General features: G+C 61.3%; 51 protein-coding genes and 2 tRNA genes (1 of these 53 running past the window's edge). 18 read left to right on the plus strand and 35 right to left on the minus strand.

Going from position 1 to position 57,671, the window contains the following annotated elements; all coding sequences use genetic code 11:
- Positions 1-820 precede the first annotated feature (820 nt).
- The 9 genes from msrQ to mrcB all read right to left on the minus strand — a co-directional run bounded on the left by msrQ (position 821) and on the right by mrcB (position 10,680).
- A complete protein-coding gene (gene msrQ, locus FQ668_RS22360) occupies positions 821-1,432 on the minus strand; it encodes a protein-methionine-sulfoxide reductase heme-binding subunit MsrQ (protein WP_014592380.1) in 612 nt (203 codons plus the stop codon).
- On the minus strand, positions 1,432-2,445 hold the full coding sequence (msrP, locus tag FQ668_RS22365) for a protein-methionine-sulfoxide reductase catalytic subunit MsrP (RefSeq protein ID WP_014592381.1): 1,014 nt from the start codon (positions 2,443-2,445) through the stop codon (positions 1,432-1,434). The genes msrQ and msrP overlap by 1 nt, the downstream gene beginning before the upstream one ends.
- Before the next feature lie 79 nt (positions 2,446-2,524).
- On the minus strand, positions 2,525-3,376 hold the full coding sequence (pssA, locus tag FQ668_RS22370; protein ID WP_003250045.1) for a CDP-diacylglycerol--serine O-phosphatidyltransferase: 852 nt from the start codon (positions 3,374-3,376) through the stop codon (positions 2,525-2,527).
- 150 nt (positions 3,377-3,526) lie between these two features.
- Entirely contained in the window at positions 3,527-4,543 is a 1,017-nt protein-coding gene (ilvC, locus tag FQ668_RS22375; protein WP_003250043.1) for a ketol-acid reductoisomerase, read from the minus strand.
- Positions 4,544-4,599: 56 nt separating this feature from the next.
- Complete coding sequence (ilvN, locus tag FQ668_RS22380) at positions 4,600-5,091, minus strand: acetolactate synthase small subunit (protein ID WP_003250040.1); 492 nt, start codon at positions 5,089-5,091, stop codon at positions 4,600-4,602.
- A gap of 1 nt (position 5,092) precedes the next feature.
- Positions 5,093-6,817, minus strand: coding sequence for an acetolactate synthase 3 large subunit (locus tag FQ668_RS22385; RefSeq protein ID WP_026031851.1), 1,725 nt, complete (start codon positions 6,815-6,817; stop codon positions 5,093-5,095).
- A 408-nt stretch (positions 6,818-7,225) separates the two neighbouring features.
- The gene (locus FQ668_RS22390; RefSeq protein ID WP_003250034.1) at positions 7,226-7,558 is read right to left on the minus strand and encodes a YqcC family protein; all 333 of its coding nucleotides are present in this window, start codon (positions 7,556-7,558) and stop codon (positions 7,226-7,228) included.
- On the minus strand, positions 7,558-8,343 hold the full coding sequence (locus FQ668_RS22395; protein ID WP_019437276.1) for a M48 family metallopeptidase: 786 nt from the start codon (positions 8,341-8,343) through the stop codon (positions 7,558-7,560). The genes FQ668_RS22390 and FQ668_RS22395 overlap by 1 nt, the downstream gene beginning before the upstream one ends.
- Before the next feature lie 15 nt (positions 8,344-8,358).
- The gene (gene mrcB, locus FQ668_RS22400) at positions 8,359-10,680 is read right to left on the minus strand and encodes a penicillin-binding protein 1B (RefSeq protein ID WP_010955335.1); all 2,322 of its coding nucleotides are present in this window, start codon (positions 10,678-10,680) and stop codon (positions 8,359-8,361) included.
- Between the two features lie 115 nt (positions 10,681-10,795).
- On the opposite strand from mrcB, the gene FQ668_RS22405 reads away from it, so the two are divergent.
- A complete protein-coding gene (locus tag FQ668_RS22405) occupies positions 10,796-12,358 on the plus strand; it encodes a bifunctional aminoglycoside phosphotransferase/ATP-binding protein (RefSeq protein ID WP_019437277.1) in 1,563 nt (520 codons plus the stop codon).
- 157 nt (positions 12,359-12,515) lie between these two features.
- On the plus strand, positions 12,516-12,794 hold the full coding sequence (locus FQ668_RS22410) for a TfoX/Sxy family protein (protein WP_010955337.1): 279 nt from the start codon (positions 12,516-12,518) through the stop codon (positions 12,792-12,794).
- A 180-nt stretch (positions 12,795-12,974) separates the two neighbouring features.
- Here the strand turns inward: FQ668_RS22410 and FQ668_RS22415 are convergent, their stop codons facing one another.
- From FQ668_RS22415 to FQ668_RS22430, 4 genes are all read right to left on the minus strand, one after another.
- Positions 12,975-13,859 (minus strand): ChaN family lipoprotein, encoded by an 885-nt coding sequence (locus FQ668_RS22415; protein WP_019437278.1) that lies wholly within the window; start codon positions 13,857-13,859, stop codon positions 12,975-12,977.
- Between the two features lie 102 nt (positions 13,860-13,961).
- Positions 13,962-14,729: a heme ABC transporter ATP-binding protein gene (locus FQ668_RS22420; protein WP_014592388.1), complete on the minus strand. Its 768-nt coding sequence runs from the start codon at positions 14,727-14,729 to the stop codon at positions 13,962-13,964.
- Positions 14,729-15,712 (minus strand): iron ABC transporter permease, encoded by a 984-nt coding sequence (locus FQ668_RS22425; RefSeq protein WP_178095732.1) that lies wholly within the window; start codon positions 15,710-15,712, stop codon positions 14,729-14,731. The genes FQ668_RS22420 and FQ668_RS22425 overlap by 1 nt, the downstream gene beginning before the upstream one ends.
- 50 nt (positions 15,713-15,762) lie before the next feature.
- Complete coding sequence (locus FQ668_RS22430; RefSeq protein WP_019437280.1) at positions 15,763-16,647, minus strand: hemin ABC transporter substrate-binding protein; 885 nt, start codon at positions 16,645-16,647, stop codon at positions 15,763-15,765.
- A gap of 148 nt (positions 16,648-16,795) precedes the next feature.
- Between FQ668_RS22430 and FQ668_RS22435 the strand changes: the two genes are divergently transcribed.
- The gene (locus tag FQ668_RS22435) at positions 16,796-17,113 is read left to right on the plus strand and encodes a Rieske (2Fe-2S) protein (protein WP_014592391.1); all 318 of its coding nucleotides are present in this window, start codon (positions 16,796-16,798) and stop codon (positions 17,111-17,113) included.
- Here FQ668_RS22435 and sfsA read toward each other — a convergent pair.
- Positions 17,103-17,816 carry a DNA/RNA nuclease SfsA gene (gene sfsA / locus FQ668_RS22440; protein WP_014592392.1) on the minus strand — a complete coding sequence of 238 codons (714 nt, stop codon included), beginning with the start codon at positions 17,814-17,816 and terminating at the stop codon, positions 17,103-17,105. The two genes, FQ668_RS22435 and sfsA, sit on opposite strands and share 11 nt — an antisense overlap.
- Positions 17,816-18,988 (minus strand): pyridoxal phosphate-dependent aminotransferase, encoded by a 1,173-nt coding sequence (locus FQ668_RS22445; RefSeq protein ID WP_019437281.1) that lies wholly within the window; start codon positions 18,986-18,988, stop codon positions 17,816-17,818. Before FQ668_RS22445 ends, sfsA begins: the two co-directional genes overlap by 1 nt.
- 210 nt (positions 18,989-19,198) lie before the next feature.
- Between FQ668_RS22445 and dksA the strand changes: the two genes are divergently transcribed.
- The 13 genes from dksA (at position 19,199) to FQ668_RS22525 (ending at position 38,088) form a co-directional block, all read left to right on the plus strand.
- Complete coding sequence (gene dksA, locus FQ668_RS22450; protein WP_003250009.1) at positions 19,199-19,645, plus strand: RNA polymerase-binding protein DksA; 447 nt, start codon at positions 19,199-19,201, stop codon at positions 19,643-19,645.
- Positions 19,646-19,708: 63 nt separating this feature from the next.
- A complete protein-coding gene (gene gluQRS, locus FQ668_RS22455) occupies positions 19,709-20,596 on the plus strand; it encodes a tRNA glutamyl-Q(34) synthetase GluQRS (RefSeq protein ID WP_033724692.1) in 888 nt (295 codons plus the stop codon).
- Positions 20,597-20,841: 245 nt separating this feature from the next.
- On the plus strand, positions 20,842-21,018 hold the full coding sequence (locus tag FQ668_RS22460; RefSeq protein WP_003250005.1) for a hypothetical protein: 177 nt from the start codon (positions 20,842-20,844) through the stop codon (positions 21,016-21,018).
- Entirely contained in the window at positions 21,002-23,977 is a 2,976-nt protein-coding gene (locus FQ668_RS22465) for a sensor histidine kinase (RefSeq protein ID WP_019437283.1), read from the plus strand. Before FQ668_RS22460 ends, FQ668_RS22465 begins: the two co-directional genes overlap by 17 nt.
- Positions 23,978-23,981: 4 nt before the next feature.
- Complete coding sequence (locus FQ668_RS22470; RefSeq protein WP_003249998.1) at positions 23,982-25,424, plus strand: sigma-54 dependent transcriptional regulator; 1,443 nt, start codon at positions 23,982-23,984, stop codon at positions 25,422-25,424.
- A gap of 967 nt (positions 25,425-26,391) precedes the next feature.
- Positions 26,392-27,774, plus strand: coding sequence for a polynucleotide adenylyltransferase PcnB (locus tag FQ668_RS22485; RefSeq protein ID WP_014592396.1), 1,383 nt, complete (start codon positions 26,392-26,394; stop codon positions 27,772-27,774).
- On the plus strand, positions 27,771-28,250 hold the full coding sequence (gene folK, locus FQ668_RS22490) for a 2-amino-4-hydroxy-6-hydroxymethyldihydropteridine diphosphokinase (RefSeq protein WP_010955348.1): 480 nt from the start codon (positions 27,771-27,773) through the stop codon (positions 28,248-28,250). Before FQ668_RS22485 ends, folK begins: the two co-directional genes overlap by 4 nt.
- Before the next feature lie 262 nt (positions 28,251-28,512).
- Positions 28,513-29,313: a 3-methyl-2-oxobutanoate hydroxymethyltransferase gene (panB, locus tag FQ668_RS22495; RefSeq protein WP_014592397.1), complete on the plus strand. Its 801-nt coding sequence runs from the start codon at positions 28,513-28,515 to the stop codon at positions 29,311-29,313.
- The gene (panC, locus tag FQ668_RS22500; protein ID WP_014592398.1) at positions 29,310-30,173 is read left to right on the plus strand and encodes a pantoate--beta-alanine ligase; all 864 of its coding nucleotides are present in this window, start codon (positions 29,310-29,312) and stop codon (positions 30,171-30,173) included. Before panB ends, panC begins: the two co-directional genes overlap by 4 nt.
- A 208-nt stretch (positions 30,174-30,381) precedes the next feature.
- Positions 30,382-32,046: a glucose-6-phosphate isomerase gene (pgi, locus tag FQ668_RS22505; protein WP_014592399.1), complete on the plus strand. Its 1,665-nt coding sequence runs from the start codon at positions 30,382-30,384 to the stop codon at positions 32,044-32,046.
- A 180-nt stretch (positions 32,047-32,226) separates the two neighbouring features.
- Positions 32,227-34,161, plus strand: a complete 1,935-nt coding sequence (acs, locus tag FQ668_RS22515) for an acetate--CoA ligase (RefSeq protein WP_014592400.1) — start codon at positions 32,227-32,229, stop codon at positions 34,159-34,161.
- 42 nt (positions 34,162-34,203) lie between these two features.
- Positions 34,204-35,073, plus strand: a complete 870-nt coding sequence (locus FQ668_RS22520) for an oxygenase MpaB family protein (protein WP_014592401.1) — start codon at positions 34,204-34,206, stop codon at positions 35,071-35,073.
- A gap of 78 nt (positions 35,074-35,151) precedes the next feature.
- Positions 35,152-38,088 carry a DUF748 domain-containing protein gene (locus FQ668_RS22525; RefSeq protein WP_019438973.1) on the plus strand — a complete coding sequence of 979 codons (2,937 nt, stop codon included), beginning with the start codon at positions 35,152-35,154 and terminating at the stop codon, positions 38,086-38,088.
- A gap of 103 nt (positions 38,089-38,191) precedes the next feature.
- Here FQ668_RS22525 and FQ668_RS22530 read toward each other — a convergent pair whose 3' ends face one another.
- On the minus strand, positions 38,192-38,605 hold the full coding sequence (locus FQ668_RS22530) for a VOC family protein (protein ID WP_010955354.1): 414 nt from the start codon (positions 38,603-38,605) through the stop codon (positions 38,192-38,194).
- Between the two features lie 60 nt (positions 38,606-38,665).
- Here FQ668_RS22530 and FQ668_RS22535 point away from each other — a divergent pair, with 60 nt between their 5' ends.
- Positions 38,666-38,968, plus strand: a complete 303-nt coding sequence (locus FQ668_RS22535; RefSeq protein WP_014592403.1) for a putative quinol monooxygenase — start codon at positions 38,666-38,668, stop codon at positions 38,966-38,968.
- A 76-nt stretch (positions 38,969-39,044) separates the two neighbouring features.
- On the opposite strand, the gene FQ668_RS22540 is transcribed toward FQ668_RS22535, so the two are convergent.
- From FQ668_RS22540 to rlmE, 16 genes are all read right to left on the minus strand, one after another.
- Positions 39,045-39,395: a BON domain-containing protein gene (locus FQ668_RS22540; protein ID WP_003249976.1), complete on the minus strand. Its 351-nt coding sequence runs from the start codon at positions 39,393-39,395 to the stop codon at positions 39,045-39,047.
- A 261-nt stretch (positions 39,396-39,656) separates the two neighbouring features.
- Entirely contained in the window at positions 39,657-41,762 is a 2,106-nt protein-coding gene (gene pnp, locus FQ668_RS22545) for a polyribonucleotide nucleotidyltransferase (RefSeq protein ID WP_004575780.1), read from the minus strand.
- A 250-nt stretch (positions 41,763-42,012) separates the two neighbouring features.
- Positions 42,013-42,282, minus strand: coding sequence for a 30S ribosomal protein S15 (gene rpsO, locus FQ668_RS22555; RefSeq protein ID WP_003249971.1), 270 nt, complete (start codon positions 42,280-42,282; stop codon positions 42,013-42,015).
- Positions 42,283-42,429: 147 nt separating this feature from the next.
- A complete protein-coding gene (gene truB, locus FQ668_RS22560) occupies positions 42,430-43,347 on the minus strand; it encodes a tRNA pseudouridine(55) synthase TruB (RefSeq protein WP_003249968.1) in 918 nt (305 codons plus the stop codon).
- 3 nt (positions 43,348-43,350) lie between these two features.
- Entirely contained in the window at positions 43,351-43,749 is a 399-nt protein-coding gene (rbfA, locus tag FQ668_RS22565; RefSeq protein ID WP_003249967.1) for a 30S ribosome-binding factor RbfA, read from the minus strand.
- 116 nt (positions 43,750-43,865) lie between these two features.
- Positions 43,866-46,394, minus strand: a complete 2,529-nt coding sequence (gene infB, locus FQ668_RS22570) for a translation initiation factor IF-2 (protein WP_019438972.1) — start codon at positions 46,392-46,394, stop codon at positions 43,866-43,868.
- Positions 46,395-46,421: 27 nt separating this feature from the next.
- On the minus strand, positions 46,422-47,903 hold the full coding sequence (nusA, locus tag FQ668_RS22575) for a transcription termination factor NusA (RefSeq protein ID WP_003249963.1): 1,482 nt from the start codon (positions 47,901-47,903) through the stop codon (positions 46,422-46,424).
- A 59-nt stretch (positions 47,904-47,962) separates the two neighbouring features.
- The gene (gene rimP, locus FQ668_RS22580) at positions 47,963-48,421 is read right to left on the minus strand and encodes a ribosome maturation factor RimP (RefSeq protein ID WP_003249960.1); all 459 of its coding nucleotides are present in this window, start codon (positions 48,419-48,421) and stop codon (positions 47,963-47,965) included.
- 129 nt (positions 48,422-48,550) lie between these two features.
- Positions 48,551-48,627 (minus strand) — tRNA-Met (locus FQ668_RS22585).
- A 100-nt stretch (positions 48,628-48,727) separates the two neighbouring features.
- Positions 48,728-48,813: transfer RNA gene (locus tag FQ668_RS22590), tRNA-Leu, on the minus strand.
- Positions 48,814-48,834: 21 nt separating this feature from the next.
- Positions 48,835-49,233: a preprotein translocase subunit SecG gene (gene secG / locus FQ668_RS22595; RefSeq protein ID WP_020193781.1), complete on the minus strand. Its 399-nt coding sequence runs from the start codon at positions 49,231-49,233 to the stop codon at positions 48,835-48,837.
- 4 nt (positions 49,234-49,237) lie between these two features.
- Positions 49,238-49,993 (minus strand): triose-phosphate isomerase, encoded by a 756-nt coding sequence (gene tpiA, locus FQ668_RS22600; RefSeq protein ID WP_019438970.1) that lies wholly within the window; start codon positions 49,991-49,993, stop codon positions 49,238-49,240.
- 65 nt (positions 49,994-50,058) lie between these two features.
- Positions 50,059-51,399 (minus strand): phosphoglucosamine mutase, encoded by a 1,341-nt coding sequence (gene glmM, locus FQ668_RS22605; protein ID WP_014592408.1) that lies wholly within the window; start codon positions 51,397-51,399, stop codon positions 50,059-50,061.
- Positions 51,400-51,415: 16 nt separating this feature from the next.
- On the minus strand, positions 51,416-52,267 hold the full coding sequence (folP, locus tag FQ668_RS22610) for a dihydropteroate synthase (RefSeq protein ID WP_019438969.1): 852 nt from the start codon (positions 52,265-52,267) through the stop codon (positions 51,416-51,418).
- Between the two features lie 8 nt (positions 52,268-52,275).
- A complete protein-coding gene (gene ftsH, locus FQ668_RS22615; protein ID WP_012053749.1) occupies positions 52,276-54,180 on the minus strand; it encodes an ATP-dependent zinc metalloprotease FtsH in 1,905 nt (634 codons plus the stop codon).
- A 206-nt stretch (positions 54,181-54,386) separates the two neighbouring features.
- A complete protein-coding gene (gene rlmE / locus FQ668_RS22620; RefSeq protein WP_003249947.1) occupies positions 54,387-55,010 on the minus strand; it encodes a 23S rRNA (uridine(2552)-2'-O)-methyltransferase RlmE in 624 nt (207 codons plus the stop codon).
- Positions 55,011-55,112: 102 nt separating this feature from the next.
- Between rlmE and yhbY the strand changes: the two genes are divergently transcribed.
- On the plus strand, positions 55,113-55,421 hold the full coding sequence (yhbY, locus tag FQ668_RS22625) for a ribosome assembly RNA-binding protein YhbY (RefSeq protein ID WP_003249945.1): 309 nt from the start codon (positions 55,113-55,115) through the stop codon (positions 55,419-55,421).
- A gap of 12 nt (positions 55,422-55,433) precedes the next feature.
- On the opposite strand, the gene FQ668_RS22630 is transcribed toward yhbY, so the two are convergent.
- The 3 genes in view from FQ668_RS22630 to carB are tightly spaced (each overlapping or abutting the next) and all read right to left on the minus strand, a layout consistent with a single transcriptional unit that may run on beyond the window.
- Entirely contained in the window at positions 55,434-55,883 is a 450-nt protein-coding gene (locus tag FQ668_RS22630; RefSeq protein ID WP_012053750.1) for a hypothetical protein, read from the minus strand.
- On the minus strand, positions 55,861-56,343 hold the full coding sequence (greA, locus tag FQ668_RS22635; RefSeq protein WP_003249939.1) for a transcription elongation factor GreA: 483 nt from the start codon (positions 56,341-56,343) through the stop codon (positions 55,861-55,863). Before greA ends, FQ668_RS22630 begins: the two co-directional genes overlap by 23 nt.
- A protein-coding gene (gene carB / locus FQ668_RS22640) for a carbamoyl-phosphate synthase large subunit (protein ID WP_010955363.1) crosses the window boundary here: on the minus strand, positions 56,340-57,671 show its end. It continues 1,890 nt past the right edge of the window; 1,332 of the gene's 3,222 nt are visible here — the last part of the coding sequence; its start codon lies off the right edge, out of view — the gene reads right to left on this strand; it ends in the stop codon at positions 56,340-56,342. Before carB ends, greA begins: the two co-directional genes overlap by 4 nt.

The following is a 57,671-nucleotide window of genomic DNA, read 5'->3' on the forward strand; positions in this document are numbered from 1 at the left end:
TTGACTATCAGTCCGTACTCACAAGCACCCACACGAATTGCTTGATTCGATTTGTTAAAGAGCGTTTGGTTAAGAGCCTTTCGTCTCAACCGAGGCGCGCATTCTACGCTTTCCTCAGAGCCTGTCAAGCGTTTATTTTGAAGTTTTTTGCGAGAAACTCGTTTAGCTTCAAACACTTGGCTCGCTGCGATCTCTCGTAGCGGGAGGCGAATCATACAGCACTTGGAAGCGCTGTCAACCATCATCTCAACCGCTTTCGATCATTTGATCGTAGCCCTTACAGCACCTTCCGAATCGTCTAACTCATTGAATTTCAAGGAGTTTGTCGTTCCGTTGTTGCTGGAAGTGGGGCGCATTATAAGGGGATTCGAGAGGGCGTCAACCTTTAATTTCAAGAAAGTGAAATATAAGGGGAAAAGACCGTATCGGGGCTGCCAAGTGTTCGCCACGACAGTTTCAGCGCCTGTGAGACCGAGCGCCGCCCGCGCGGCGCTTCGCGGGTAAACCCGCTCCTACGTTTGTTTCGGGCCAGTCCCTCCTGTGCCTGGCGCGCGCGACCGCCTTGTTTGTTCGACGCGATATCGAGACAGGCACCAAAGCGTTCGCGCGCGAATCCCACAGGCATAATTGGCCCGAAACAAACGTAGGAGCGGGTTTACCCGCGAAGCGCCGCGCGGGCGGCGCTCGGTCTCACAGGCGATGAATGTCTCGAGCCGGACGCGCGCGGCGCTCGATTTCACAGACACCAGAGAAACCAAGGCGGGCCCTCTCCACAGCCATTGCTATCTCAAGACAGGCCCTTGGCAGCCCCACCCCACTCTCAAACCGCCCTACCCTGCTTCCTGGCAACCCTGGGAAGCGCCCGCGCAACAGCAGGTATCCGCAATACCATCAACACAGCCCCAATAAACGCATAGATCGCCCATTCCCGAAGGTCGGAACGCACGATCCACAGGAAATGCAGCAAGCCCAACCCAAGCACCGCATACACCAACCTGTGCAGCCTCTTCCACCGCGCCCCCAGCCGCCGTTGGCTGTACCGGTTCGAAGTGACCGCCAACACCAGCAACCCCAAGAACCCCAGCGCCCCCACAATAATGTAGGGTCGCTTGCGCAACTCCACCGCCAACTGCCCCCAATCCAACCCTAGAATGAAAAACAGGTAAGCCAGAATGTGCAGCACTATATAGGCGAACACCCACAACCCCAGCTGCCGGCGAACCACGATCCAGCCAGACCAGCCCGTCAGCTTCTGCATTGGGGTCATGCTCAAGGTCACCAACAGGAAGGTAAGCGCCCCAAGCCCAAGGCGATCCATCATGATCTTCCCGGGATCAGGCCCCAGCAGGTTCATCGCCGCTTCATATAGCCACCACACCGGGAACAGGCAGCCTACGACAAAGATGGCCAAGCGAAACCAGGGGTAACGCATCAGTAGTTCTTCCGCAGATCGAGCCCGGTATACAGCGACGCCACTTCATCAGCATAGCCATTGAACATCTGCGTCTCCCGCACATTGGGGCTGAACAACCCGCTGGGCAAACGACGTTCGCGCGCCTGGCTCCAGCGCGGGTGGTCGACTGTCGGATTCACATTGGCATAGAAACCATATTCATCCGGCGCCAGCCCTTCCCAGGTAGTGCCGGGCTGCTCCGCTACCAGGCTGATGCGCACAATCGACTTGATGCTCTTGAAGCCATACTTCCAAGGCACCACCAAACGCAACGGCGCACCGTTCTGGTTGGGCAGTTCCCGGCCGTACATACCCACCGCGAGAATTGCCAACGGGTGCATCGCCTCATCCAGGCGCAACCCTTCTCTATAAGGCCAGTCGATCAAGGCGAAGCCAGAACGCTGCCCAGGCATATGCTGCGGATCCTTCAGCGTTTCGAAACGCACATAACGCGCACTGGAAGTCGGCTCAACCTGCTTGAGCACCTGAGCCAAAGGGAACCCCAGCCACGGAATGACCATCGACCACGCCTCTACGCAGCGCAGCCGATAGATCCGCTCCTCGAGCTGATAGGGTTTGACGAAGTCCTCCAGTGCATAGCGTCCGGGCTTGCCCACCTCACCATCCACCACAATGGACCACGGTTCGGTCTTCAGGCTGTCGCCATTGGCCGCCGGGTCGCCCTTGTCGGGCCCGAACTCGTAGAAGTTGTTGTAGTGAGTGGCATCCTTGAACGGCGTGATCGCCTCGCCCTTCACCGTCACCGCCTGCCAGCGCGTGGCCGCGAGCTTGTCAGTGAACCAGGCCGGCGCGGCCCCAGCCTGCACATCGGCATAACGCGACATTTGCGCCGCGCCCACCCCGCCCGGCAATGCGCCTAGCGCCAAGCCAGCCAATGAGCCACCCAGCAGGGTACGACGGGAAAGGTAAATGCCTTCGGGGGTGATCTCCGACGCTTTGCACTCGGAAGACCTGGGAAGCTTGATAAGCATGAACGGCTCCATAGCACTGAGTAACGGATGTACCAGTAAGACTATGGAGCCGTGAGGTTATTCCAGCGTTAAGTGATTTTCACGCTTTGCGACGGCGCGCCTTCAGCAGGAACTGGATCGGCCCCGATGCTGCATAGGCGAGGAAGATCAACAGAAGGATACGCGGTGGGTCGCTGAACACGACGGCAAATACCAGCACCACCGCCAGGATCGCCACGAACGGCACGCGCCCCTTGAGGTCCAGCTCCTTGAAACTGTTGTACTTGATGTTGCTGACCATCAGCATGCCAGCAGCAGCCACCAGCAGCGCGACCAGGAACGACAGCTTGGAACCCTGGATGCCATAGTCGCTGAACGCCCATACGGTGCCCGCCACCACACCTGCGGCAGCCGGGCTGGCCAGGCCGATGAAGTAGCGCTTGTCGGCGGTACCGACCTGGGTATTGAAGCGCGCCAGGCGCAACGCGGCACCGGCCACATAGATGAAGGCAACCATCCAGCCGACCTTGCCCATGTCACCCAGCGCCCAGCCGAAGGCCAGCAAAGCCGGGGCCACGCCGAAGGCGACCATATCCGACAGCGAGTCATACTCGGCACCGAAGGCACTCTGGGTATTGGTCATGCGCGCAACGCGGCCGTCCAGGCCGTCGAGCACCATGGCCACGAAGATGGCGATAGCGGCAAAAGCGAAGTACTTGCTCGCCTCGCGCGGGTCGCCAGCACTCAGGGCGCTCTGTGCGCTCATCGAGCTGATGATGGAATAGAAACCGGCAAACAGGTTGGCGGTGGTAAACAGGTTGGGCAACAGGTAGATGCCGCGGTGGCGCACCTTGCGGCCTTCGGCGTCATGCCCTTCTTCAACGTGCTCATCGACAGGTAGCAGGCTTTCGGCGTCGGAGGGCTTGTTCGGCTCTTCGGGACGTTCGCTCATGGAGGGTACCTTGCAACAGGATGGAAAATGTTCGACACGGGCCCGCGAAACAGGTTCTGACAGCGAGCCACTGGTCTGCTTTATACCAGAAGCTGGATGCCAGAACGAAAAAACGCGGCCGAAGCCGCGTTTTTCATCTATCGATAAGACTTAGTTCTTGGTCTTGTCGACGATTTTGTTAGCCGAGATCCACGGCATCATCGAGCGCAGCTGCTCGCCGATGATTTCGATGCCGTGAGCGGCGTTGTTGCGGCGCTTGGCGGTCATCGATGGGTAGTTGGTAGCACCTTCGGAGATGAACATCTTCGCGTACTCGCCGTCCTGGATGCGCTTCAGGGCATTGCGCATGGCCTTGCGGGATTCTTCGTTGATGACTTCCGGGCCAGTCACGTACTCACCGTACTCGGCGTTGTTGGAGATCGAGTAGTTCATGTTGGCGATGCCGCCTTCGTACATGAGGTCGACGATCAGCTTCAGCTCGTGCAGGCACTCGAAGTAGGCCATTTCCGGCGCGTAGCCAGCTTCGACCAGGGTTTCGAAACCGGCTTTGACCAGCTCGACGGTACCGCCACACAGAACAGCCTGCTCACCGAACAGGTCGGTTTCGGTTTCGTCCTTGAAGGTGGTTTCGATGATACCGGTACGGCCACCACCTACGCCCGAAGCGTAGGACAGTGCGACGTTCTTGGCGTTGCCGGAAGCGTCCTGGTAGATAGCGATCAGGTCAGGGATGCCGCCGCCTTTGACGAACTCGGAGCGAACGGTGTGGCCCGGGGCTTTCGGCGCGATCATGATCACGTCGAGGTCGGCACGCGGAACAACCTGGTTGTAGTGGATCGAGAAGCCGTGAGAGAAGGCCAGGGTAGCGCCCTTCTTGATGTTCGGCTCGATTTCGTTCTTGTACAGAGCGCCCTGGAACTCGTCCGGGGTCAGGATCATGACCAGGTCAGCCGCAGCGACAGCGGTAGCAACGTCGGCAACTTTCAGGCCGTGGGCTTCAGCCTTGGCAACGGTAGCCGAACCTTTACGCAGACCGACGGTAACGTCTACACCGGAGTCTTTCAGGTTGCACGCCTGAGCGTGGCCCTGGGAGCCGTAACCGATGATGGCGACTTTCTTACCCTGGATGATGGAAAGGTCGCAGTCTTTATCGTAGAAAACTTTCATGAAAATACCCCTGGTTATATCTCGGCCCCTGCGGAGCCATCGCTAATTTTTTGGATTTAGATGCTGAGCACTTTGTCGCCACGGGCAATGCCGGTAACGCCGCTGCGCACGGTTTCCAGAATCGATGCAGTGCCGATCGCCTGGATGAAGCTGTCCAGTTTGTCGCTGGTACCGCTCAGCTGCACGGTGTACACGCTGGCGGTCACGTCGACGATCTGGCCACGGAAGATATCCGTGGTGCGCTTGATCTCGGCACGCTGGGCACCGGTGGCCTTGACCTTGACCAGCATCAGTTCACGCTCGATGTGAGCGCTTTCCGACAGGTCGACAAGCTTGACCACTTCGACCAGCTTGTTCAGGTTCTTGGTGATCTGTTCGATCACTTCGTCATGGCCAACGGTGGTCAGCGTCAGACGCGACAGGGTCGGGTCTTCGGTCGGCGCTACAGTCAGGCTTTCAATGTTGTAGTTGCGCTGGGAGAACAGGCCGACCACACGGGACAACGCACCAGGTTCGTTTTCCAGCAGCAGGGAAATGATGTGCCGCATATCAGGTACGCTCCGTCTTGCTCAGCCACATGTCACGCATCGAGCCATCCTTGATCTGCATCGGATAGACGTGCTCACTGCGGTCAACCGCGATGTCGATGAACACCAGACGGTCCTTCATCGCAAACGCTTCTTCCAGCTTCGGCTTGAGGTCCTTCAGGCTGGTAATGCGGATACCCACATGGCCATAGGCCTCAGCCAGCTTGATGAAGTCAGGCAGCGACTCGACGTACGAGTGCGAGTGACGACCGTTGTAGGCCATGTCCTGCCATTGGCGGACCATGCCCAACACACCGTTGTTCAGGTTGACGATCTTCACCGGCAGGCCGTATTGCATGCAGGTGGACAGCTCCTGGATGTTCATCTGGATGCTGCCTTCGCCGGTCACGCAGGCCACGTCCTGATCCGGGAAGTTGAGCTTGACGCCCATCGCCGCCGGGAAGCCGAAGCCCATGGTGCCCAGGCCACCGGAGTTGATCCAGCGGTTTGGCTTGTTGAAGCGATAGTACTGCGCGGCAAACATCTGGTGCTGGCCGACGTCGGAAGTGACGAAGGCATCGCCATTGGTCACTTCGCACAGTGTCTCGATGACTTTTTGCGGTTTGATGACGTTGCCATCGCCCTTGTCGTAAGGGAACAACTCGCCATTGCCACGCCATTCGTCAATCTGCTTCCACCAGGTATCCAGCGCCGCCTTGTCAGGCTGCTCGCCGATTTCCTTGAGGATGCCGAGCATTTCGTTGAGCACGCTGTCGACCGGGCCGACGATTGGCACGTCGGCCTTGATCATCTTCGAGATCGACGCCGGGTCGATGTCGATGTGAATGATCTTGGCGTTCGGGCAGAACTTGGCCGGGCCGTTTACAACGCGGTCGTCGAAACGCGCACCGACGGCAAAGATGACGTCGGCATTGTGCATGGCCATGTTGGCGGTGTAGCTGCCATGCATGCCGAGCATGCCGAGGAACTGGCGGTCGGTACCCGGGAAGCCACCCAGCCCCATCAGGGTATTGGTGACCGGCAGGTTCAGCGACTTGGCGATTTCAGTCAGGGCTTCGGAGCCACCGCCGAGGATCACACCGCCACCGGAGTAGACGACCGGACGCTTGGCCGCCAGAAGCATCTCGGCAGCTTTGCGGATCTGGCCGGAGTGACCGCGGACCGCCGGGCTGTAGGAGCGCAGCTTGACCTTTTTCGGGTAGACGTATTCAAACTTCTCAGCCGGGTTGGTCATATCTTTTGGAATGTCGACCACGACCGGACCTGGACGACCGGATTGCGCCAGGTAGAAAGCTTTTTTCAGAACTTCAGGGATCTCGGTCGGATTCTTGATCATGAAGCTGTGCTTCACGATCGGCCGCGAGATACCAATCATGTCGGTTTCCTGGAAGGCATCGGTACCCACCATGGTGCTAGGCACCTGGCCGGACAGGATGACCATCGGAATCGAGTCCATGTAGGCGGTGGCAATGCCGGTAATGGCATTGGTCGCGCCAGGACCGGAGGTTACCAGCACCACACCGGCCTTGCCGGTGGCGCGAGCGTAGCCGTCCGCCATATGGGTGGCCGCCTGCTCGTGACGAACCAGGATGTGTTCCACTTCCGGTTCTTTGAACAGTGCGTCGTAAACATGCAGGAGAGCACCACCAGGGTACCCGTAGATGTGCTTAACGCCTTCGTCACGCAAGAAGCGGACGACCATCTCAGCGCCAGATAAAAGCTCCACGTTGTTCACCTCTAAAACGCCAGAATACCGCCCTCACTGGACGGGTCTTAATAGGTTTACTGCCAAGCAGAGCATGAGCGAACGTCAGCACTGACTGAGCAAGTATTGGGAGATCCCCAGAGTGTTGCGGGGGTTTCCCACCCAGCGCGAGGTAACGCGTTGCGGGGTGTAACAGGTCGGCGCGGGTGTGCACCTCATGATCTGCTTAGCGGGTCTGCTTCTGGCAGTCCCTCTACAGCGGAAGTTGGATTCTTGTGATTCGGCGCCAACAAGTCAAGAAAAATTATTGCCAATTTTTCCTCAAGATGAATTCCTGCCACCACTAAAAATCGCTTCAGCAGCAGAATTAAGAAGATTTCCAAAAAAAAGGGCCACAATCTGCGGCCCTTGACGGAAAAACTGAAGAAATCAGGCGGAAGGAGCGATCAATTGATCAAAAGCTGCCAACAGGCGGCGTAGCTCACGACTTTGCTCCGGCCGGTCGGTAAACACGGTTTCGGCCATGACAAGGATGCTCGATGCATTGGGCAGCGGGTGGCCCAGCTCGATGATGATCTTCATGCGGGGCAGGAAGATCCATTGCAGCCACTGCTCAAAACTGAGGGTATCCACGGCGAACGGCACCGTACTGGCCAGTGCCTCGTCGCTTGGCGGCTCGTCATCCCACCAGCCTTGCACCTGCAGCTCGCGCTCGATCAAGAGCAGGTGGTCGGCAATATCCAGCACACGTTGCTCGATCATCACGAATTGACCCGCGCCTTTTGCCGGGCCAGCGCAGCCCCAGCGCTATCACCCTGCTTTTCACGGGCCTGGGCGATCGTGTTCCAAAGCTCTGCCTGCAGGCTGGGGCGGCCGTTGGCGTAAGTCAGGGCGCGGCGCGCCAACTGCTCGGCCTGCGCTGCATCACCTTGCGAAAGGCGCACCTGGGCCAGGCGATACAGCACCTGCGGCTCACGCGGAGCAATGCGCTGGGCACGCTCAAGGCTCGAAGCGGCACCGTTGAAGTCGCCGCTGCCCTGCTGCGTCTGCGCAGTGGTCAACAGTGCCAGCACAGGACCGTCCAGTTGCTCGTCGGCCGACAGGCCACCGGCGGCGGCGCTGCGCGGAATACCGGTTGGCGCACTGGCACTTTGCGGGGTGCTGTTCATCGCTGCAATGTCGAAGGGTTCATCGGCAATCGGGTTGGGATTGGTGGTCATCGGCGCCGAACTGACAGGCCCTGGAGTGATCGGCGAGGTACTGATCGGCGCAGCGCCATTGGACGCCGGGAACGTCTGGATGCCCGATGCGCCTGCGCCCTGCGGGATCATCACGGTGACACCGGAATCCTCCGGCAGCGTCTGCGCCTGGGCGGTGCCGGCGTTATAGCCACCCGCCGAGCGGTTGGCCGTCACGCGTTCGCTGTTGGACACGCGGGTGCTCGAATCGACCACCGGAATATTGCCACGCGGGACGCTGGAGCACCCCTGGAGCACAGCCAACGCCGTCACGGCAGGAAACAGCCACTTGTTCACATCACACCTCATCAATGCAGCCTGTGCTTAATTCATCCAGCCTTTGACCCAGTCCATTACCGATTCTACTGGGTCCTGCTCGCCGCCACAGGCTGCGCCGGCCGGCGGCTCACTCCCGCGAATATACGGCATCTGCACCGCTCCCGGACAGCTGGCATCAGACCCATGGCCACTGTAGGGGTCGATCCAGGCCTGCACCACGTTGTCCGGTTGCGGCATATCCAGCGGCAGCGGGTCGGCCTTCTTCATGAAGCTGGTCCACACCTGCAAGGCGCCGGTGGCGCCGGTAAACGGTGTCTTGCCGTTATCGTCACGCCCCATCCACACCACGGCCAGCAGATCCTGACTGAAGCCGGAGAACCAGCTGTCACGCGAGTCGTTACTGGTACCGGTCTTGCCCGCCAGGGTCAGCGAGCGCGGCAAGGTGTTGTACACCGAACGCCCTGTACCTTCTCGCATTACGCGTTGCATGGCGTTCTGCACCAGGTAAATGGCACCTGGGTCGAAGGTCTGCTGGATCTGGAACGGGTAGCGCTTGAGCGGCTCGCCCTCGGCGGTGAGCACGCTGCGGATGCCGCGCATCGGCGTGTTGAAGCCGCCGTTGGCGATGGTCTGGTACATGGTTGCCACCTGCATCGGCGACATGCCACCTGCCCCCAGCAACATGGCAGGGAATGCAGGCCAGTCGACATTCACGCCCAAACGACCAATGGTCTTGATCACGTTCGGCACACCCACTTCCAGGCCAAGCTTGGCGGTCGACAGGTTGTAGGAGTTGGCCAGCCCCTGATACAGGTAGATAGTGCCATGCGGGCGGCGGTCATAGTTTTGCGGGCGCCAGACTTGGCCGTCAGCCCCCTTGACCGAAAATGGCTCGTCCTGCACCCAACTGGTCAGGGTGTACTTGCTCGGCTGCTCCAGCGCAGTCAGGTATACCGACGGCTTGACCAACGAGCCGATCGGCCGCACAGCATCGATGGCCCGGTTGAAGCCGGCGAAGCCTGCCTGGCGGCTACCGATCAGCGCCTGTACTTCACCGGTCTCAGGGTTGGTCACGACCATCGCCGCTTCCACATCGTCTGCCCCCTTGCGGCCCGCCAGGCGCTTGAAGGTCTCGCTCATCGAGGTTTCAGCCTTCATCTGCAGGATCGGGTCGAAGCTGGTAAAGATACGCAGGCCCTCTTCGGTCAAGTCTTCATCGCGGTAGTCCTGCCGCAGCTGTCGCTTGACCAGGTCGAGGAAAGCCGGGAACGAGCTGTCGGCCAGGCTGCCACGCTTTGTCACGCCCAACGGCATTTTCTTCGCCGCATCAACTTCTGCCTGGCTGGCCACGCCCTGTTCGGCCACCAGGTCGAGCACCAGGTTGCGGCGAGCCAGGGCCCGCTCGGGGTGACGCCGCGGGTTGTAGTAGGACGGGCCTTTGACCATGCCCACCAGCAGGGCGATCTGATGCAGTTTCAGCTCAGACAGCGGCTGGCTGAAGAAGAACTGGCTAGCCAGACCAAAGCCGTGCACCGCGCGTTGACCGTCCTGGCCGACGAACACCTCGTTGAGGTAGGCCTCAAGGATTTCGCGTTTGTCGTAGTGCAGTTCGAGCAGGACCGCCATCATCGCCTCGGTCAGCTTGCGGCTGAGGCTGCGCTCGCTGCTGAGGTAGAAGTTCTTCACCAATTGCTGGGTCAGGGTACTGCCACCCTGGCGCATCGAGCCGGACGACGTGTTGACCCACATGGCCCGGACGATGGACTTTGGCGACACGCCGAAGTGGCTGTAGAACTCGCGGTCCTCCGTTGCCACCAGGGTTTCGAGCAGATATTTGGGTACCTGATCGATCTTGATCAGGATGCGGTCTTCGAGATTTTTCGGATAGATGCCGCCGATCATCAGCGGCTCCAGCCGCACCACGTCAAGCGCCTTGCCGTTGGCACCGGAAAGGCCCGCAACGTAATCGCCAGAGAAGCGCACGCGGACGAACTGCGCCGGTTCCATGCCCTCGTAGAACTGGAAGCCACGGGTATTGAGGTCGACGGTATTGCCGTTGACGGATGCAGCGCCCGGGCCGTTGGCCGCGCTTTCGCGACGGTAGCCGAGCGCATCGAGCTCGGTGAGGAAGTCGTTCTTGCTCAACTTCTGGCCGGTGAACAGCTCCAGCGGTCGGGCATACACTTTGGCCGGGATGGTCCAGCGCTTGCCGGAGAACTTTTCCTGGACGACGGCATCGAGGTAAACCGCGAAGCCGGCAACGATCACCAGGCCAACCAGGCTGAGCTTCAAAGCCCAGCCCAGCCAGGCGCGGGAGCGGCCGGTCGGGCGTTTCTGAGGGGTGCGGGGATTTCGGGTTCGGGTCATGGCGGCGGATTATACGCACTTTATAAAGGCTGGGCAGACGGCCCGGCGGTAGGCAGGGACGGCACCATTGACCATAATGGCGCATTCGAATTCCCTTGCCCCGGAAGGATTTGCCGTGAGCCAAGCTCTTATTACTGCGTTGCAGAACCCTGCCCTGTACCCTCACCCCGTGGAGGGGTTTCAGCTCATCGAGACGCATATCTCCTGGGTCCTGCTCACTGGCGAATATGCCTACAAGATCAAGAAACCGATGAATTTCGGCTTCCTGGACTTCACCGGACTGGACCAGCGCCAGCATTTCTGTAACGAAGAATTGCGCCTGAACCAACGCCTGACCGAAGGCCTGTACCTGCAAGTGTTGCCGATCACCGGTAGCGTCGACGCACCGCAGATCGGTGGCGAAGGTGAAGCCATCGAGTATGTGCTGAAGATGCGCCAGTTCCCCCAGGGCCAGATGCTCAACACCCTGCAGGCCAATGGCGAGCTGAACGCCACGCACATCGACCAGATGGCCCGGCAGATTGCCGAGTTTCACCTGCAGGCCCCACGTGTGCCGATGGAGCACCCGCTGGGCACGCCAGACAGCGTGATGGCCCCGGTGGAGCAGAACTTCGAGCAGATTCGCCCATTCCTCAGCGACAAAGCCGATCTGCAGCAACTCGACGCCCTGCAGGCCTGGGCCCGCAGCAGCTTCGAGCGCCTGCAAGGGCTGCTGGAAAAGCGCAAGGCCAATGGCTTCATCCGTGAGTGCCACGGTGACATCCACCTGGGCAACGCCACCTTGATCGATGGCAAGGTGGTGATCTTCGATTGCATCGAGTTCAACGAGCCTTTCCGACTGACCGACGTCTACGCCGACACCGCCTTCCTGGCCATGGACCTGGAAGACCGCGGCCTGAAGTGCCTGGCCCGGCGCTTCATCAGCCAGTACCTGGAACTGACGGGGGATTACGAAGGCCTGGAACTGCTCAACTTCTACAAGGCCTACCGCGCGCTGGTGCGGGCCAAGGTCGCACTGTTCAGCATGCCGGCCGACGCTGATGGCGTGCAGCGTGCCACCACCCTGCGCACCTACCGCAACTACGCCAACCTGGCCGAAAGCTACAGTGCCATCCCGTCGCGCCTGCTGGCCATCACCCATGGCGTTTCGGCGGTGGGCAAAAGTCACGTGGCCATGCGCCTGGTTGAGGCCCTGGGTGCAGTGCGCGTGCGTTCGGACGTAGAGCGTAAGCGCCTGTTCGGCGAACAACAGCAGGCCGACGCCGGCCAGCTGAGTACGGGCATATACGACCAGGACGCCAGCGCAGCGACCTATCAGCGCCTGCACGAGGTGGCATCGACCGTGCTGCGCGCCGGTTTCCCGGTGGTGCTGGACGCCACCTACCTCAAGCGTGAGCAACGCCAGGCTGCGGCAGAGGTTGCCAGCCAGACCGGCGTGCCGTTCCTCATCCTCGACTGTCACGCGCCAGAGGCGGTCATCGCCAGTTGGCTGGAGCAGCGCCAGGCCGAAAACAGCGACCCGTCGGATGCCACGCTGGAGGTGATCAAGGCCCAGCAGGCCAGCCGTGAGGCGCTGGATGCGCAGGAGCTGGTGCACAGCACCCGCGTCGATACCCAGGCTGCCGGCAGCATGGATCAGGTGATCGAGCAGATTCGCCAGCAGTTGCCTGGCCTGTAAGTTCGTCATCTTCCTGTGCCTGCCCGCCAAGGGGCAGGCACAGGCCGCTCATCCCCCGATGGCAAAAAGCCGCACATTTCCCAACGCCCGCTACACTCCTCTCAGACCTGCTCGCGATTTATCCCCCATTCCCGTTCAGCCATCGCAAGGAGGCTCGATGAACGATGAATTGCAGCATCTGAAGAACCTTGGCAAGACTTCTGCGCAGTGGCTGCATGCAGCCGGCATCCACAGTGCATCGGATTTGCGCCGCCTGGGCGCGGTGGGTGCGTACCAGGCCGTGAAGACACGAGGGTTCCGTGCATCGAAGGTGCTGTTGTATGCCATTGAAGGCGCCCTGCTGGACATGCACTGGAACGATTTGCCGCTCGAACGCAAGGAAGCACTCAATCAACAATTGGACGCGAAAAACCCTACGCAAAAAAAACCAAAATAATCGGGGTAAAGGGATTGACGTCTAAATGAGAATTGTTATGATTATCACAACTGGTCGCGAGACTGGTTGGATAAGCTAAGAGCCCCTGGTTCGGACTCTCAGATTATCTCCTCATCAGGCTAATCACGGTTATTGACCCGGCAATTTGCCGGGTCTTTTTTTGCCTGTGCTTTTTCAGGATCAACGCCGCAGCTGCGCGCAATAGTCCTGCTCCGGCATCGCTGCCGTGTACCACACATAATCAGCCTCGCCAGGCTCGATTCGCTCGCCCACCTCAGCCAGCAGCAATACCTTGCTCTCCCCCGACGCCCTCAGGTCAGCCAGATGCAAGGGTATGCCCAGGTCCTTGCGCACATGGTAAGCCCCGGCAAACAGCAGCGCCGGTTGCGGTGCCGCCTGCAAACGCTCGGCCATGCGCCGGTCGCGCTGCTGCTGAACGGCCAGCATCGCCGGTAACTGGTTTTCCGGCAGCATCCCGCAATGCCCGGCGCGCACCTGTTCCAGCAAGGCAGCCTTTACCGCGGGTGCATTGGACTTTTCACCCTGCACCGGAGCTGGTTGTCGATAGGCCTGACGCATCTCGGCGGGCGAAAGGTTGGCTGCCAGCAACGTCACCCGATGCTGCAAGGCTTCAGTGACAATCGGCCCGTACAACTGCCAATCCCAGCCCTCCTGCCAGGCCAGCGCCTTGGGCAAGTCTTCCGGCAAAGGCTGCCCCGCCAGCTTGTCCACCCGTGATTGCTGTTCGGGCTGCAGCATCTCCAGCAGCAGGCTGCCCTGGGTGCGCTGGCCTTGCAGGGCGCGCAGCAGCCACAGTTGCAGCGCGTGATGGTCAGGGTTGTCGTGCTTCTCGCCGACAAGCACTCGGGATGCGTCAGCCAGGCGCTGCACCAGCGTTTCAGGGCTTATGACCTGCTCATTGGACAGGTCGACAATTTTTCCCAGCTGGGCGTGCGTGCGACCTTCACTGCTCTGCCAGGCGGGCAACGGCGGCAGGCTGGCCTGACAGCCGCCTATCGCCAGTACCAGGCTCAGCGAGAAACCGGACAGCAGCGGGTGTCGCATCGGCAGTTACTCCATGTCATCCACAATTTGAATGGCCTGCTCCGGGGGCGGACCTGTCGCGAGACTAGGCCGCTTCCACAAAGGCCGTGCACGGTTCGAGAATCAACGGGTGATGATCAGCGGATGCCCGCGCTCGGGGTGCGCCTGCACCAGTACGTCGATACCGTACACCGCTTTCAGGGCCGCAGGGGTCAGTGCCGCTTCGGGCGTGGCAAACGCATGGCAGCGCCCCTGCTCCAGCAACAGGATACGGTCACAGTAACGCGCCGCCAGGTTCAGGTCATGCAGAATCACCAACACTGCAGCACCGCAGTCGGCGAAGCGGCGTACGGCTTCCAGGGTGGTGTGCTGATGCAGCGGGTCGAGCATCGAGGTTGGTTCATCGAGCAACAACGTGCTGCCCTCCTCCCCCGGCCATAGCTGCGCCAGCACGCGGGCCAGGTGTACCCGTTGCCGCTCGCCACCGGAAAGTGCCAAGTAGCTGCGCTCCACCAGGTGCCAGGCATCTGCCGCCCGCAACGCCGCTTCGACAATTTCCGCATCGCGCCGCTGACCGGTGCCATGAGGCATGCGCCCCATGCCTACCACTTCCTCCACCCGAAACGAGAAACCCAGGCTGGACACCTGCGGCAACACTGCCAGGCGCCTTGCCCGTTCCTGTCCGGCCCAATCGGCCAGCGGGCGGCCCTGAAGCGTTACCCGCCCACGGCCGGGGGCCAGCTCACCGCACAGCACACTCAGCAGACTGCTCTTGCCGGCACCGTTGGGGCCAAGCACACCCACGACCTGCCCCGCAGGCAACTGCAAGTGAATGTCGTGCAGCACCTCATTGCTGCCCCTGCACAGATACAGGCCCTCAACTTGCAACATCAGCCGCGCCCTCGCATCAGCAGGAACAGGAAGAACGGCGCACCGATGAAGGCCGTGACGATACCAATCGGCAGCTCGGCAGGCGCCAGCAGCAGCCGCGCCGCCAGGTCGGCAAACAACATCAGCACCCCGCCGGCCAGCAGCGAGGCTGGCAGCACCACACGGTGATCGGGCCCGGCCAGCAGGCGTACCAGGTGCGGCACTACCAGGCCGATAAAGCCGATCAACCCGGCTGCAGCCACTGCCGCCCCCACCCCCAGCGCCGTGCAGAACACCAGTTCACGCTTGAGCCGCTCCACGTCAACGCCCAGGTGGCGCGCCTCCGACTCACCCAGCAACAGGGCATTCAGTGCCTTGGCCCGGCGCGGCAACCACACCGCCACCCCTGTCGCCACCAGCAATAATGGCCACAGCCGCTCATAGCTGGCGCCATTGAGGCTGCCAAGGTTCCAGAACGTCAGCGTGCGCAAGGTGGCGTCATCGGCCAGGTAAGAGAACAGCCCCACGGCCGCGCCACCTAGCGCGGTCATGGCCACGCCAGCCAATAACATCGTGGCGACGTTGGTCTGGCCATCGCGGCGCCCCAGGCGGTAGACCAGCGCAGTTACCCCAAGCCCGCCGACAAAAGCGCAGAACGACAGCAGATAAGGTGCGAAAGCATCCGGCATGCCGCCAAACCAAGCGCCGCCGACAATGGCAACCGCTGCCCCCATCGCGGCGCCGGCGGCAACCCCTACCAGCCCGGGGTCGGCCAGCGGGTTGCGGAACAGACCCTGCATGGCCACCCCGGACAGAGCCAGCACCGCGCCCACCGCCAACCCCAACAGGGTGCGCGGCAGGCGGATCTGGCCAAGGATCATCTCGGCCTGCTGCAGGCCATCTTCGGAAACAGGCAGCCCCAACAGGCGCAGGCCAGCGCGCAGCGTATCGAACATTGGCAGGCTGACTGGCCCCAGCGCCAGTGACAGCCAGGTCGCCAACAGGCACAACAGGCTCAGGCTAATGAACAACGTGCGTGGCGAAACCCTTTGTTTCATTGTGCGAAGCTGGCCTGAGCAGCCGGGTAGAAGGCGGCTGCCAGCGACTGCAAGGTCGCCGGTAGCCGAGGCCCGAGCCCGCCGACCAGCAGCGTCGGGTCCAATGAGACCAGGCGTTTCTCACGCACGGCCCGCGAGGCAGCCAGCGCGGGGTTTTCTTTCAACAGCGCCTGCAAGGCCTGTTCATCGGCCAGCGCCCGGTCGGAAAACACGATCACATCCGGGTCAAGCGCCGCCAAGGCTTCGTTGGAGAAGTTCTTGTAGCCTTGGTGCGCGGCCAGGTTACGCCCACCCGCCTGGCCCAGCAGCCAGTCACCGGCAGTACCTTGCCCGGCGATCAGCGGCTTGGCCCCGGCATGGCCGACCAGCAGCAACACCCCAGGAGCCTGCTGCCCGGCCTGGGCCAGCTTGACGTTGGCACGCAACGCATCGAGCCGTTGGCGGTAGTCCGCTGCAAGCACGGACGCTTGCTGCTCTGCACCGAGCAACTGCCCCAGGTGCCTGAGGTTTTCATCTACCGCCGGCAGCTCGGCCTTGCTGGAGAACAACTCGACCCGCACGCCGGCCTTGCGGATTTGCGCCAGTACCGGTGGCGGCCCCATCTCCTCGGTGCCCACCAGCACATCCGGGCGCAGGCTGAGAATGCCTTCGGCCGACAGTTGTCGCTGATAACCCACACTGGGCAAGGCTTTCAACGAGGCCGGGTGCTGACTGGTAGTGTCCACACCGACCAGGCGCGCTTCACCTCCCAATGCGGTTATCCACTCGCTCAAGGCGCCACCCGAGCTGACCCAGCGTTGCGGCAGCTCGGCTGCCAAGGCTTGGGTAGAGAGCACAAGGCTTGCACACAGAGCGAGAAAAGCAGCTGGACGGCGCATCATCGGGTTCCTTCTGAAGACGGGCTACACGCCTTGTGGCGAGCGGCGGAACTGCGCACCATAGGCAGCCGGGCGCAGCGAATGCGATCAATTTGATAATTATTCGCATTGGAGCGTCAAGCCATCACGTGTTTCACGGGTCATCCTTGCCATGCACTTCCTTTGTACATCCCTCGGCCTCGCCGAGGGCCAAAGCCGCGCCTTCAGCGTAGACGGCCTCGAACTGTTCGGCGTGCGTCGCCAAGGCCAGGTGTACCTGTACCGCAACCGCTGCCCGCACCGGGACATCCCGCTGAACTGGGCAGAGGACGCGTTTCTGGATGACAGCGCCAGCCTCATCCACTGCGCCCATCACGGTGCACTGTTCCTGATAGAAAGCGGCGAATGCGTGGCAGGCCCCTGTGAGGGTGAGCAGCTGCAGCCCCTGGGCTGCCACGAAGACAGCCAGGGCATCTGGTTCAAGGGGTAAGCAGCACCGGCAAGCGGCGATCGATGACGATGCCCTCGGCGTCCAGCCGAGTGCCGTAGGCCAGCACCTCCACCCCGTCCGCTACAGCAGCGCGCAGCGCCTGGGCGTAGGCCGTATCGATTTCTTCAGCCGGGCGCACAGCGTCGATACCGGTCAGGTTCACGCAATACAGTTGCACGGCCCGCACGCCCTGCCGGGCCAGCTTTGCCAGCTCACGCAGGTGTTTCGCACCGCGTTGAGTCACCGCATCAGGGAAGGCCGCAACTGCAGTGTCGGGGTAGCCCAGCGTCACGCTCTTGACCTCGACATAGGCCGGGGCACCCTCGAACTCCAGGCGAAAGTCGATACGGCTGCCTTCTTCGCCATAGGCCACTTCGCGCTTGAGTGCAGTGAAACCGGCCAGTTCAGTGATCATGCCAGCGCGCAGGGCCTCTTCGACCAACGCATTGGCCCGCCCGGTATTCACGCAGGCCAACCGCCCCTGGGGGGTTTCGCTGATTTCCCAGGTCCCTGGCAGCTTGCGCTTGGGGTCGTTGGAGCGGCTGAACCACACCTGCCCACCTTCACGCATGCAGTTGAGCATGGAGCCGGTATTCGGGCAGTGGATAGTCATCTGCTCGCCGCTGGCCAGTTCGATATCGGCCAGAAAGCGCTTGTAGCGACGCAGCAGGCGGCCCTGCTCGAGTGAAGGAGAGAAACGCATCAGCCTTGCCAGCTCTGCAGGCCACGGGCAATACGTTGCACCGCTTCTTCCAGGCGCGGCAGGCTCTGGGTATAAGCGAAGCGCACATGGTGCCCGGCCAGGTGGCGACCAAAGTCCAGGCCCGGCGTGAATGCCACGTGCTCGGTTTCCAGGAAGTGTCGGCAGAATGCGAACGCGTCCCCGTTAAAAGCGCTGATATCGGCGTACAGGTAGAACGCGCCTTGCGGCTCGACGGCGATGCGGAAGCCCAGTTCACGCAGAGCGGGCAGCAGGTAATCGCGACGGCGGGCGAATTCGGCGCGGCGCTCTTCGAAAATGGCCAGCGCCTCGGGCTGGAAACAGGCCAGCGCGGCATGCTGAGCCATGCTCGGCGCACTGATGTACAGGTTCTGCGCCAGTTTCTCCAGGTCGGCGACCGCACCGGGCGGAGCCACCAGCCAGCCAAGGCGCCAACCAGTCATGCCGAAATACTTGGAAAAACTATTCAGGACGAATGCCGAGTCATCGACTTCCAGCACGCTCGGCGCGTCCATGCCATAGGTGAGGCCATGGTAGATCTCGTCCACCACCAGATGGCCATGCCGCTCATGGGTGGTTTTGGCCAGGCAGGCCAACGCTTCGCGCCCCAGCACGGTACCGGTGGGGTTGGCCGGCGAAGCGACCAGGGCACCGACGGTGTCCTTGTCCCAGTAGCGCTCAACCAGGTCGGCAGTCAGTTGGTAGTTCACATCCGGGCCCACCGGTACCAATTGGGCCCCGCCCTCGACCAGGCGCAGGAAGTGGCGATTGCACGGGTAACCCGGATCGGCCAGCAGCCAATGCTTGCCCGGGTCCACCAGCAGGCTGCTGGCCAGCAGCAGCGCGCCGGAGCCACCTGGGGTAATAAGGATGCGTTCCGGGTCGATGTTCAGGCCATAGCGCTGCCCATAAAAGCCGGCAATTGCCTCACGCAGTGCCGGCAGACCGCGTGCGGCGGTGTAGCGCGTGTGCCCGGCGGCCAGCGCGGCCTGGCCGGCCGCGACGATGGGTGCGGCCGTGGTGAAGTCCGGCTCGCCGATTTCCAGGTGGATCACGTCGTGCCCGGCCGCCTGCAGCTCGTTGGCCCGGGCCAGCAGCGCCATGACGTGGAAAGGTTCGATGGCGCGGCTGCGCGCACTGTAGGGTTGGGCCATGACCTTCTCTCAATTGGGTCTAAACTGGAGATTCTACCTCTGCACACCACCGAACGTACCGCTCAGGCCGGTGTCAACTAGCAGGATCGGGCGGGGTAGCGCACCCCCGATCTATCTGGTAAGTTCGGCGGCTCGCAGTCGCAGGGCCGGCGGTCGCCGGAGATGGAGCATCCTGCGCATTGGATCAGATGAGTGAGAGGCGGTCTATTCATGTCCACCCTAGAAAAGCAAAAAGCCAACCAGAATCTTTATGGGGTTGCACCCTATCAGGAGACCAAGGGTGAGGAGTACATGGGTGAGCCCATGCGCAAGCACTTCACCAAGATCCTCACTGGCTGGAAGCAAGAGCTGATGGTCGGCGTCGACAAGACCGTTGACCATATGAAAGAAGAAGCAGCCAACTTTGCAGATCCCGCAGACCGCGCATCCCAGGAAGAGGAATTCGCCCTCGAACTGCGCAACCGCGACCGCGAGCGCAAGTTGATCAAGAAAATCGATAAAACCCTGCAGAAGATTCAGGACGAAGAGTACGGCTGGTGCGAGTCGTGCGGCATCGAGATCGGCCTGCGCCGCCTGGAAGCCCGCCCTACCGCCGACCTGTGCTTCGACTGCAAGGAAATTGCCGAGAAAAAGGAAAAAACGGTCGGCAAAGGCTGATCTTTCTTCCACCTGAACGGGGCGCATCATGCGCCCCGTTTCATTTATATGCCCAGCCTGACCATGACCGACTCCAGCTACATCGGGCGCTTCGCCCCCACCCCCAGCGGCTTCCTGCACTTCGGCTCGCTGGTCGCCGCCCTCGCCTCGTGGCTCGATGCCCGCGCCGTCAACGGCCGCTGGCTGCTGCGCATGGAAGACACCGACCCGCCCCGGGAGATGCCCGGCGCCCGCGATGCCATCCTCCAGACGCTGGAACGTTACGGCCTGCAATGGGATGGCGAGGTGGTATTCCAGAGCCAGCGCCACGATGCCTATGCTGCCGTGGTAGACCGCCTGTTCAACATGGGCCTGGCGTACGCATGCACCTGCTCGCGCAAGCAGCTGGAACGCTACAACGGCATCTACCCGGGCTTTTGCCGCAACGCCGGGCATGCCCGTGAAGGGGCAGCCATCCGCTTGCGGGTGCCAGAGCTGATCTACCGCTTTACCGACCGAGTGCAGGGTGAATACCAGCAACACCTGGGGCGTGAGGTGGGCGATTTCGTCATCCAGCGTCGTGATGGGTTGTACGCCTACCAGCTGGCCGTGGTGCTGGACGATGCCTGGCAGGGTGTTACCGACATCGTGCGTGGCGCCGACCTGCTCGACAACACCCCGCGCCAGCTGTACCTGCAGGAGTTGCTGGGCTTCTCACAGCCGCGTTACCTGCATATTCCGCTGATCGTGCAGCCGGATGGGCACAAGCTGGGCAAGTCGTACCGTTCGCCGCCACTGCAGGCGGAGCATGCTACCCCCCTGCTGCTGCGGGCATTGCGGGCGCTGGGGCAGGAGACAGACCCGGAACTGCTGTTGGCGACACCGGCAGAGGTGCTGGCAGTCGCGCGCACGCAATGGCGGCCGGATGCGATCGCGCAGCGGACCACGGTGCCAGAGGCTGATCTGCGCTGAACCTTTACCGGCCTCTTCGCGGGCGCGCCCGCTCCCACAGGGTCCCCAGTAAACCTAGAGGCAACGCTTTACCTGTAGGAGCGGGTTCACCCGCGAAGAGGCCGGCACATTCATTCCACCTCTCAAAAACAAAAGCCCAGTAAATTCAAACCCTTGGCGAACGCTGTGGATTCCCGCTAGCATCCCCCCTGCCATTTGCGCCAATAATAAGTTCAAGCCCGCAGCGCCCAACCATCGAGGCCAGCATGTACATCTATCGTTTGGTCCTGCTTCTGGTCGTGGGGATCTACCTGTTCTCCCCGGCCATCATGGACTGGTGGATCGAACCGACCGGAGCCTGGTACCGCCCCTACCTGCTCTGGCTGATCCTGATCGTCGTCACCTTCATCCTGCAGAGCCAAAGAGATGCCGATGAGCTTTAGCCTGACCCAGATGATCCTGATCAGCGCCGGGTACCTCATGGTGCTGTTCGGCGTGGCCTGGATCAGCGAGCGCGGGCTGATCCCGCGTTCGATCATTCGCCACCCACTTACCTACACCCTGTCGCTGGGCGTCTACGCCAGTGCCTGGGCCTTCTATGGCTCGGTTGGCCTGGCCTACCAGTACGGCTACGGCTTCCTTGCCTGTTACCTGGGGGTTTCTGGCGCATTCCTGCTGGCGCCGGTGCTGCTCTACCCGATCCTCAAGATCACCCGCACCTATCAGCTGTCATCGCTGGCCGACCTGTTGGCCTTCCGCTTCCGCAGTACCTGGGCCGGGGCCTTGACCACCATCATCATGCTGATTGGCGTGCTGCCATTGCTGGCCTTGCAGATCCAGGCGGTGGCCGATTCGATCAGCATCCTTACCGGTGAACCGGTCAAGGCCCGGGTGGCCTTTGCCTTTTGCACACTGATCATTCTGTTCACCATCTTCTTCGGCTCGCGGCACATCGCCACGCGCGAGAAGCATGAGGGGTTGGTATTCGCCATCGCCTTCGAGTCGGTGATCAAGCTGCTGGCCCTGGGCGGTATCGGCCTGTATGCCTTATATGGCGTATTCGGCGGCCCGCACGAGCTGGAAGTCTGGCTGCTGCAGAACCAGACCGCCCTCGCCGCCCTGCACACCCCCCTGCAGGAAGGCCCATGGCGCACCCTGCTGCTGGTGTTCTTCGCCTCGGCCATCGTCATGCCGCACATGTACCACATGGCCTTTACCGAAAACCTCAACCCGCGCTCGCTGGTCAGCGCCAGCTGGGGCCTGCCGTTGTTCCTGCTGCTGATGAGTCTTGCCGTGCCGCTGGTGCTGTGGGCCGGCCTGCGCCTGGGCGCCAGCACCAACCCCGAGTACTTCACCCTGGGCCTGGGCATCGCCGCCAACAACCAGGCATTGGCACTGCTGGCCTACATTGGCGGCCTGTCGGCAGCCAGCGGCCTGATCATCGTCACCACCCTGGCGCTATCGGGCATGGCCCTGAACCACCTGGTGCTGCCGCTTTACCAGCCACCGGCCGAGGGCAACATCTACCGTTGGCTGAAGTGGACCCGCCGTGCACTGATCGTCGCCATCATCACCGCCGGCTTCATGTTCTACCTGAGCCAGAACTACCACCAGAGCCTGGCCAACCTGGGCATCGTCGCCTTCGTCGCCACCTTGCAGTTCCTGCCTGGGGTGCTGTCGGTGCTCTACTGGCCAACCGCCAACCGCCGCGGTTTCATCGCCGGGCTGCTGGCCGGCACCCTGGTGTGGATGGTGACCATGCTGCTGCCACTTCTCGGCAACTTGCAGGGCTTCTACATTCCGCTGGTGGACATGATCTATGTGCTGGACGACACCAGCTGGCACATGGCAGCCATCGCCTCGTTGGCAGCCAACGTGCTGCTGTTCACCCTGATCTCACTGTTCACCAACGCCAGCACCGAAGAGGTCAGCGCGGCCGAAGCCTGTGCCGTGGATAACGTGCGCCGCCCGCAGCGCCGCGAGCTGCACGCTGCCTCGCCGCAGGAATTCGCCACCCAGCTGGCCAAGCCGCTGGGCGCCAAGGCCGCGCAAAAGGAAGTCGAGCAAGCACTGCGCGACCTCTACCTGCCGTTCGACGAACGCCGCCCCTATGCCCTGCGCCGCCTGCGCGACCGCATTGAAGCCAACCTGTCCGGCCTGATGGGACCGAGCGTGGCTCAGGACATGGTCGAGACTTTCCTGCCGTACAAGTCCGGTAACGAAAACTACGTGACCGAAGACATCCACTTCATCGAAAGCCGCCTGGAAGACTACCACTCGCGCCTGACCGGGCTGGCCGCCGAACTCGATGCCTTGCGCCGCTACCATCGCCAGACCCTGCAGGAATTGCCCATGGGCGTCTGCTCACTGGCCAAGGACCAGGAAATCCTGATGTGGAACAAGGCCATGGAAGAGCTCACCGGCATCGCCGCCAAGCATGTGGTCGGCTCGCGCCTGGTCACCATCGACGAGCCTTGGCGCGGCCTGCTGCAAGGCTTCATCAACGTGCCCGACGAGCACCTGCACAAGCAGCGCCTGGCGCTGGACGGTCAGCCGCGCTGGCTGAACCTGCACAAGGCAGCCATCGACGAGCCATTGGCCCCCGGTAACAGCGGGCTGGTACTGCTGGTGGAAGACCTTACCGAAACCCAGGCACTGGAAGACAAGCTGGTGCACTCCGAGCGCCTGGCCAGCATCGGCCGCCTGGCCGCCGGCGTGGCCCACGAGATCGGCAACCCGATCACCGGCATCGCCTGCCTGGCGCAAAACCTGCGCGAGGAACGCGAAGACGATGGCGAAATCATCGAGTTGTCCAGCCAGATCCTTGACCAGACCAAGCGCGTATCGCGCATCGTCCAGTCGCTGATGAGCTTCGCCCATGCCGGTGGCAGCCACCAGAACAGTGAGGAGCCGGTGTGCCTGGCCGAAGTGGCACAAGATGCCATCGGTCTGCTGGCGTTGAACCGGCGCAATTTCGAAGTACAGTTCTTCAACCTTTGCGACCCGGACCATTGGGCCGAAGGTGACCCGCAGCGCCTGGCCCAGGTGCTGATCAACCTGCTCTCCAACGCCCGCGATGCCTCGCCGCCCGGCAGCGCCGTGCGCGTGCGCAGCGAGGTTAACGAGCACACCGTCGACCTGATCGTCGAAGACGAAGGCAGCGGGATTCCGAAGAACATCATGGACCGCCTGTTCGAACCCTTCTTCACCACCAAGGACCCGGGCGAAGGAACCGGACTGGGGCTCGCTCTGGTCTATTCCATCGTGGAAGAGCATTATGGGCAAATCACCATCGACAGCCCGGCCGATATCGAACGGCAACGTGGCACCCGGATCCGCGTGACCCTGCCCCGGCATGTCGTAGCGACGTCCCCTGAAATTCGAGACCGTCGAGAGAATTGAATCAATGCCGCACATTCTGATCGTCGAAGACGAAACCATCATCCGCTCGGCCCTGCGCCGCCTGCTTGAGCGGAACCAGTACCAGGTCAGCGAGGCCGGCTCGGTGCAGGAAGCCCAGGAACGCTTCAGCATTGCCACTTTCGACCTCATCGTCAGCGACCTGCGCCTGCCAGGCGCGCCCGGCACCGAGCTGATCAAGCTCGGCCAGGGCACCCCGGTACTGATCATGACCAGTTACGCCAGCCTGCGCTCAGCGGTGGACTCGATGAAAATGGGCGCGGTGGACTACATCGCCAAGCCCTTCGACCACGACGAGATGCTGCAGGCAGTAGCGCGTATTCTGCGTGACCGGCAGAACGCCCCCGCTGCTGCACCGCCTGCCGAGCCACGCGCCAGCAATGGCAAGGCTACAGCGCCCGACAAAGGCAGCGCGGCAACGGCCAATGGCGAAATCGGCATCATCGGCTCGTGCCAGCCCATGCAGGACATGTACAGCAAGATCCGCAAGGTCGCGCCTACCGACTCCAATGTGCTGATCCAGGGCGAGTCGGGCACCGGTAAAGAGCTGGTGGCCCGCGCCCTGCACAACCTGTCTCGCCGGGCCAAGGCACCGATGATCTCGGTGAACTGCGCGGCCATCCCCGAAACGCTGATCGAATCCGAACTGTTCGGCCACGAAAAAGGCGCGTTCACCGGCGCCAGCGCCGGGCGCGCCGGCTTGGTGGAGGCCGCCGATGGCGGTACGCTGTTCCTCGATGAAATTGGCGAACTGCCGCTGGAAGCCCAGGCTCGACTGCTGCGTGTGCTGCAGGAAGGCGAGATACGCCGCGTAGGTTCGGTGCAGTCGCAAAAGGTCGATGTGCGCCTGATCGCCGCGACCCACCGCGACCTGAAAAACCTGGCCAAGGCCGGCCAGTTCCGTGAAGACTTGTATTACCGACTGCACGTCATCGCCCTGAAGCTGCCGGCCCTGCGTGAGCGGGGCAGCGACGTCAACGAGATCGCCAACGTCTTCCTCGCCCGCCAGAGCGCTCGCATCGGCCGCGACGACCTGCACTTCTCGGCCGAGGCCGAGCAAGCCATTCGTCACTACAGCTGGCCCGGTAACGTGCGTGAACTGGAAAACGCCGTGGAGCGCGCGGTGATTCTCAGCGAGAGCGCAGAAATTTCCGCCGAGCTGCTGGGCATCGACATCGAGCTGAGCGACCTGGAAGAGGATGACATCCTCGACAATGCCCTGGTGGTGGCCAACGCGGGCAATGCCAGCCACGAGCCGACCGAAGACCTGTCGCTGGAAGACTACTTCCAGCACTTCGTGCTTGAACACCAGGACCACATGACCGAGACCGAACTGGCACGCAAGCTCGGCGTCAGCCGCAAGTGCCTGTGGGAACGCCGCCAGCGCCTGGGCATCCCACGGCGCAAGAGCAACGCTACCAGCGAATAACCGACCTGCGCACCGTACGCCGTAGCCTATGCGGCGTCGGTGAGACCGAGCGCCGCCCGCGCGGCGCTTCGCGGCTAAAGCCGCTGCTACATTTGTTTCGGGCCAGCCCCTCCTGTGCCACACGCGCGCGACCGCCTTGTTGTATGACGCAATCTCGAGCCATGCGCCAAGGCGTTTGCGCTCAAATCCCACAGAAAAAATTGGCCCAAACAAATGTAGGAGCGGCTTTGGCCGCGAAGCGCCGCGCGGGCGGCGCTCGGTCTCACAGGCGCTGAACGTGTCACGGCGAACACCCAGGTAACACCTTACCTCCCGTAAAAATCTGTTACCCAAGCTTTCCGCCGTAACAGTCCCCGAGGCGTACGGTAACGAAATTGCGACATTTTGGACCTGCCAAAAACTGCAGAACCCGCTCAACCCATTGATTTTATTGAGTTTTGAAAAGTTGGCACGGCACCTGCTATATGTTTGGTACAAGAACAATAACAAGCACTGCAACTCAGAATAAGAACAAGACGAAACGGCTCACGCACAATAAAAACAAGATGGCGGAGGCGCAGCTAACTGATTCTTTTGGAGAGGATGCGTGTTTGGGGCTTGCCCCACAACCAGGCAGAGAACAACAAAAACTGCACTAAAAGCAGCGCCTGAACTGGTTGGATCGACAGATCAACGTGTCATCAGCGGCCAAAGCAATCCGTTTGCTCTTTACCCCCGGTTTGGGGGTCGTCCACAAGCTTCGAGATTTGTGGGCAGGGCACTCAACAAAAACAAGAAGCCCAGCAAAAAAACAATAAGAGCACGTAACGACTTCTTGGGGAGCTTAGGCTCCCCTTGTCGTTTCTACCCTTCTGGCAGGCATCCTGCTACCCGCCTACACCATTCCCCGAGTAAATGCTAGAATCCCCGCCCATCATGCGGCCATTCTCCTATTCTTGGCCGAACATTCCTTCACACAGTGCATCCCATGCTGAAGAAGCTGTTCCAGTCTTTCCGCCCGCCCGTACCGGGCCCGCACCACAGGCGCACCACGCCCGAGGTGATCAACAAGAGCCAGCACTCGCTGCAGCGCCACCAGTTCAGCCGTCATGCGGTGAACATCGTGGAGCGCTTGCAAAGCGCCGGCTACCAGGCTTACCTGGTCGGTGGCTGTGTCCGCGACCTGATGCTGGGCATCACGCCGAAGGACTTCGACGTCGCCACCAGTGCCACCCCCGAACAGGTCCGTGCCGAGTTCCGCAACGCCCGTATCATTGGTCGTCGCTTCAAATTGGTCCATGTGCATTTCGGCCGTGAGATCATTGAAGTTGCCACCTTCCGCGCCCATCACTCCGAGGACGATCAGGGCGATACCCACCGTTCGTCGCATAACGCCAGTGGCCGCATTCTGCGAGACAACGTGTACGGCACCCTGGAAGAGGACGCGCAACGCCGCGACTTCACCATCAACGCCCTGTATTACGATCCGGTCAGCGAGCGCATTCTCGATTACGCCAACGGTGTGCACGACGTGCGCAATCGCCTGCTGCGGCTGATCGGGGACCCGACCCAGCGCTACCAGGAAGACCCGGTGCGCATGCTGCGCGCGGTGCGCTTTGCCGCCAAGCTCGACTTTGGCATCGAAAAGCACACCTACCTGCCGATTCGCGGCCTGGCCCCAATGCTGCGCGAGATTCCACCCGCGCGCCTGTTCGAGGAATGCCTCAAGCTGTTCCTCAGCGGCCAAGGTGCCATCGCCTTCGAAATGCTGGTGGACCTGGAGTTGTTCGAACCGCTGTTCCCGGCCAGTGCCCACGCGCTGGACGAGCGGCCGACCTACACCCACACGCTGATCAGCCAGGCACTGAACAACACCGACCTGCGCGTGAAGCAGGGCAAGCCGGTGACGCCAGCCTTCCTGTTCGCTGCTCTGCTCTGGCCAGCTCTGCCGGCCCGTGTGCTGCACCTGCAGAACCAGGGCGTGCCGCCGATCCCGGCCATGAACGGTGCGGCCCACGACCTGATCGCCGAGCAATGCGCGCGCATTGCCATCCCCAAGCGTTTTACCCTGCCGATCCGCGAGATCTGGGACATGCAGGAGCGCCTGCCGCGCCGCAGCGGCAAGCGCGCCGACATGCTGCTGGACAACCCGCGTTTCCGCGCCGGTTACGACTTCCTGCTGCTGCGTGAGAGCGCCGGGGAAGAAACCGACGACCTGGGCCAGTGGTGGACCGATTACCAGGAGGCAAACGACAGCGAGCGCCGCGAGATGATCCGCGAGCTTGGTAGCCGCGACGAAAGCGCCGGCCCGCGCAAGCGCAAGCGCAGCAGCAGCAAACGCAAGCGCAGTGGCGACGAGGCGTTCGAGTGACCATTCGCGCCTACGTAGGTTTGGGCAGCAACCTGGACGCACCTGCCGAGCAGCTGCGTAGCGCCTTGCAGGCGCTGGACCAGGTCGAAGCCACGCGCCTGGTAGCCGCCTCGGCCCTGTACACCAGCGATTCGCTGCTGCCCGGCCAACCACGCTACACCAATGCTGTCGCCGCCCTGGACACCGCCCTGGCACCACTGGCATTGCTCGATGCGCTGCAGGCCATCGAAAACGACCAGGGCCGCGTACGCAAGGAACGCTGGGGCCCACGTACGCTGGACCTGGACATCCTGCTGTTCGGTGACCAGGTGCTCGACCAGCCACGCCTGAAAGTGCCGCATTACCACATGCATGCCCGCCCGTTCGTGCTGTACCCGTTGGCCGAACTGGTACCGGGGGATTTCCGCCTGGCCGATGGCCGCGCCCTCGCGCAACTGCTCGACGAATGCCCGTTCGTCGGCCTGGAACGCCTGTAGACCGGGCGTTCCAGCCTGCATCGCCACCTCGGTAACGCCAGTAACACCCTGATCGTAACAATGCGGTAACAGGGTGATTGACTTCCCACACCTCGCTCACGACTATAGGCGTCCCGTGTGGCACCAAAGTGCCGCATACCCGTATTTAGGCCCGGACGGACCTGTGCCCGAACATCACGCGCGATGATGTGCCGCTCCGGAAGATGACTACACGCGTTGAATGCAGTCGTTTTTTACAGCGCCTGAACGAGGAATTTCCTACATGCCTGAAGTAACTCTTACCACCCTTAACGGCCTCAAGGCCAAGGGTGAAAAAATCACCATGCTGACCTGCTACGACGCGACCTTCGCCAAGGCCGCCAGCCAGGCCGGCGTTGAAGTGTTGCTGGTGGGCGACTCGCTGGGGATGGTCCTGCAGGGCCACGACAGCACCTTGCCGGTAACTACGGCGGACATGGCCTACCACACCGCCAGCGTCAAACGCGGCAACGACGGCGCGCTGATCCTCACCGACCTGCCGTTCATGGCCCACGCCACCCCGGAGCAGGCCTTTGCCAACAGCGCCATGCTGATGCAGGCAGGCGCCCACATGGTCAAGATCGAAGGCGCAGCCTGGCTGGCCGAAACCATCCGCTTGCTGGCCGAACGTGGTGTGCCGGTGTGCGCGCACATGGGCCTGACCCCGCAAACCGTCAACGTGCTGGGCGGCTACAAAGTGCAGGGCCGCCAGGAGGCCCAGGCCCGGCAGATGCGCGCCGACGCCATTGCCCTGGAACAGGCCGGTGCGGCCATGCTGCTGCTCGAGTGCGTACCCAGCGAACTGGCGGCGGAAATCACCAATGCCGTTGGCATCCCGGTAATCGGCATTGGCGCCGGCAGCGCCACCGATGGCCAGGTACTGGTACTGCACGACATGCTCGGCCTGTCGCTGAGCGGCCGGGTACCGAAGTTCGTGAAGAACTTCATGCAGGACCAACCGGATATCCATAGCGCCCTCGTCGCTTACGTCGAGGCGGTCAAGCAAGTCAGTTTCCCAGGCAGCGAACACGGGTTCAGTGCATGAATACAGTCAAGACCGTCCGCGAACTGCGCGCGGCAGTGGCCCGCGCGCGCGGTGAGGGCAAACGCATCGGTTTCGTACCGACCATGGGCAACCTGCACAGCGGCCATGCGGCCTTGGTGACCAAGGCTGCCCAGCGCGCCGATTTCGTGGTCGCCAGTATCTTCGTCAACCCGCTGCAGTTCGGCGCCAACGAAGACCTCGACAAATACCCTCGTACCCTGGCAGCCGACCAGGAGCGCTTGGTACAAGCCGGCTGCAACCTGCTGTTCGCGCCCACCGTGGAAGAGATGTACCCCGACGGCATGAGCGTGCAAACCCGCGTCAGCGTGCCCCAGCTTTCCGAAGGCCTGTGCGGCGCCAGCCGGCCTGGGCATTTCGAGGGCGTGGCCACCGTGGTGAACAAGCTGTTCAACATGGTCCAGCCAGACCTTGCCGTGTTCGGCGAGAAGGACTATCAGCAGCTGGCGGTGATCCGCGCCATGGTGCGCGATCTGAACATGCCGATCCAGATCATCGGCGAACCCACCGTGCGTGCCGAAGATGGCTTGGCGCTGTCGTCGCGCAATGGCTACCTCACGCCAGAGCAGCGTACTGCTGCGCCAGCGCTGTACCGCACACTGCAGCACATTGCAGCGGGCATCGGCCGTGGCCAGCGGGATTTTGCCGCACTGGTCGCTGAAGGCCAGGCGCAACTGAGCGCAGCAGGTTTCCGTCCGGATTACCTGGAAGTACGCCATGCCGTAAGCTTGCGCCCGGCAGTGATCGATGATCGAGACCTGGTGGTGATTGCGGCGGCTTACCTGGGTAACACACGGTTGATCGACAACCTCTACCTGCATTTGGAAGAGAAGACTGCATAACGGTCTTGGGCTCCCTTGCAGCCCATTCGCGGGCAAGCCCGCTCCTGCACGTTTATCTGTAGGGGCGGGCTTGCTTGCAATGCCCCACCAAAATCCCCCTGCCATACCCATTCCCAGCACGTGGCCTTTGCCTATAATGGTGCCAGCCTGAACCCGGCAACGACTGCCGTGTCCAAGCCCTCACCACGCACCAAGGGAACCCCGCGCAATGGCGTATTACCGTACACCCCACGATGTGACGGCCCTGCCCGCCTGGCAGGCGCTTCAGAAACACCGCGACGCCATGCAAAGCTTCAGCATGCGCGAAGCCTTCGCCGCCGATGCCAAGCGCTTCGACCAGTTTTCCCTTAGCGCTTGCGGCCTGTTCCTCGACTACTCAAAAAACCTGATCACCGAGCAAAGCCGCGATCTGCTGGTCAACCTGGCCAATGAAGTGGGCCTGCAGGACGCCATCAAGTCGATGTTCGGTGGTGAGATCATCAACGCCTCCGAAGGCCGCCCGGTGCTTCACACCGCCTTGCGCCGGCCCGTAGGTGACAAACTCAGCGTCAACGGCGTGAACGTAATGCCGGAAGTGCACAAGGTGCTCAACCAGATTACCGAACTGGTTGGCCGCATTCACGATGGCCTGTGGCGCGGCTACAGCGAAAAACCGATCACCGACGTGGTCAACATTGGCATTGGCGGTTCGTTCCTCGGCCCCGAGCTGGTTTCCGAAGCGCTGCTACCCTACGCCCAGCGCGGCGTGCGCTGCCACTACCTGGCCAACATCGACGGCAGCGAGTTCCACGAGCTGTCGGCCAACCTGCGCGCCGAAACCACCCTGTTCATCGTCTCGTCGAAGTCGTTCAACACCCTCGAGACGCTGAAAAACGCCATGGCCGCGCGTACCTGGTACCTGGCCCAAGGCGGCTCGGAAGCCGAGCTGTACCGCCACTTCATTGCCGTATCCAGCAACAAGGCCGCTGCTGTAGCGTTCGGTATCCGCGAAGAAAACATCTTCCCGATGTGGGACTGGGTGGGCGGGCGCTACTCGCTGTGGTCGGCCATCGGCCTGCCGATCGCCCTGGCCATCGGCACTGCCAACTTCAAGGAACTGCTGTCCGGCGCCTACACCATGGACCAGCACTTCCAGACCGCACCGTTCGACAAGAACATGCCGGTGCTACTGGCCCTGCTGGGCGTGTGGTATGGCAACTTCTGGGATGCGAACAGCCACGCGATCCTGCCGTACGACCACTACCTGCGCAACATCACCAAGCACTTGCAGCAGCTGGACATGGAATCCAACGGCAAGAGCGTATTGCAAGACGGTACCCCGGTGAAGACCGACACCGGGCCGGTAATCTGGGGCGGCGTGGGCTGCAACGGCCAGCATGCCTACCACCAGTTGCTGCACCAGGGCACCCAGTTGATTCCGGCCGACTTCATCGTGCCGGTGGTGAGCTTCAACCCGGTGGCCGACCACCATCAGTGGCTGTACGCCAACTGCCTGTCGCAGAGCCAGGCGCTGATGCTGGGCAAAACCCGCGAGGAAGCCGAAGCCGAATTGCGCGCTAAAGGCCTCAACGAAGCGGACATCGAAAAGCTGGCCCCGCACAAGGTGATCCCGGGTAACCGCCCGAGCAACACGTTGGTGGTCGAGCGCATCAGCCCGCGCCGCCTGGGCGCGTTGGTGGCGATGTACGAGCACAAGGTGTTCGTACAGAGCGTTGTCTGGGGTATCAACGCCTTCGACCAGTGGGGCGTCGAGCTGGGCAAGGAACTGGGCAAAGGCGTTTACCAGCGCTTGGTCGGCAGCCTGGAAGACAGCGCCGAAGACGGCTCCACCCAAGGCCTGATCAACTACTTCCGCGGCCGTCACCGCGGTTGATCCGAAGCTTGTGCCGGCCTCTTCGCGGGTAAACCCGCTCCTACGAGGCAACGCATTACCTCGTAGCAGCGGGTTTACCCGCGAAGAGGCCGGCCCAGGTTGAACACCGCTCCCAGCTACACTGTCTTATCGAATAGCCGTTGCAGTCCATCGCCCCTTACAAGAGCAGGACCACCCGCCATGTTCGATATCCGCAAATACCCCCAGGCCCGGGCCGTCAGCCAGTCCGCCGCCCTCACCCCCGAAGACTACCGCCACCTCTACCGCCAGTCGGTCGAAGACCCAGACACCTTCTGGGCCGAACAGGCCAAACGCCTGGACTGGATCAAGCCTTGGTCAAGCGTGCAGCAATGCGACCTGCATACCGGCAAGGCCCGCTGGTTCGACGGTGCGCAACTCAACGTCAGCTACAACTGCATCGACCGTCATCTGGCCCAGCGCGGCGAGCAAACGGCCCTGCTGTGGGAAGGCGACGACCCCAAGGACTCCAAGGCCATCACCTACCGCGAACTGCACCGTCAGGTCTGCCGACTGGCCAATGCAATGAAAGCGCGCGGCGTGAAGAAAGGCGACCGGGTGTGCATCTATATGCCAATGATTCCCGAGGCCGCCTTCGCCATGCTCGCGTGCACCCGCATCGGCGCCATCCACTCGGTGGTGTTCGGCGGTTTCTCCCCCGATGCCTTGCGAGACCGTATTCTCGATGCCGACTGCCGCACCGTGATCACCGCCGATGAAGGCGTGCGTGGCGGCAAGCGCATCCCGCTGAAACAGAACGTCGACAAGGCCCTGGCCAACTGCCCGGCGGTCAGCAGCGTGTTGGTGGTGCGCCGCACTGGCGGCGATGTTGCCTGGGCCCAAGGCCGCGACCTCTGGTACCACGAAGCTACGCAGGACGCCGGCGACGACTGCCCCCCTGAACCGATGGAGGCCGAAGACCCGCTGTTCATCCTCTACACCTCTGGCAGCACCGGCAAACCCAAAGGGGTATTGCATACCACCGGCGGCTACCTGCTACAGGCGGCAATGACCTTCAAGGTGGTGTTCGATTACCGTGACAGAGAAGTGTTCTGGTGCACCGCCGATGTCGGCTGGGTGACCGGCCACAGCTACATCGTCTATGGCCCGCTGGCCAATGGCGCAATCTCGCTGATGTTCGAAGGCGTACCGAACTACCCGGACACCTCGCGCTTCTGGCAAGTGGTAGACAAGCACCAGGTGAACATCTTCTACACCGCTCCGACCGCCCTGCGAGCGCTGATGCGTGAGGGCTCTGCGCCACTGCAGAGCACCTCACGCAAAAGCCTGCGCCTGCTGGGCAGCGTCGGCGAGCCGATCAACCCGGAAGCCTGGGAATGGTATTTCGAGGAGGTCGGGCAAAAGCGCTGCCCGATTGTGGATACCTGGTGGCAGACCGAAACCGGCGGCATCATGCTCACCCCACTGCCCGGCACACAGTCACTCAAACCCGGCTGCGCCACCCAGCCAATGTTCGGCGTGCAACCGGTGCTTCTGGACGAAAAAGGCAAACTGATCGAAGGCCCCGGCGCCGGCGTGCTGGCGATCAAAGCCAGCTGGCCCGGGCAGATTCGCAGCGTCTACGGCGACCACCAACGGATGGTCGACACCTACTTCAAGCCCTTGCCCGGCTACTACTTCACTGGCGACGGTGCCCGCCGCGATGCCGATGGCGACTACTGGATCACCGGGCGCATCGACGATGTGATCAACGTGTCCGGGCACCGCATCGGCACCGCTGAAGTGGAAAGCGCACTGGTGCTGCATGACAGCGTGGCCGAAGCCGCAGTGGTCGGCTACCCCCACGACCTCAAGGGCCAAGGCGTCTACGCCTTCGTCACGACCATGAATGGCGTGACGCCAGATGACACGCTAAAGGCCGAGCTGCTGGCCCTGGTCAGCAAGGAAATCGGCAGCTTCGCCAAGCCTGAGCTGATTCAGTGGGCGCCAGCGCTACCCAAGACGCGCTCAGGCAAGATCATGCGGCGTATACTGCGCAAAATCGCCTGCAATGAGCTGGAGAACCTGGGCGATACCTCGACCCTGGCCGACCCAAGCGTGGTACAGGGCCTGATCGACAAACGCCTCAACCAGTAACTGGCGGCCACCCATCATGGCCGCCCTGCACAGCAGGTCGCCATGGAAGCCCTTCGTCGCCGCATCGAAACCCAGGTCATGAGCCTCACCGGGCTGGCCCTCGGCCAGCTCGACCTGGAATCGCCCAAGGGCGACCCCGGCCTGTTCGGCCCGCAAAGCATCAGCTGGCGGGTACATGGCGACTTCCCGAGCATGCTGGTCGGTGGCATCAGCGCGCTGATGCTGCAGTTGTTGCATCCCCTGGCCTTGGCCGGTGTGTGGGACCACTCCAATTTTCGTGAAGACCTGCTCGGCCGCTTGCGCCGCACCAGCCAGTTCATTTCCGGCACCACCTTCGGCGCCACTGGCGATGCCGAGTGGCTGATCGACAAAGTGCGCACCATTCACCTGCAGGTCACCGGCACGGCACCAGATGGCCGCCCCTATGCGGCCAGCGACCCGGATCTGTTGACCTGGGTGCATGTAGCGGAGGTCAGCCGTTTCCTCGCTGCCCACCTGCGTTACCGCAACCCACGCCTGCCACGCGCCGAGCAGGATGCCTATTACAACGAAATCGCCCTGATCGCCGAGCGCCTTGGCGCCCGTGACGTGCCGCGCTCGTGCCAGCAAGTTGAAGACTATCTGCAACACATACGCCCGCAGCTGCATTGTGATGCGCGCAGCCATGAGGTGATACGAATCCTGCTCGACGCCCCTGCTCCCAGCCGCCTGGCACAGCCGGTTGGCAAACTGATGCTGCACGCGGGTATCGACTTGCTGCCCGGCTGGGCCCAGGCACTGCTCGGCCTGCAGCACGGGCCCCTGCAGCAGCGCCTGATCCGCCTGGGCCTGCAACGCACTGCGCCGGTACTGCGCTGGGCAATGCGCGACGGCTCGGCACACCGAGCCAAACGGCGCATGGGCATTGATTGAGCGCAAAGGGTGGCCCCTGCGGAACTGATTTAACGTGCCATACTCCAAGCACTCCTGCTTAGACTGACGAAGCGACACATGTACAAAGGATTGACTCGCGCCGCTGGCGCAATCGTGGCCTTGGTAGCCCTGTATAGCCTGCTTGGCTTTCTCATTCTTCCTGGTGTCGCACTGCGCATTGCCAACCAGCAGTTGGCCCAATACGCCACCGTGCCGGCCCACCTCGAACGGATCGAACTCAACCCCTTCAGCCTCGAGCTGACGCTGTGGGGCCTGCAGATCGGCGAGCCGGGCAAGGAGCAGGTCGGCTTCGAGCGTCTTTACGCTAACGCCTCGCTCGACAGCCTGTGGACCAAAGCCCTGCATCTGGAAGCGGTGGAACTCGACAAACCGCGCAACGAAGTGCTGTTCGCCAAGGACGGTACCCTCAACCTGACCGGGTTGTTCAAACTCCCGGCCAGCGAAGCCAAACCCGAAGAGCCGCCCAGCGACCCGTTCCCGCTGCGTATTGGCAGCATCAAGCTCGTCGACGGCTACCTGCACTTCGAGGACCTGCGCCCCAGCGAGCCGATCGAGTTCCTCTACGACAACATGAATCTGGAGCTGAAAAACCTCAGCACCCTGCCCAACGACAACGCCGACATGACCTTGGTGGCCAGCGGCCCCAATGGCGGACGCATCGACTGGAAGGGCACGCTGAGCCTGTCGCCGATCGCCTCCGAAGGCACACTGAAGGTCACTGACGGCAAGATGAAGCTGTTCTGGCCCTACGTGCGCGATGCCGTGCCACTGGTGCTGGAAGACGGCGTGGTAAGCCTCGATACGCACTACAAGCTCAACCTCGCCAAACAGACCGAGCTGCTGCTGGATAAGGTCTCCGTGCGCATCGCGCCATTCGCCATCAAGGCGCCGGATGGCCGACCGTTGGCACGCCTGGCCAGCCTGGAGGTTAGCGAAACCACCATTGATCTGGTCAAACAGCAGGTCACCGTGGGCAAGGTTCGCAGCGAAAAGCTCGAAACCTGGGCGGCGCTGGAAAAAGATGGCCAGCTCGACTGGCAGAAGCTGTTCGCCAGCCAACCCGCCAAGGCTACGCCGAAGGAAAAAGCCGAGCCGGCTGCCGCAGAACCTACGCCTGAAGAGAATGCTGCCAAGGAGCCAAGCAAGCCTTGGCAAGTGCTGCTCAAGGACGTGCAGTTGCGCAACTACCTGGTGCACCTGGCAGATCGCAGCCAGAAGGAACCGGTAGCCTTGGACATTGGCCCCCTCAACGCCGACCTGCAAGGTTTCGACAGCCTCAACCAGTCGCCCTTCACCCTCAAACTCGATACCGGTGTGGGCAAGCAAGGCAAGCTGCAGGCCGCAGGCCAGGTCAACCTGGCACCGATATGGGCAAAGCTGGATGTGAGCACCCGCGACATCGACCTGCGTGTGGCCCAGGCCTACATCAGCCCGTTCATCCTGCTGGAGCTGCGCAGCGGCATGCTCTCGAGCGACCTCAAGGTCGACCTGAAGAACACCGCGCCGCTGGCCTTCAATGTGACCGGCAAGGCGCAGGTCAGCCAGTTGCACACCCTCGACACCATCAAGAGCCGCGACTTCGTCAAATGGCAGCAGGTGAACGTCGACGGCTTGTCCTACGTGCACGGCGATGCACTGTCGATCGACAAGGTGACCCTGCTGCAGCCCTATGCACGCTTCATCATCAACGAAGACCGCACCACCAATGTCAATGACCTGCTGATCCCGCAACCGGCCGACGCCCCGGCGAGCAGCCAGCCCAAGCCGACCACGGCCAGCAACAACAAGCCGCTTGGCATCCATATCGGGCAGATCGACATCAACGACGGCTCGGCCAACTTTGCCGACCTGTCGCTTACCCCCAACTTCGCCACGGCCATCCAGCAACTCAACGGCCAGATCGGCACCATCGACAACCGCAAGCCGCTGCCGGCCAAGGTCGAAGTCAAGGGTAAGGTAGACCGCTACGCACCGGTTACCATCAAGGGCGCCCTCAACCCGTTCAACCCACTGGCCAGCCTGGACATTGCCACCAGCTTCAAGCGCGTCGAACTGACCACGTTGACGCCCTACTCCGGCAAGTTCGCCGGCTTCCGCATCCGCAAAGGGCGGCTGAACCTGGACCTGCACTATCTGATCACCAACGGCCAACTCAAGGCCGAGAACAAGGTAGTAGTGGAACAACTGCAGCTGGGCGAGAAAGTCGACAGTCCGGATGCAGTCGACCTTCCGATCCGCCTGGCGGTGGCATTGCTGAAGGATACCGAGGGCAAGATCTCGATTGAGCTGCCGGTGTCTGGCGACCTCAACAACCCGCAATTCAGCGTGATGCCGATTGTTTGGCAAACCCTGCGCAACCTGGTGCTGCGCGCGGCGCAGGCGCCATTCAAATTCATTGGCGGACTGATCAGCGGCGGCAGCTCGGAAGACCTTGGCAATGTGGCGTTCGCCCCCGGCTCCAGCGAACTCAGCGGCGAGGCGCAGTCGTCCCTGGACAAGCTGGCATCCGCGCTGAAAGAGCGCCCGGAACTGCGCCTGGAAATCGAAGGCACCAGCGCCCAGGCCAGCGATGGCCCGCTGATTGCCCAACAGCGCCTTGAGCGTGAGTACCAGGCCACCTGGTACAAGATCCTGCAGCGACGGGGTGACAAGGTGCCGGCCAATGCCTCGATGCTGGTGGTGGACGACAGCGACAAGCCCGCGATGCTCGAAGGCATTTACCGCACCCGCCTGAAACAGCAGCCGCCAGCAGAATGGGAGCAACTGAGCCGTGACGAGCGTACCGCCAAGCTGCGCGCCGCGGTGATCAAGTCTTGGGCTGAGAGTACCGCCTTGCTGCGTACACTGGGCCAGGAGCGGGCCAGCAGCATCAAGGACTACCTCGTGGACAAGGGCAAGCTTGAAGATGACCGGGTGTACTTCATCGACACCAGCCTGGGGCAGCCTGAAAGCGATGGGCGGGTGATTACGCCGATGCATCTGGATGCCGAGTAATCCCCTCCGGCAGGCCTGATCTCTTTCGCAGGCACGCCCGCCCCCACAGACCTGCGCACTACCTGTGGGAGCGGGCGTGCCCGCGAAGAGGCCAGTACGGGCTTCAAACCAACCGCTGCCCCGACACCGCCGGGTGATACAACGGTTGAACCTTGTTCCCGGCCGGGTCCAGCAGGTGGAAGCTGCGTGCGCCGTCACCATGGTTGAACGGCCGGTCGAGCAAGGTCACGCCATGAGCCTTGAAGTACTGGTACCAGGCTTCCAACTCCTCCACGCTGTCGACAATGAACCCGTAGTGATCCAGGGTCTGCAACCCGTTGGCCGCCCCTGCCCCACGCCCCAATGAAAGGTTGTCGTTACCGCAGGTGAGGTACACCAGGTCCTCATTGGCACGATTCAGCACTTCCATGCCCAGCACATCGACGTAGAAGCGTTCACACTCCTCCAGGTTAGGCACCAGCAGGGCAATGTGGCGCAAGCCATTCAGGCGGCCAGGGCGTGCAGGCAATTCGGACATTGGCGAAGCTCCATTTTTGTATACAATTCATTATTGAATTTAAAACAAAAGGAGAGATTTGTGTATAGCCTGTTCATCAAGACCCGAGTGAAGCCTGGATGCGCCGAAGCTTTCCTCAGTGCAATCAAGGTCAATGCTGCAGCTTCCGTGGCGAGTGAGCCAGGCTGCCTGGTGTTCGATGTGTCGCAGGACCGGGTCGATCCGGAGGTGATCTACTTGTACGAAATCTACCGCGATGATGCTGCGTATGAAGCGCATACCCAGACCGCGCATTTTCGCGACAGCCGCCCATTGGTGGAGCCTCTGATCCTTGAGCAGGAATGCTTCGAAAGCGATGTGATCGCGCGCAACCCAGTGTATTGAGCGCAAGAAAAAGCCCTGGCACGGGCCAGGGCTTTGGTGAAAGTGGCCAAATCCATTTGGCCGACGGGACATTCCTTTACTCGGCTTTCAGGCCGTCAGACATTACGCTCTTGACGCCTTTGATGTTCTTGGTGATGCGCACCGCTTCTGCTTTCTGCGATTCGGTAACCTTCACATCAGAAGACAGCGAAACAACACCTTGGCTGGTCTCGACTTTGATGTCGCTGCCTGGGATGCCTTTTTCAGTCAGCAGATCAGCTTTGACCTTGGTAGTGATCCAAGTGTCGGAGCCTTCTTGCTTGGCGTTGTCGACGGTGTTGGCCGCCAACATGACTGGAGCCTGGGTTGGCTCAGCGGCGAATGCACCGTTAGCCATGGTCAGGGTCAGAGCGGTAGCAGTAGCGGCAGCAATGGCGAACTTCTTCATGTGGGTCACTCCTGTTTTTCGAAGGGTCTGCGCCGTATGTCCTGGCGTCAGGTATGAAGGTAGTTGCATGGGCTGTGCCAGCTTAGCCTCCCCGTTTATTTCCTTTTAAATCAAACAGTTAGCAAAACACCATCGCAGTTGGGGTCGTGCATTTTGCAATCTGCGCGGTAAACCTGCATGCAAGATGCAAGTCCGCAAAAGGTTCCCGTCCCCATGAAAAAAGGGCCCCGAAGGGCCCTTTCTCTATTGCGTGACGGTCGCTTAGACGCCCGAGGCCTTGGCCGCAGCGACGTCCTTGATCGACAGCTTGATACGGCCGCGGTTATCCACGTCCAGTACCAGCACTTCGACTTCCTGGCCTTCCTTGAGGATGTCGGTGACTTTCTCGACGCGAGCATCGCTCAGCATGGAGATGTGCACCAGGCCGTCCTTGCCAGGCAGGATGTTGACGAAGGCGCCGAAATCGACGATGCGCTCGACCTTGCCGACGTAGATCTTGCCGATCTCGGCCTCAGCGGTGATGCCCAGGATGCGCTGCTTGGCAGCATCTGCCGCTTCCTTGGTTTCGCCGAAGATCTTGATCGAGCCGTCGTCTTCGATGTCGATCGAAGCCTTGGTCTCTTCGCAGATGGCGCGAATGGTGGCGCCGCCTTTACCGATGACGTCGCGGATCTTGTCGGTGTCGATCTTCATCGCGATCATGGTTGGGGCGTTGGCCGACAGTTCGGTACGCGACTGACCAATGACCTGGTTCATCTGGCCGAGGATGTTCAGGCGCGCTTCCAGGGCTTGGCCCAGGGCGATTTCCATGATCTCTTCGGTGATGCCGTTGATCTTGATGTCCATCTGCAGCGCGGTGACGCCTTTGGCGGTACCGGCTACCTTGAAGTCCATGTCGCCCAGGTGGTCTTCGTCACCCAGGATGTCAGTCAGGACTGCGAACTTGTCGCCTTCCTTGACCAGGCCCATGGCGATACCGGCAACTGGCGCCTTCATCGGCACACCAGCGTCCATCAGGGCCAGGGATGCACCGCAGACCGAAGCCATGGAGCTGGAACCGTTGGATTCGGTGATTTCCGAAACCACGCGGATGGTGTACGGGAACACGTCAGCAGCAGGCAGCATGGCCTGAACCGAACGGCGGGCCAGACGGCCGTGGCCGATTTCGCGACGGCCAGCACCGCCCATGCGGCCACACTCACCTACCGAGAACGGTGGGAAGTTGTAGTGCAGCATGAAGGGGTCTTTCTTCTCGCCTTCGAGGGTGTCCAGCAGCTGGGCATCACGGGCAGTACCCAGGGTCGCAACGACCAGGGCCTGGGTTTCGCCACGGGTGAACAGTGCCGAACCGTGAGTTTTCGGCAGCACACCCACTTCGATGTTCAGCGGGCGTACAGTCTTGGTGTCGCGGCCGTCGATACGTGGCTTGCCGTTGACGATGTTTTCGCGAACGGTGCGGTATTCGATTTCGCCGAAGATGTCTTTTACTTCGGAAGCCGAAGGCTGGCCTTCTTCACCGGAGAACTTGGCAACCGCCTGGTCACGCAGCTCGCCCAGACGCGCGTAGCGGTCGGCCTTGACGGTGATGGTGTAACCCTGCGAAACCGCTTCGCCGAACTCGGCGCGGATAGCATTGAACAGCTCGGTGTTGGCAACGGCAGGTTTCCAGTCCCAAGTCGGCTTGCCAGCTTCGGCAGCCAGCTCTTTGACAGCCTGGATAACAGCCTGGAATTCGTCGTGGGCGAAAAGTACGGCACCCAGCATCTGGTCTTCAGTCAGCTCTTGAGCTTCCGATTCAACCATCAGGACAGCGTCGGAGGTACCGGCAACGACCATGTCCAGGCTCGAGGCAGCCAGTTGCTCATAGGTCGGGTTCAGCAGGTAGCCAGTGCTTTCGTGGAAGGCAACGCGGGCAGCGCCGATCGGGCCTTCGAACGGAATACCGGAAATGGCCAGGGCAGCCGAGGTACCGATCATCGCAGCGATGTCCGGGTCGGTCTTCTTGCTGGTGGAAACCACGGTGCAGACGACCTGCACTTCGTTCATGAAGCCTTCCGGGAACAGCGGACGGATCGGACGGTCGATCAGGCGAGAGGTCAGCGTCTCTTTCTCGGAAGGACGGCCTTCACGCTTGAAGAAGCCACCTGGGATCTTGCCAGCGGCGTAGGTCTTTTCCTGGTAGTGAACCGACAGCGGGAAGAAACCCTTGCCTGGATCAGCCTGTTTGGCACCTACCACAGTCACCAGCACGGTGACGTCGTTGTCGACGGTAACCAGCACGGCGCCGGTTGCCTGACGGGCAATACGGCCCGTTTCGAGAGTGACGGTCGATTGACCGAACTGGAAAGTCTTGATTACCGGGTTCACGGTTTCCTACCTTTTTCAGTGGCTCTTGGGGGAACTGGTTTCTTGCGAATTCTTGGGCAGAACGGGGAATCGGCCCCATTGACCGTCCAGATACAACACGAGGCTGGGAGCCTGGCACCAAGCGGAAAAACCGCTCAGCATTGCCAGGCTGCCAACCTCGGAGATACGCGTGAAGTGCCCAACGGCAGCGCTGCAAAACAGCCCTGCCGAAGCCTGCGACACCCCACGCACACCACTGACCAGGCCGCTATTAGCGACGCAGGCCCAGGCGACCGATCAGGGCGCTGTAACGAGTGGTGTCTTTGCCCTTCAGGTAATCCAGCAGCTTACGACGCTGGTTGACCATACGGATCAGACCACGACGGGAGTGGTGGTCTTTGTCGTTGGCCTTGAAGTGGCCTTGCAGCTTGTTGATGTTGGCGGTCAGCAGAGCAACCTGCACTTCCGGGCTACCGGTATCGCCGGCGGCTTGCTGATATTCGGCAACGATCTGAGCTTTTTCTTCAACGCTGAGGGCCATTTGGCTTCTCCTGATAACGGATCCCGCATGCGGGGTCCAATAGGCCAGGGACAAATCCCTGTATTAATAAAAAAGGTGTGACCGTGCCTACTGACAGCCACCCTTGATGCCGTGGGGCTCGGCAACTGCCTGACCCCGCGGTTTCGGTCATTCCGACCGAATTAGCCGACGCGGCGCAATGCGCCCGTCTTCGCTCACTTCACCGATACCGATGAAGCGTGCATTGTGATCCTGTACCCGAACCATGCCAAATTGTGGCGCGTCCGGCGCGCGTACCGCCTGGCCATGCAGCCAGTAGAACGCACTGTGTTCCGACAGGCTGACCAACGGCCAGTCCTGCAGCCCGCTGTCCGATGGCATCAGGAAGCGGTCGAGCGCTTCGTTGCCACCTTCGGCATGGGCCTGTTCGAGTTCCTCGAGGGTGACCGTCTGTGCCAGCGCAAAGGGCCCTGCCTGGGTCCTGCGCAGCTCGGCGACATAGGCGCCGCAACCAAGGGCTTCACCGATATCCTCCACCAGCGTGCGGATATAGGTGCCTTTGCTGCATCCTACGCTCAGCCGGGCACGGGTGCCTTCGCACTCGAGCAACTCCAAGCGGTTAATAGTAACAGAACGCGCCTCGCGCTCCACTACCTCTCCTGCACGTGCCAGCTTGTACAACGGCTGGCCGTCACGCTTGAGCGCCGAGTACATAGGCGGTATCTGGCTGATCGGGCCGCGAAAACGTGGCAGCAGTGCTTCGATGTCGGCGCGACCAACGGTCACGTCGCGGGTCTGCAGCACCTCACCCTCGGCATCGCCGGTGTTGGTAGTCTGCCCCATCTGCATGACGGTTTCGTAGCCCTTGTCGGAATCCAGCAAGTACTGCGAAAACTTGGTCGCTTCACCGAAGCACAGCGGCAACACGCCGGTTGCCAGTGGGTCGAGGCTACCGGTATGGCCGGCCTTTTCCGCGTTCAGCAGCCAACGCACTTTCTGCAAGGCGGCATTGGACGTGAAGCCCAGCGGCTTGTCGAGCAGGATGATGCCGCTGACATTGCGGCGGATACGTTTGACCTGGGCCACCGCTTACTCCTTGGTGTCCGACTCGTCGGCATCCTTGTGCAGGCGGTCTTCGGCCACTGCACGCTCGATCAGCGCCGACAGGTGCACACCACGGCTGACACTTTCATCGAAATGGAAGTGCAGCTGCGGCACGCTGCGCAGTTGCATCGAACGCCCCAGGTGCAGACGCAGGAAGCTGGCAGCGCTATTCAATGCCTTGAGCGATTGCTGCACAGCATCCGGGGTTTCCTCGCCCATGACGGTGATGAACACCTTGGCATGGCCCAGGTCACGGCTCACGTCCACGGCGGTGATAGTCACCAGACCGACACGCGGGTCCTTGACTTCGCGACGGATCAGCTCGGCCAGCTCGCGCTGCATCTGATCGCCAATACGTTGGGTACGGCTATATTCTTTGGCCATTCTTGCTACCTGTAACTTAAAGCGGCAAACGCCCGGACAGACGAATGCCTGACCGGGCGCTACCTGAAGAGGTACCGCAAGCCGCCCTGTAGCAGGCGCTTGCGGCTCGCTCGCCCTTAAAGGGTACGAGCCACCTGGACTTTCTCGAAGACTTCGATCTTGTCGCCGACCTTGACGTCGTTGTAGCTCTTGACGCCAATACCGCACTCCATGCCCGAACGGACTTCGGAAGCATCGTCCTTGAAGCGACGCAGCGATTCCAGTTCGCCTTCGAAGATCACAACGTCATCACGCAGTACGCGAATCGGACGGTTGCGGTACACGGTACCCTCGATGACCATACAGCCAGCGATGGCGCCGAACTTCGGCGAACGGAACACGTCACGTACTTCGGCGACACCCAGGATGTTCTCGCGAACATCGCTGCCGAGCATGCCGGTCAGGGCCTTCTTGACGTCTTCGATGATGTCGTAGATCACGTTGTAATAACGCATATCCAGACCTTCCTGCTCGACGATCTTGCGCGCACCGGCATCGGCACGCACGTTGAAGCCGAACAGTACAGCATTCGAAGCCAGCGCCAGGTTGGCGTCGCTCTCGGTGATACCACCGACGCCACCACCTATCACGCGTACTTGCACTTCGTCGTTGCCCAGGCCGCCGAGCGAACCCTGCAGCGCTTCCAGAGAACCACGCACATCGGTCTTGAGAACGATGTTGAGGGTTTTCTTCTCTTCCTGACCCATGGTCTCGAAGATGTTTTCCAGCTTGCCGGCGTGAGCACGGGCCAGCTTGACCTCGCGATACTTGCCTTGACGGAACAGGGCAACTTCACGGGCTTTCTTCTCGTCGGCAACCACGGACAGCTCGTCACCGGCTTCCGGAGTACCGTCCAGGCCGAGGATTTCGACCGGGATCGACGGGCCAGCTTCCTTCACAGGCTTGCCGTTCTCGTCGAGCATGGCGCGAACGCGGCCATAGTTGGAACCGCACAGGACCATGTCGCCCTGACGCAGGGTACCGTCCTGAACCAGGATGGTCGCCACCGGGCCACGGCCCTTGTCCAGGCGCGATTCGACGACCACACCACGACCTGGCGCGGTTGGGGTAGCGGTCAGTTCGAGGATCTCGGCCTGCAGCAGAACGGCTTCGAGCAGCTCGTCGACACCGGTACCCATCTTCGCCGAAACCTTGACGAACGGCGTGTCACCACCCCAGTCCTCGGAGGTAACGCCTTCGACGGACAGCTCGTTACGGATGCGATCGAGGTCAGCACCTGGCTTGTCGATCTTGTTCACCGCAACGACCAGCGGAACACCGGCTGCCTTGGCATGCTGAACGGCTTCGCGGGTTTGTGGCATCACACCGTCGTCCGCCGCCACCACCAGGATGACGATGTCGGTCGCCTTGGCACCACGGGCACGCATCTGGGTAAACGCAGCGTGGCCTGGGGTATCGAGGAAGGTGACCATGCCGCGGTCGGTTTCCACGTGGTAGGCACCGATGTGCTGGGTGATACCACCGGCTTCGCCAGCGGCAACCTTGGCACGACGGATGTAGTCGAGCAGCGAGGTCTTACCATGGTCAACGTGACCCATGACGGTAACCACCGGCGCACGCGACTCGGTCTGGCCTTCGAACTTCAGCGATTCGGCCAGGGAGTCTTCCAGGGCGGTGTCGCTGACCAGCGTGACCTTGTGGCCCAGCTCTTCGGCGATCAGCTGAGCGGTTTCCTGATCGAGCACCTGGTTGATGGTGACCGGGGTCCCCATCTTGAACATGAACTTGACCACTTCAGCGCCCTTGACGGACATCTGGTTGGCCAGCTCGGAGACGGTGATGGTCTCGCCGATGGTCACGTCACGGATGACGGGGCCGGTCGGGTTCTGGAAGCCGTGCTGATTACGCTTTTTCAGCTTGCTCTTGCCACCACGACCACGACGAGCGCCATCGCTCTCTTCGTCGGTAGTGCGCGGAGCAGCACGCGGAGTCGGCGCCTTTTCCTTCTCCTTGACCTTGACCTTGATCGACACACGAGGCGCCTCGCCACGACGACGGTCGTCATCACGGGTACGGCTTTCGTTGCGACGGGTCTCGTCTTTCTTGCGCTCGGCAGCACGGGCTGCGGCGTCTTCAGAGGCCGGAGCGTCTGCGACTACCGGGGCCGGAGCAGCGGCAGGAGCCGGCTCTGGCTTGGCAGCAGGCGCTGGAGCGGCTGCAGTGGAGCCGGCCGCCTGACGGCGAGCCTGCTCTTCGTTGCGCTGGCGAACTTCGGCCTCGACCTTGTCGCGAGCGGCATTTTCAGCCGCACGGCGCTCATCCAGCTCACGCTTCTGCTCAGCCTGGATTTCTTCAGGGCTGCGCTGCACGAAAACTTTCTTCTTGCGTACTTCTACGCTGATGCTTTTGCTACCGGCGACACGCAGGGTGCTGGTGGTTTTGCGCTGCAAGGTAATCTTGCGCGGCTCTTCCGCCTTGCTTTTGTGGCTGCTTTTCAAATGAGTCAGCAGGGTCTGCTTCTCATTGTCGGTCACTACCTGACCGGCGTCGGTGTGCGGCAGACCTGCCTCACGCATCTGCTGCAGCAGGCGCTCTACCGGTGCCTCGACCTCTTGGGCCAGTTCTTTCACCGTGACTTGCGTCATGCACTTCTCTCCTCAGGCCGCGCCTAATTACTCGAACCAGTGGGCTCGGGCGGCCATGATCAACTTGCCGGCACGCTCTTCGTCGATGCCGTCGATGTCGAGCAGATCGTCGATCGACTGCTCGGCCAGGTCTTCGCGGTTAACCACGCCGCGCACCGCCAGTTCAGCCGCCAGGTCTTTGTCCATGCCCTCAAGGGAGAGCAGGTCTTCGGCCGGGTGGGCGTCTGCCAGTTTTTCTTCGGTAGCGATGGCCTTGGTCAACAAACGGTCCTTGGCTCGAGCGCGGAGCTCATTGACGATGTCTTCGTCAAAGCCATCGATGTTGAGCATTTCTTCCAACGGTACGTAGGCAATTTCTTCAAGGCTGGTGAAGCCTTCGTCGACCAGCACTTGGGCCAGCTCCTCGTCGACTTCCAGTTCCTCGATGAAATTGCGCAGGATGTCACCGGTTTCGGCCTGTTGCTTGGCCTGGATGTCCTTCTCGGTCATCACGTTCAGGGTCCAGCCGGTCAACTGACTGGCCAGGCGAACGTTCTGACCGCCACGGCCAATGGCCTGGGCCAGGTTGTCCTCGGCGACGGCGATGTCCATGGCATGGGCATCTTCATCAACGATGATCGCCGCGACTTCAGCCGGCGACATGGCGTTGATGACGAACTGCGCCGGGTTATCGTCCCACAGGACGATATCCACACGCTCACCACCCAGCTCCCCGGATACGGCCTGGACGCGCGAACCACGCATGCCGATACAGGCACCTTGCGGATCGATACGCTTGTCCTTGGAGCGGACGGCAATCTTGGCTCGCGAACCCGGATCACGGGAAGCAGCCATGACTTCGATGAGGCCCTCGGCAATTTCCGGCACTTCAATGCGGAAAAGCTCGATCAGCATCTGCGGCGCGGTGCGCGACAGAATCAGCTGTGGGCCACGGTTTTCGGTGCGAATTTCCTTGAGCAGCGCACGCAGGCGCACGCCAACACGGAAGGTTTCGCGCGGAATGATGTCTTCGCGAGCCAGCAAGGCCTCGGCGTTGTTGCCCAGGTCAACGATGACGTTGTCGCGGGTAACCTTTTTTACGGTACCGGAGATGATCTCGCCAACGCGCTCACGGTAGGCATCGACCACCTGGGCACGCTCGGCCTCACGGACCTTCTGCACGATGACCTGCTTGGCGGTCTGGGCGGCAATACGACCGAACTCGATGGACTCGATCTTCTCTTCGATCACGTCACCGACCTTGGCTTCAGGGTGGGTGTCCTTGATCTTGTCCAGCCAGGTCTCGATCGCCGGATCATCAAGATCGGCTTCGTCGACCACGGTCCAGCGACGGAAAGTCTCGTAGCTACCGGTGTGGCGGTTGATTTCCACACGTAGGTCGACTTCGTCTTCAAAACGTTTTTTGGTTGCAGTGGCCAGGGCCACTTCCAGCGCTTCGAAAATGACGCCGGGCGGTACACCTTTTTCGTTGGATACCGATTCAACAACCAGCAGTACTTCTTTGCTCATCGTACGCCTCGCCTTGCGCAAGCCATTGGGCCCGGATAGTCCGCCGGGCCCGGCACGTCTCAGTCAAAACTGGGAATAATATTGGCCTTGTCGATCGAGTCGATCGGTAACAGGAACTCCTGGTTGTCCACCTGGACCACCACATCCTGCTCCTCCACACCGCGGAGAAGGCCCTGGAAGTTACGACGACCCTCGAAGGGTGAGCGCAGCTTGATCTTCACTTGTTCGCCGGCATGCGAGGCAAACTGTTCCAGCGTGAACAGTGGGCGATCCATGCCTGGAGAAGACACCTCGAGGGTGTACTCACTGCTGATTGGATCTTCCACATCGAGGATTGCGCTGGCCTGACGGCTGACTGCTTCGCAGTCGTCCACCAGAATACCGCCTTCCTTGTCGATGTAGATGCGCAGTACCGAATGCTTACCCTGGGAAACGTATTCGATCCCCCAGCACTGATAGCCCAGACCCTCGACAACCGGGGCCAACAAGGCCTGCAACTGTTCTAGCTTGCTCGACACCTGAACCCCCTCGTGCATGCTGTGCAAATAAAAAATGGGCGAAGCGCCCATCCCTGAAAGCGCCGTAGGACAACGACGCCGAAACTGTTCGGTTAGCAAAAAGCCCCTGAAAAGGGGCTCCGCTGAAGCTGGTTGCGGGGGCTGGATTTGAACCAACGACCTTCGGGTTATGAGCCCGACGAGCTACCAAGCTGCTCCACCCCGCGACAAAGCTGGGGCAAAAGTATAAGACCGAACCCTGTTGAGGGTCAAATCCAAACATTCACCTACAAGAAAGCCCGCTAAAGCGGGCTCTCAAGCTTTAATTGGTACCGAGAAGGGGACTCGAACCCCTACACCCTATGGGCACAACCACCTCAAGGTTGCGTGTCTACCAATTCCACCACCTCGGCAATACTACTACTTGAAACCCGTTACTTCTGCTCTTGAGCCGGAGGAGGTACATCACCCGTATTATTGGTGGTTTCGCTCTTCTGCTGTTGGAGCACCGGTACATCATCATTAACTGCCGGTTTTTGCGGCTCTTTCACTTCTAGCACTGCTGGATCTGGAAGACCTGCTTGGCTAAGCTGGTGAGCTTGTTGCTTCGCGAAGTATCCTAACCCAAGTGCTGTCAAAAAGAAAGTGGCAGCGAGTATAGCAGTTAATTTACTTAGGAACGTTGCAGAGCCTTGGCTCCCGAACACGGTGTTTGAGGCCCCCGCGCCGAAAGATGCACCTGCTTCAGCACCTTTACCCTGTTGCAACAGAACCAGCACTACAAGCGACAGCGCTGCCAACAGATGAAAAACAACGATGACTGTTTCCAGCATTTGTTCAGTTTCCTGCGGCGCGACAAATTGCACCGAATTCGTCTGCGTTCAGGGAAGCCCCACCAATGAGACCCCCATCGATATCCGGCATGCCGAACAGTTCGGCCGCATTGGCCGCCTTCACGCTGCCGCCGTATAGCAACTGCACCTTCGCAGCCACTTCAGCATCTTCTGCCGCCAACTGGCCGCGGATGGCGGCGTGCACATCCTGGGCCTGCTGTGGCGTGGCCGTAAGGCCTGTACCGATGGCCCATACAGGCTCATAGGCAATTACTGCATCGGCAAAAGCCTTAACACCGAATGCTTCGATGATACTGCTTAGTTGACGCCCGACAACTTCGAGCGTCTTGCCAGCCTCGCGCTCCTCAAGGGTTTCCCCTATGCAAAGCACTGGCTTCAAGCCTTTGGCCTGGGCTGCTGCAAACTTGCGATTGAGCACTTCGTCGGTTTCACCAATAATCTGGCGACGCTCCGAATGGCCAATCAACACCAACTTGCAACCTGCTTCAACCAGCTGCTCGGGAGCAACTTCCCCGGTCAGCGCACCCTGTTCGGGTTGTACAGCAGAATTCTGTGCGCCGACAGTAATTTCTTTACCTGCCAGGCCATCAATCACCTGATTGATGAACAAGGCCGGTGGAAATACGGCGACTTCCACTTCGCTCGGCAAGGCGAGATTACTCAAGCCTTTGGTCAGCTCAGCGACGCTAGCGCGGGTACCGTGCATTTTCCAGTTACCAGCTACCATAGGGCGACGCATGCTTTACCTCGTCGGTCAAAGTGGGCGCAGATCTTACCCAACCAGATCTGCGCTGGCAAGCGCCTTCAGACACAAACTTCGCCGACCAGTTTGGCCAGCGCTTCAGCATGGGCCCGCACCTGGCTTTCGTCCTCGCCCTCAACCATGACCCGCACCAACGGCTCGGTACCGGACTTGCGCAACAGCACACGACCCCGCCCCGCCAGCGCTTCGGTAACCTTGGCACTGGCTTCCTTGACGGCGGGGTGCTCCAGCGGGTCGACCTTGCTGGCGCCAAAGCGCACATTGATCAGCACCTGCGGGCACTTGCGCAGGGCCTGACGGGCCTGGGCCAGGGTTTCGCCCCGGCGCTTGAGCGCCATCAGCACCTGCAGCGCGGCAATGATCGCATCGCCCGTTGTGGTGTGGTTGCAGCACACGACGTGACCGGAGTTTTCACCGCCGACCAGCCATTCACGCTCCAACAGCTCGGCCATGACGTAACGGTCGCCGACCTTGGCCCGCACAAACGGGATGTCCAGGTCCTTGAGCGCCAGCTCCAGGCCCAGGTTACTCATCAGCGTACCGACCACCCCGCCTTGCAGCTTGCCATGCTCCTGCAGGTCGCGAGCGATGATGAACAGCAGCTCGTCACCGTCGACGATGGCGCCCGTGTGGTCGACCATCAGCACGCGATCGCCGTCACCGTCAAAGGCAATGCCGAGATCGGCATGCCCGACCAGTACAGCGGCCTGCAGCGATTCGATGTGTGTCGAGCCGCAACCTTCGTTGATGTTCAGGCCGTCCGGTTGCGCATGCAGCACGGTCACGTCGGCACCCAGCTCACGGAATACGCTGGGCGCAACCTTGTAGGTAGCACCATGGGCGCAGTCGACCACCAGCTTGAGGCCGTCGAAGCTGGTGCTGCTCGGCACGCTGCTCTTGCAGAATTCGATGTAGCGGCCGGCGGCATCGTTGATACGCGAAACCTTGCCCAGCTTGCCCGACTCGACAACGGTCATCGGTTGGTCGAGCAGCTCTTCGATCATCAGCTCGACCTCGTCCGGCAGCTTGGTGCCCTGGCCCGAGAAGAACTTGATGCCGTTGTCATCGTGCGGGTTGTGCGAGGCACTGATGACGATGCCGGCTTCGGCGTGGAAGGTACGCGTGAGGTAAGCGATGGCCGGTGTCGGCATCGGCCCGAGCAGCATCACATCGGCACCTGCCGCGGACAGGCCGGCTTCGAGTGCGGACTCGAACATGTAGCCGGAGATGCGCGTGTCCTTGCCCACCAGTACGCGGCAATGGCCTTGCTTGCGGAAGGCCATGCCGGCCGCCCAGCCAAGCTTCAGCATGAAGTCAGGCGTGATCGGGTATTCGCCGACGCGGCCACGAATGCCGTCGGTACCAAAGTATTTTCTGCTCATAGGGACTCCAATGTTCTTATTCGGCGTTTTGCACCGCAGCGATCATGCGTACCACATCAACGGTTTCGGCCACGTCATGTACCCGAAGGATGCTCGCCCCTTTGGTCATGGCCAACGCCGCCAGCGCAAGGCTGCCGTACAAGCGCTCGCCGACCGGACGTTCCAGCGTCAGGCCGATCATGCTCTTTCGTGAAACGCCCACCAGCAGTGGGCGCCCAAGGCGATAGAGCGCTTCCATGTGCTTGAACAGGCTCAGATTGTGCGCCAGTGTCTTGGCGAAACCGAAGCCCGGGTCAAGGATGATTCTATCAGCGTCGATGCCCGCTGCTGCGCAGGCGGCCATCCGCTGTTCAAGATAACGGGTGACGTCGGCGGTCACGTCCTGGTACTGCGGATCGTCCTGCATGTTGCCTGGCTCGCCACGCATGTGCATGAGGCACACCGGCAGACCGGTATCCGCCGCAGCGTCCAGGGCGCCGTCGCGCTCCAGGGCCCGCACGTCGTTGATCAGCCCGGCACCCAGGCGTGCTGCTTCACGCATGACAGCAGGCGTGGAGGTATCGACCGAAATGACCACGTCGAGGCGACTGTTGATGGCCTCGACCATTGGCGCCACACGCTCCAGCTCCTCGGTCACCGAGACTGCACGCGCACCCGGGCGCGTGGACTCGCCACCGATGTCGATCAGCGTTGCGCCGGCGGCAACCATCGCTTCGGCGTGGCGCAGGGCCTCGTCGCGCTGACTGAAACGACCGCCATCGGAGAAGGAATCGGGGGTGATATTGAGAATACCCATGACATGGGTATGCGACAAATCAAGAACCCGGTTGCCGCAAGGCAACCGGGTGGGGTACTGCACTGAGCTCATAGATGCCCTTAGTGTTCAGCCGCTGGGCCGCCGATTGGCGATTCCGGACGCTCATCCTGGGCCGCAGGCGTGCCCGAGTGCTTGTCATCGTCCCAATCACGTGGCTCACGTGGTGTGCGCCCAGCCATGATGTCGTCAATCTGATCGGCATCGATGGTCTCGTACTTCATCAGCGCTTCGGTCATCGCCTCGAGCTTGTCGCGGTTGTCGATCAGCAACTGCTTGGCAGTGGCATAGCACTGATCGATGATGCTGCGCACCTCGGAGTCGATCAATTTGGCAGTCTCGCCGGACACGCTGGCATGCTGGCTACCGGCACTGCGGCCGAGGAACACCTCGCCCTCTTCCTCTGCATACATCAGCGGGCCGAGCTTCTCGGACAGGCCCCATTTGGTCACCATGTTACGAGCGAGCTGGCTGGCGCGCATGATGTCGTTGGACGCGCCAGTGGTCACGCCATCGAAGCCCAAGGTCATCTCCTCGGCGATACGGCCGCCATACAGCGAGCAGATCTGGCTGATCAGCGCACGCTTGGAGAGGCTGTAGCGGTCTTCTTCCGGCAGGAACATGGTCACACCCAAGGCACGACCACGCGGGATGATCGAAACCTTGTAGACCGGGTCGTGCTCAGGCACCAGGCGACCGACAATGGCGTGGCCAGCCTCGTGATAGGCAGTGTTTCTCTTTTCCTTTTCGGACATGACCATGGTCTTGCGCTCAGCGCCCATCATGATCTTGTCCTTGGCCAGCTCGAACTCTTTCATTTCGACCAGGCGCTTGTTGGAACGCGCGGCAAACAGCGAAGCCTCGTTGACCAGGTTGGCCAGGTCGGCGCCGGAGAAGCCTGGGGTACCACGCGCGATGACCGCCGGGTTGACGTTCTCGCCGATCGGCACCTTGCGCATGTGCACCTTGAGGATCTGCTCGCGACCACGAATGTCCGGCAGGCCCACCACCACCTGGCGGTCGAAGCGGCCGGGGCGCAGCAGCGCAGGGTCGAGCACATCCGGACGGTTGGTGGCGGCGATGACGATGATGCCATCGTTCATCTCGAAGCCGTCCATCTCCACCAGCAACTGGTTGAGGGTTTGCTCACGCTCGTCGTGACCGCCGCCCATGCCGGCGCCACGATGGCGACCAACGGCGTCGATCTCGTCGATGAAGATGATGCACGGGGCGTGCTTCTTGGCCTGCTCGAACATGTCGCGCACACGGCTGGCACCGACACCCACGAACATTTCCACGAAGTCCGAACCGGAAATGGTGAAGAACGGTACTTTCGCTTCGCCCGCAATGGCCTTGGCCAGCAGGGTCTTACCGGTACCGGGTGGGCCAACCATCAGCACACCGCGCGGGATACGGCCGCCCAGGCGCTGGAACTTGCCCGGATCGCGCAGGAACTCGACCAGCTCACCAACCTCTTCCTTGGCCTCGTCGCAGCCCGCAACGTCAGCCAGCGTGGTCTTGACCTGGTCTTCGGACAACAGGCGTGCCTTGCTCTTGCCGAAGCTCATCGGCCCGCCCTTGCCGCCCGCGCCCCCTTGCATCTGGCGCATGAAGAACATGAACACGGCAATGATCACCAGGATCGGGAAGCTCGCCACCAGCAACTGCGTCCAGATGCTCTGCTGCTCAGGCTGCTTGCCTTCGACGACCACGTGGTTGTCGACCAGGTCGCCGATCAGGCCATTGTCGGTAATGGCCGGGCGCACAGTCTTGAAGTTGTCGCCGTCGGTGCGCTTGCCGGTAATGATGTAGCCATCGACGGTCACACGCTCGACCTTGCCATCCTTGACCTGCTGGATGAAGTCGGAGTAGTTGAGGGTCTGCGGCTCGTTAGGGCTGGAGAAGTTGTTCATCACTGTCACCAGGACAGCTGCGATGATCAACCACAGGATCAGATTCTTTGCCATGTCGTTCAATTAGCTACCCTCTGAGGCCGGCGCACGACGCAGCCGTGCCTCGCATGATATTCATCGCCCTAACTTACTACATTACCTACGCAGCCGCAGGCACCGTCTGTAACCCTTTGTGAAAGCTAGACTACACGAAGTTCGGACGATCCTGACGCAGTGGCCGATTGGAATTAACTATCGACCACCCCGCTTCACACCTTTCATTACCCTTTGAAGCCCCTGCCCAACAGGTATTGCTCGCGGGAACGGTCCCGTGACGACGATGGCTTGCGCATTTGTACCTTGTCGAACTTGCTGCGCACGTCCTTCAGGTACACGTCAAAACCTTCGCCCTGGAAAATCTTGATCAGGAAGTCGCCCCCGGGCTTGAGTACGCGGGTCGCCAGATCGAGGGCCAGCTCGCAGAGGAACATGGCACGCGGAATGTCCACCGCGGGCGTACCACTCATATTGGGGGCCATGTCGGAAATCACAAGGTCTACATGCGAATCGCCCACCGCTTCGAGAATGCGCTGCAGCACTTCGTCGTGGGTGAAGTCACCCTGAATGAAGGTCACGTCGGCGATCGAGTCCATTTCCAGAATGTCGGAAGCGATCAGGCGACCCTGGCCACCAATCAGACGACTGGTCACCTGAGACCAGCCACCAGGGGCCGCGCCGAGGTCGATCACGCTCATGCCTGGGCGGATAAGGCGGTCCTTCTCCTGGATCTCCAGCAGTTTGTAGCTCGCACGCGAGCGATACCCATCCTTCTGCGCCTGCTTCACAAAAGGGTCGTTGAAATGCTCTCGCAGCCAGTTTGCGCTGCTTTTGGAACGTTGTACCACGGGGCACCTCGATGATATGCGTCGTGATTGACTGGGCGGAGCCGGTGGCCCTCGGGTAAAATGCCGGTCAATTTTACAGAATCAGACGGAAAGGGTCAGATTATGCCGCTCAATAACGAGCAGAAGAAGCAATACAAGTCCATTGGTCATGACCTGAAGCCGGTCCTGATCGTTGCTGGCAACGGTTTGAATGAAGGCGTGATCGCCGAACTGGAGCGCGCTCTGGTCGACCATGAGCTGATCAAGGTCGAAATTCGCTCGGAAGACCGCGAAGAACGCGCCGAGACCATCGCCGAGCTGTGCAAGGCCGGCCGCGCCGAGCTGGTGCAGACCATCGGCAAGAAAGCCCTGATCTACCGCAAGAACCCACAGCCGAACAAGCAGCTGTCCAACATCCACCGTTACAAGTAACGGTAGCTCCGATCAGTGGCGCGGTGAACGCGCCCTGACCGGTACCGGCTGGGCCACCAGCACGATGCCGGAAAAGCCCAGCACCAGGAAGCAGAACATCTGCCAGCGCTCGCCCACGGAAATACCGTAGCGCAAGGTGTAATACCCCACGCAGGCCCCGAAGCCGAGCAACAGCATCTGGCCGCGGAACTGCCGCCACCATGCCGCCAGGCCGTCCACCCTCGCCAGCACTGCCAGCTGGGTCAACAAGCCAAGCAACGCCACGCCGATCAACCAGCGGTCGATCTGCCCGGCGATATCCTGCACCAGCAGCGGGGCCAGGCCACTGACCTTGAGCGCAGGCACCAGCCCGACATGGAACACCCACAGGCCACCGACCCAGAAAACCTGGGCCAGTTGCCAGAGGATCCCCTCGAGGGATGGCGCCCGCAGGCGTCGGTCAGATGTGCTTGACTTCGACAATCTCGTACTCGACCGTGCCACTAGGCGTCTTGACGACGACAGTATCACCTTCTTCCTTGCCGATGATGGCACGGGCAATGGGTGCGCCGCTCGACAGCTTGCCCTGCTTCACGTCAGCTTCATCCTCGCCAACGATCTGGTAGGTCACCTCTTCATCGGTTTCGGTGTTGGCCAGTACCACGGTGGTACCGAAAATCACCTTGCCGGTGTGAGGAATGGTGGTCACATCGATGACCACCGAATTCTGCAGGCGGCCTTCGATATCACGGATACGCGCTTCGACCATGCCCTGCTCCTCACGGGCGGCATGGTATTCGGCGTTTTCCTTGAGGTCACCCAGCTCACGCGCTTCACCAATGGCCTGACTCAGGCGCGGACGCTCGGTCTTGCTCAGGAACAGGTGCTCTTCTTCCAGGGCGCGAGCGCCCTGGACGGTCATCGGGTATTTGGTAATGCTCATGCTTTCAGTCCTGCATGCAGATCCTGCAAGCGACGAACGGTCTTTTCCGGACCGAATTTCAGCGCTTCGCAGATGGCTTCACCAGCCGCAATGGTAGTGGTGCAGTAAATCTTGTGCTGCAGCGCATTGCGACGAATCGAGTAGGAGTCGGCGATCGACTGGCGACCTTCGGTGGTATTGATGATCAGCGACACTTCGTCGTTCTTGATCATGTCGACCACGTGAGGGCGACCTTCGGTCACTTTGTTCACACGGCGCACTTTCAGGCCAGCCGCCTCGATAACCTTGGCGGTGCCGGCAGTGGCAACCACTTCGAAGCCCAGGGCGATCAGGTCGCGGGCAACGCCGGCCACTTGTGGCTTGTCGTCGTCGCGTACGCTGATGAACGCGGTACCGCCCGTCGGCAGCACTTCGCTGGCACCCATCTGGGCTTTGGCGAAGGCTTCACCGAAGCTGTCACCGACACCCATCACTTCACCGGTCGATTTCATCTCAGGGCCGAGGATCGGGTCAACCCCTGGGAACTTGGCGAACGGGAAGACGGCTTCCTTCACGCTGTAGAAGTTCGGGATGATTTCCTGGGTGAAGCCCAGCTCTTTCAGGGTTTTACCCGCCATGACACGGGCTGCGATCATCGCCAGGGACGTGCCGATGCACTTGGACACGAACGGTACGGTACGCGAGGCACGCGGGTTGACTTCGATCACGTAGATCTTGTCGCCCTGCAGGGCCAGCTGCACGTTCATCAGGCCGACTACGCCCAGCTCCAGCGCCATTTTCTTGACCTGAACGCGGACTTCGTCCTGCACTTCCTTGCTCAGCGAGTAAGGTGGCAGCGAGCACGCCGAGTCGCCGGAGTGTACGCCAGCCTGCTCGATGTGCTGCATGATCGCGCCGATGACCACGTCGGTGCCGTCGCACACCGCATCCACGTCCATCTCGATGGCGCAGTTGAGGAAGTGGTCGAGCAGTACCGGGCTGTCGTTCGACACTTGTACCGCTTCACGCAGGTAGCGCTTGAGCTCGTCCAGCTCGTAGACGATCTCCATGGCACGGCCGCCCAGTACGTAGGACGGACGCACGACCAGCGGGTAGCCGATGCTGCCGGCAGCACGGATGGCTTCTTCTTCGCTGCGCACGGTGGCGTTTGGCGGCTGCAGCAGGCTCAGGCGCTGAACCATCTGCTGGAAGCGCTCACGGTCTTCGGCGCGGTCGATGGCGTCAGGGCTGGTACCGATGATCGGCACGCCAGCTTCTTCCAAAGCGCGGGCCAGCTTCAGCGGGGTCTGACCGCCGTAGTGAACGATCACACCTTTCGGCTTCTCGAC

The sequence above is a fragment of the Pseudomonas sp. Kh14 genome (assembly GCF_900291005.1).
GTDB lineage: Bacteria > Pseudomonadota > Gammaproteobacteria > Pseudomonadales > Pseudomonadaceae > Aquipseudomonas > Aquipseudomonas alloputida.

Bases quoted from the DNA above. Each gene is read 5' to 3' on its own strand.
- glmM (WP_014592408.1), bottom strand. From the start codon at position 51,399: ATGAGCAGAAAATACTTTGGTACCGACGGCATTCGTGGCCGCGTCGGC.
- dksA (WP_003250009.1), top strand. From the start codon at position 19,199: ATGTCCACCCTAGAAAAGCAAAAAGCCAACCAGAATCTTTATGGGGTT.
- ilvC (WP_003250043.1), bottom strand. From the start codon at position 4,543: ATGAAAGTTTTCTACGATAAAGACTGCGACCTTTCCATCATCCAGGGT.
- FQ668_RS22435 (WP_014592391.1), top strand. From the start codon at position 16,796: ATGCACTTCCTTTGTACATCCCTCGGCCTCGCCGAGGGCCAAAGCCGC.
- FQ668_RS22410 (WP_010955337.1), top strand. From the start codon at position 12,516: ATGAACGATGAATTGCAGCATCTGAAGAACCTTGGCAAGACTTCTGCG.
- sfsA (WP_014592392.1), bottom strand. From the start codon at position 17,816: ATGCGTTTCTCTCCTTCACTCGAGCAGGGCCGCCTGCTGCGTCGCTAC.
- greA (WP_003249939.1), bottom strand. From the start codon at position 56,343: ATGAGCATTACCAAATACCCGATGACCGTCCAGGGCGCTCGCGCCCTG.
- pgi (WP_014592399.1), top strand. From the start codon at position 30,382: ATGGCGTATTACCGTACACCCCACGATGTGACGGCCCTGCCCGCCTGG.
- yhbY (WP_003249945.1), top strand. From the start codon at position 55,113: ATGCCGCTCAATAACGAGCAGAAGAAGCAATACAAGTCCATTGGTCAT.
- nusA (WP_003249963.1), bottom strand. From the start codon at position 47,903: ATGAGCAAAGAAGTACTGCTGGTTGTTGAATCGGTATCCAACGAAAAA.
- msrQ (WP_014592380.1), bottom strand. From the start codon at position 1,432: ATGCGTTACCCCTGGTTTCGCTTGGCCATCTTTGTCGTAGGCTGCCTG.
- FQ668_RS22395 (WP_019437276.1), bottom strand. From the start codon at position 8,343: ATGAGGTGTGATGTGAACAAGTGGCTGTTTCCTGCCGTGACGGCGTTG.
- ftsH (WP_012053749.1), bottom strand. From the start codon at position 54,180: ATGGCAAAGAATCTGATCCTGTGGTTGATCATCGCAGCTGTCCTGGTG.
- FQ668_RS22390 (WP_003250034.1), bottom strand. From the start codon at position 7,558: ATGATCGAGCAACGTGTGCTGGATATTGCCGACCACCTGCTCTTGATC.
- panB (WP_014592397.1), top strand. From the start codon at position 28,513: ATGCCTGAAGTAACTCTTACCACCCTTAACGGCCTCAAGGCCAAGGGT.
- FQ668_RS22430 (WP_019437280.1), bottom strand. From the start codon at position 16,647: ATGATGCGCCGTCCAGCTGCTTTTCTCGCTCTGTGTGCAAGCCTTGTG.
- rpsO (WP_003249971.1), bottom strand. From the start codon at position 42,282: ATGGCCCTCAGCGTTGAAGAAAAAGCTCAGATCGTTGCCGAATATCAG.
- panC (WP_014592398.1), top strand. From the start codon at position 29,310: ATGAATACAGTCAAGACCGTCCGCGAACTGCGCGCGGCAGTGGCCCGC.
- tpiA (WP_019438970.1), bottom strand. From the start codon at position 49,993: ATGCGTCGCCCTATGGTAGCTGGTAACTGGAAAATGCACGGTACCCGC.
- FQ668_RS22445 (WP_019437281.1), bottom strand. From the start codon at position 18,988: ATGGCCCAACCCTACAGTGCGCGCAGCCGCGCCATCGAACCTTTCCAC.
- ilvN (WP_003250040.1), bottom strand. From the start codon at position 5,091: ATGCGGCACATCATTTCCCTGCTGCTGGAAAACGAACCTGGTGCGTTG.
- FQ668_RS22465 (WP_019437283.1), top strand. From the start codon at position 21,002: ATGCCGATGAGCTTTAGCCTGACCCAGATGATCCTGATCAGCGCCGGG.
- FQ668_RS22460 (WP_003250005.1), top strand. From the start codon at position 20,842: ATGTACATCTATCGTTTGGTCCTGCTTCTGGTCGTGGGGATCTACCTG.
- FQ668_RS22470 (WP_003249998.1), top strand. From the start codon at position 23,982: ATGCCGCACATTCTGATCGTCGAAGACGAAACCATCATCCGCTCGGCC.
- msrP (WP_014592381.1), bottom strand. From the start codon at position 2,445: ATGCTTATCAAGCTTCCCAGGTCTTCCGAGTGCAAAGCGTCGGAGATC.
- rbfA (WP_003249967.1), bottom strand. From the start codon at position 43,749: ATGGCCAAAGAATATAGCCGTACCCAACGTATTGGCGATCAGATGCAG.
- FQ668_RS22485 (WP_014592396.1), top strand. From the start codon at position 26,392: ATGCTGAAGAAGCTGTTCCAGTCTTTCCGCCCGCCCGTACCGGGCCCG.
- acs (WP_014592400.1), top strand. From the start codon at position 32,227: ATGTTCGATATCCGCAAATACCCCCAGGCCCGGGCCGTCAGCCAGTCC.
- folP (WP_019438969.1), bottom strand. From the start codon at position 52,267: ATGAGCTCAGTGCAGTACCCCACCCGGTTGCCTTGCGGCAACCGGGTT.
- FQ668_RS22520 (WP_014592401.1), top strand. From the start codon at position 34,204: ATGGAAGCCCTTCGTCGCCGCATCGAAACCCAGGTCATGAGCCTCACC.
- gluQRS (WP_033724692.1), top strand. From the start codon at position 19,709: ATGACCGACTCCAGCTACATCGGGCGCTTCGCCCCCACCCCCAGCGGC.
- FQ668_RS22530 (WP_010955354.1), bottom strand. From the start codon at position 38,605: ATGTCCGAATTGCCTGCACGCCCTGGCCGCCTGAATGGCTTGCGCCAC.
- secG (WP_020193781.1), bottom strand. From the start codon at position 49,233: ATGCTGGAAACAGTCATCGTTGTTTTTCATCTGTTGGCAGCGCTGTCG.
- mrcB (WP_010955335.1), bottom strand. From the start codon at position 10,680: ATGACCCGAACCCGAAATCCCCGCACCCCTCAGAAACGCCCGACCGGC.
- FQ668_RS22420 (WP_014592388.1), bottom strand. From the start codon at position 14,729: ATGTTGCAAGTTGAGGGCCTGTATCTGTGCAGGGGCAGCAATGAGGTG.
- FQ668_RS22540 (WP_003249976.1), bottom strand. From the start codon at position 39,395: ATGAAGAAGTTCGCCATTGCTGCCGCTACTGCTACCGCTCTGACCCTG.
- FQ668_RS22415 (WP_019437278.1), bottom strand. From the start codon at position 13,859: ATGCGACACCCGCTGCTGTCCGGTTTCTCGCTGAGCCTGGTACTGGCG.
- FQ668_RS22525 (WP_019438973.1), top strand. From the start codon at position 35,152: ATGTACAAAGGATTGACTCGCGCCGCTGGCGCAATCGTGGCCTTGGTA.
- infB (WP_019438972.1), bottom strand. From the start codon at position 46,394: ATGACGCAAGTCACGGTGAAAGAACTGGCCCAAGAGGTCGAGGCACCG.
- pssA (WP_003250045.1), bottom strand. From the start codon at position 3,376: ATGAGCGAACGTCCCGAAGAGCCGAACAAGCCCTCCGACGCCGAAAGC.